The sequence below is a fragment of the Nocardioides sp. GXQ0305 genome (assembly GCF_050880345.1).
Taxonomy (GTDB): Bacteria; Actinomycetota; Actinomycetes; order Propionibacteriales; family Nocardioidaceae; genus Nocardioides.
Map to the genome: position 1 here is coordinate 168,521 of NZ_JBNYXG010000007.1, position 54,054 is coordinate 222,574.

60 protein-coding genes and 1 tRNA gene (1 of these 61 running past the window's edge) are annotated in these 54,054 nt (G+C 71.6%); 46 read left to right on the plus strand and 15 right to left on the minus strand.

Annotated features, from left to right (window positions below; all coding sequences use genetic code 11):
* Positions 1 to 66, minus strand: the 5' end (the start) of a protein-coding gene (locus ACQ1X7_RS17555) for an ATP-binding protein (protein WP_432479519.1). It extends 336 nt beyond the left edge of the window; 66 of the gene's 402 nt are visible here — the first part of the coding sequence; the start codon lies at positions 64 to 66; the stop codon falls past the left edge of the window.
* Between the two features lie 247 nt (positions 67 to 313).
* Positions 314 to 715 (minus strand): superoxide dismutase, Ni, encoded by a 402-nt coding sequence (sodN, locus tag ACQ1X7_RS17560; protein ID WP_432479520.1) that lies wholly within the window; start codon positions 713 to 715, stop codon positions 314 to 316.
* A gap of 72 nt (positions 716 to 787) precedes the next feature.
* Here sodN and ACQ1X7_RS17565 point away from each other — a divergent pair, with 72 nt between their 5' ends.
* From ACQ1X7_RS17565 to ACQ1X7_RS17590, 6 genes are all read left to right on the plus strand, one after another.
* Positions 788 to 1,114, plus strand: coding sequence for a S24/S26 family peptidase (locus tag ACQ1X7_RS17565; RefSeq protein WP_432479583.1), 327 nt, complete (start codon positions 788 to 790; stop codon positions 1,112 to 1,114).
* Between the two features lie 44 nt (positions 1,115 to 1,158).
* A complete protein-coding gene (locus ACQ1X7_RS17570) occupies positions 1,159 to 2,337 on the plus strand; it encodes an NAD(P)-dependent malic enzyme (protein ID WP_432479521.1) in 1,179 nt (392 codons plus the stop codon).
* 53 nt (positions 2,338 to 2,390) lie between these two features.
* Positions 2,391 to 3,134, plus strand: coding sequence for a response regulator transcription factor (locus ACQ1X7_RS17575; protein WP_432479522.1), 744 nt, complete (start codon positions 2,391 to 2,393; stop codon positions 3,132 to 3,134).
* A gap of 143 nt (positions 3,135 to 3,277) precedes the next feature.
* Positions 3,278 to 3,664 carry a DUF1304 domain-containing protein gene (locus ACQ1X7_RS17580; protein WP_432479523.1) on the plus strand — a complete coding sequence of 129 codons (387 nt, stop codon included), beginning with the start codon at positions 3,278 to 3,280 and terminating at the stop codon, positions 3,662 to 3,664.
* 2 nt (positions 3,665 to 3,666) lie between these two features.
* Positions 3,667 to 4,635, plus strand: coding sequence for a zinc-binding dehydrogenase (locus tag ACQ1X7_RS17585; RefSeq protein ID WP_432479524.1), 969 nt, complete (start codon positions 3,667 to 3,669; stop codon positions 4,633 to 4,635).
* Positions 4,632 to 5,303 carry an SDR family oxidoreductase gene (locus ACQ1X7_RS17590; RefSeq protein ID WP_432479525.1) on the plus strand — a complete coding sequence of 224 codons (672 nt, stop codon included), beginning with the start codon at positions 4,632 to 4,634 and terminating at the stop codon, positions 5,301 to 5,303. The genes ACQ1X7_RS17585 and ACQ1X7_RS17590 overlap by 4 nt, the downstream gene beginning before the upstream one ends.
* On the opposite strand, the gene ACQ1X7_RS17595 is transcribed toward ACQ1X7_RS17590, so the two are convergent.
* Positions 5,290 to 5,817 (minus strand): nitroreductase family deazaflavin-dependent oxidoreductase, encoded by a 528-nt coding sequence (locus ACQ1X7_RS17595; RefSeq protein WP_432479526.1) that lies wholly within the window; start codon positions 5,815 to 5,817, stop codon positions 5,290 to 5,292. The two genes, ACQ1X7_RS17590 and ACQ1X7_RS17595, sit on opposite strands and share 14 nt — an antisense overlap.
* 22 nt (positions 5,818 to 5,839) lie before the next feature.
* Positions 5,840 to 6,454 carry a TetR family transcriptional regulator gene (locus ACQ1X7_RS17600; protein WP_432479527.1) on the minus strand — a complete coding sequence of 205 codons (615 nt, stop codon included), beginning with the start codon at positions 6,452 to 6,454 and terminating at the stop codon, positions 5,840 to 5,842.
* A 114-nt stretch (positions 6,455 to 6,568) separates the two neighbouring features.
* Here ACQ1X7_RS17600 and ACQ1X7_RS17605 point away from each other — a divergent pair, with 114 nt between their 5' ends.
* Genes ACQ1X7_RS17605 through ACQ1X7_RS17615 form a run of 3 tightly spaced genes read left to right on the plus strand, consistent with a single transcriptional unit; the run spans position 6,569 to position 9,002 of the window.
* Positions 6,569 to 7,657, plus strand: coding sequence for a flavin reductase family protein (locus ACQ1X7_RS17605; protein WP_432479528.1), 1,089 nt, complete (start codon positions 6,569 to 6,571; stop codon positions 7,655 to 7,657).
* 27 nt (positions 7,658 to 7,684) lie between these two features.
* Positions 7,685 to 8,785: a fatty acid desaturase family protein gene (locus tag ACQ1X7_RS17610; RefSeq protein ID WP_432479529.1), complete on the plus strand. Its 1,101-nt coding sequence runs from the start codon at positions 7,685 to 7,687 to the stop codon at positions 8,783 to 8,785.
* A 10-nt stretch (positions 8,786 to 8,795) separates the two neighbouring features.
* Complete coding sequence (locus ACQ1X7_RS17615) at positions 8,796 to 9,002, plus strand: hypothetical protein (protein ID WP_432479530.1); 207 nt, start codon at positions 8,796 to 8,798, stop codon at positions 9,000 to 9,002.
* Positions 9,003 to 9,006: 4 nt separating this feature from the next.
* On the opposite strand, the gene ACQ1X7_RS17620 is transcribed toward ACQ1X7_RS17615, so the two are convergent.
* The 5 genes from ACQ1X7_RS17620 to ACQ1X7_RS17640 form a co-directional block, all read right to left on the minus strand.
* The gene (locus ACQ1X7_RS17620) at positions 9,007 to 9,813 is read right to left on the minus strand and encodes an HAD-IIA family hydrolase (protein ID WP_432479531.1); all 807 of its coding nucleotides are present in this window, start codon (positions 9,811 to 9,813) and stop codon (positions 9,007 to 9,009) included.
* Positions 9,814 to 9,858: 45 nt separating this feature from the next.
* Complete coding sequence (locus ACQ1X7_RS17625; RefSeq protein WP_432479532.1) at positions 9,859 to 10,227, minus strand: ribonuclease E inhibitor RraB; 369 nt, start codon at positions 10,225 to 10,227, stop codon at positions 9,859 to 9,861.
* 103 nt (positions 10,228 to 10,330) lie between these two features.
* Complete coding sequence (locus tag ACQ1X7_RS17630) at positions 10,331 to 11,437, minus strand: serine hydrolase domain-containing protein (protein WP_432479533.1); 1,107 nt, start codon at positions 11,435 to 11,437, stop codon at positions 10,331 to 10,333.
* A 106-nt stretch (positions 11,438 to 11,543) separates the two neighbouring features.
* Positions 11,544 to 11,720, minus strand: a complete 177-nt coding sequence (locus tag ACQ1X7_RS17635; protein WP_432479534.1) for a DUF6104 family protein — start codon at positions 11,718 to 11,720, stop codon at positions 11,544 to 11,546.
* A complete protein-coding gene (locus ACQ1X7_RS17640) occupies positions 11,720 to 15,571 on the minus strand; it encodes a multifunctional oxoglutarate decarboxylase/oxoglutarate dehydrogenase thiamine pyrophosphate-binding subunit/dihydrolipoyllysine-residue succinyltransferase subunit (protein ID WP_432479535.1) in 3,852 nt (1,283 codons plus the stop codon). The genes ACQ1X7_RS17635 and ACQ1X7_RS17640 overlap by 1 nt, the downstream gene beginning before the upstream one ends.
* A gap of 140 nt (positions 15,572 to 15,711) precedes the next feature.
* Between ACQ1X7_RS17640 and ACQ1X7_RS17645 the strand changes: the two genes are divergently transcribed.
* Positions 15,712 to 16,311 carry a hypothetical protein gene (locus tag ACQ1X7_RS17645; RefSeq protein ID WP_432479536.1) on the plus strand — a complete coding sequence of 200 codons (600 nt, stop codon included), beginning with the start codon at positions 15,712 to 15,714 and terminating at the stop codon, positions 16,309 to 16,311.
* A complete protein-coding gene (locus ACQ1X7_RS17650) occupies positions 16,311 to 17,237 on the plus strand; it encodes an LCP family protein (protein WP_432479537.1) in 927 nt (308 codons plus the stop codon). Before ACQ1X7_RS17645 ends, ACQ1X7_RS17650 begins: the two co-directional genes overlap by 1 nt.
* Positions 17,238 to 17,368: 131 nt before the next feature.
* Here the strand turns inward: ACQ1X7_RS17650 and ACQ1X7_RS17655 are convergent.
* Both ACQ1X7_RS17655 and ACQ1X7_RS17660 read right to left on the minus strand, forming a co-directional pair.
* Positions 17,369 to 17,441: transfer RNA gene (locus tag ACQ1X7_RS17655), tRNA-Arg, on the minus strand.
* 38 nt (positions 17,442 to 17,479) lie between these two features.
* Complete coding sequence (locus ACQ1X7_RS17660; protein WP_432479538.1) at positions 17,480 to 19,066, minus strand: AMP-binding protein; 1,587 nt, start codon at positions 19,064 to 19,066, stop codon at positions 17,480 to 17,482.
* Positions 19,067 to 19,159: 93 nt separating this feature from the next.
* On the opposite strand from ACQ1X7_RS17660, the gene argS reads away from it, so the two are divergent.
* The 28 genes from argS (at position 19,160) to ACQ1X7_RS17800 (ending at position 45,573) form a co-directional block, all read left to right on the plus strand.
* A complete protein-coding gene (gene argS, locus ACQ1X7_RS17665; protein WP_432479539.1) occupies positions 19,160 to 20,833 on the plus strand; it encodes an arginine--tRNA ligase in 1,674 nt (557 codons plus the stop codon).
* Between the two features lie 17 nt (positions 20,834 to 20,850).
* Positions 20,851 to 22,257, plus strand: a complete 1,407-nt coding sequence (gene lysA, locus ACQ1X7_RS17670) for a diaminopimelate decarboxylase (protein WP_432479540.1) — start codon at positions 20,851 to 20,853, stop codon at positions 22,255 to 22,257.
* A complete protein-coding gene (locus ACQ1X7_RS17675) occupies positions 22,254 to 23,561 on the plus strand; it encodes a homoserine dehydrogenase (protein WP_432479541.1) in 1,308 nt (435 codons plus the stop codon). The genes lysA and ACQ1X7_RS17675 overlap by 4 nt, the downstream gene beginning before the upstream one ends.
* The gene (thrC, locus tag ACQ1X7_RS17680) at positions 23,558 to 24,622 is read left to right on the plus strand and encodes a threonine synthase (RefSeq protein WP_432479542.1); all 1,065 of its coding nucleotides are present in this window, start codon (positions 23,558 to 23,560) and stop codon (positions 24,620 to 24,622) included. Before ACQ1X7_RS17675 ends, thrC begins: the two co-directional genes overlap by 4 nt.
* Before the next feature lies 1 nt (position 24,623).
* The gene (thrB, locus tag ACQ1X7_RS17685; protein ID WP_432479543.1) at positions 24,624 to 25,526 is read left to right on the plus strand and encodes a homoserine kinase; all 903 of its coding nucleotides are present in this window, start codon (positions 24,624 to 24,626) and stop codon (positions 25,524 to 25,526) included.
* Between the two features lie 404 nt (positions 25,527 to 25,930).
* On the plus strand, positions 25,931 to 27,595 hold the full coding sequence (rho, locus tag ACQ1X7_RS17690; protein ID WP_432479584.1) for a transcription termination factor Rho: 1,665 nt from the start codon (positions 25,931 to 25,933) through the stop codon (positions 27,593 to 27,595).
* Between the two features lie 70 nt (positions 27,596 to 27,665).
* Complete coding sequence (locus tag ACQ1X7_RS17695; protein WP_432479544.1) at positions 27,666 to 28,037, plus strand: response regulator transcription factor; 372 nt, start codon at positions 27,666 to 27,668, stop codon at positions 28,035 to 28,037.
* Positions 28,034 to 29,086 carry a HEAT repeat domain-containing protein gene (locus tag ACQ1X7_RS17700; RefSeq protein WP_432479545.1) on the plus strand — a complete coding sequence of 351 codons (1,053 nt, stop codon included), beginning with the start codon at positions 28,034 to 28,036 and terminating at the stop codon, positions 29,084 to 29,086. Before ACQ1X7_RS17695 ends, ACQ1X7_RS17700 begins: the two co-directional genes overlap by 4 nt.
* Positions 29,083 to 30,543 (plus strand): glycosyltransferase family 2 protein, encoded by a 1,461-nt coding sequence (locus tag ACQ1X7_RS17705; RefSeq protein WP_432479546.1) that lies wholly within the window; start codon positions 29,083 to 29,085, stop codon positions 30,541 to 30,543. The genes ACQ1X7_RS17700 and ACQ1X7_RS17705 overlap by 4 nt, the downstream gene beginning before the upstream one ends.
* Complete coding sequence (locus tag ACQ1X7_RS17710; protein ID WP_432479547.1) at positions 30,540 to 31,460, plus strand: ornithine cyclodeaminase family protein; 921 nt, start codon at positions 30,540 to 30,542, stop codon at positions 31,458 to 31,460. The genes ACQ1X7_RS17705 and ACQ1X7_RS17710 overlap by 4 nt, the downstream gene beginning before the upstream one ends.
* A gap of 167 nt (positions 31,461 to 31,627) precedes the next feature.
* Positions 31,628 to 31,849 carry a 50S ribosomal protein L31 gene (gene rpmE / locus ACQ1X7_RS17715; RefSeq protein WP_432479548.1) on the plus strand — a complete coding sequence of 74 codons (222 nt, stop codon included), beginning with the start codon at positions 31,628 to 31,630 and terminating at the stop codon, positions 31,847 to 31,849.
* Positions 31,850 to 31,859: 10 nt separating this feature from the next.
* Positions 31,860 to 32,933 carry a peptide chain release factor 1 gene (gene prfA, locus ACQ1X7_RS17720; protein WP_432479549.1) on the plus strand — a complete coding sequence of 358 codons (1,074 nt, stop codon included), beginning with the start codon at positions 31,860 to 31,862 and terminating at the stop codon, positions 32,931 to 32,933.
* Positions 32,930 to 33,781 (plus strand): peptide chain release factor N(5)-glutamine methyltransferase, encoded by an 852-nt coding sequence (prmC, locus tag ACQ1X7_RS17725; RefSeq protein ID WP_432479550.1) that lies wholly within the window; start codon positions 32,930 to 32,932, stop codon positions 33,779 to 33,781. The genes prfA and prmC overlap by 4 nt, the downstream gene beginning before the upstream one ends.
* A gap of 5 nt (positions 33,782 to 33,786) precedes the next feature.
* Entirely contained in the window at positions 33,787 to 34,452 is a 666-nt protein-coding gene (locus tag ACQ1X7_RS17730; RefSeq protein ID WP_432479551.1) for an L-threonylcarbamoyladenylate synthase, read from the plus strand.
* A 7-nt stretch (positions 34,453 to 34,459) separates the two neighbouring features.
* The gene (locus ACQ1X7_RS17735) at positions 34,460 to 35,602 is read left to right on the plus strand and encodes a glycosyltransferase family 4 protein (RefSeq protein ID WP_432479552.1); all 1,143 of its coding nucleotides are present in this window, start codon (positions 34,460 to 34,462) and stop codon (positions 35,600 to 35,602) included.
* Between the two features lie 303 nt (positions 35,603 to 35,905).
* A complete protein-coding gene (locus ACQ1X7_RS17740; protein ID WP_432479553.1) occupies positions 35,906 to 36,139 on the plus strand; it encodes a hypothetical protein in 234 nt (77 codons plus the stop codon).
* 3 nt (positions 36,140 to 36,142) lie between these two features.
* Entirely contained in the window at positions 36,143 to 36,577 is a 435-nt protein-coding gene (locus tag ACQ1X7_RS17745; protein WP_432479554.1) for a hypothetical protein, read from the plus strand.
* Positions 36,574 to 37,497: a F0F1 ATP synthase subunit A gene (atpB, locus tag ACQ1X7_RS17750; RefSeq protein ID WP_432479555.1), complete on the plus strand. Its 924-nt coding sequence runs from the start codon at positions 36,574 to 36,576 to the stop codon at positions 37,495 to 37,497. The genes ACQ1X7_RS17745 and atpB overlap by 4 nt, the downstream gene beginning before the upstream one ends.
* Before the next feature lie 91 nt (positions 37,498 to 37,588).
* On the plus strand, positions 37,589 to 37,840 hold the full coding sequence (locus tag ACQ1X7_RS17755) for a F0F1 ATP synthase subunit C (RefSeq protein WP_432479556.1): 252 nt from the start codon (positions 37,589 to 37,591) through the stop codon (positions 37,838 to 37,840).
* Between the two features lie 2 nt (positions 37,841 to 37,842).
* Positions 37,843 to 38,433 (plus strand): F0F1 ATP synthase subunit B, encoded by a 591-nt coding sequence (locus ACQ1X7_RS17760; RefSeq protein WP_432479557.1) that lies wholly within the window; start codon positions 37,843 to 37,845, stop codon positions 38,431 to 38,433.
* Positions 38,433 to 39,248 carry a F0F1 ATP synthase subunit delta gene (locus tag ACQ1X7_RS17765; protein ID WP_432479558.1) on the plus strand — a complete coding sequence of 272 codons (816 nt, stop codon included), beginning with the start codon at positions 38,433 to 38,435 and terminating at the stop codon, positions 39,246 to 39,248. The genes ACQ1X7_RS17760 and ACQ1X7_RS17765 overlap by 1 nt, the downstream gene beginning before the upstream one ends.
* A 72-nt stretch (positions 39,249 to 39,320) precedes the next feature.
* Positions 39,321 to 40,958, plus strand: a complete 1,638-nt coding sequence (gene atpA, locus ACQ1X7_RS17770) for a F0F1 ATP synthase subunit alpha (RefSeq protein WP_432479559.1) — start codon at positions 39,321 to 39,323, stop codon at positions 40,956 to 40,958.
* Between the two features lie 3 nt (positions 40,959 to 40,961).
* A complete protein-coding gene (locus tag ACQ1X7_RS17775; protein WP_432479560.1) occupies positions 40,962 to 41,873 on the plus strand; it encodes a F0F1 ATP synthase subunit gamma in 912 nt (303 codons plus the stop codon).
* A gap of 28 nt (positions 41,874 to 41,901) precedes the next feature.
* The gene (gene atpD, locus ACQ1X7_RS17780; protein WP_432479561.1) at positions 41,902 to 43,359 is read left to right on the plus strand and encodes a F0F1 ATP synthase subunit beta; all 1,458 of its coding nucleotides are present in this window, start codon (positions 41,902 to 41,904) and stop codon (positions 43,357 to 43,359) included.
* A gap of 1 nt (position 43,360) precedes the next feature.
* Complete coding sequence (locus tag ACQ1X7_RS17785) at positions 43,361 to 43,699, plus strand: F0F1 ATP synthase subunit epsilon (protein ID WP_432479562.1); 339 nt, start codon at positions 43,361 to 43,363, stop codon at positions 43,697 to 43,699.
* 27 nt (positions 43,700 to 43,726) lie between these two features.
* A complete protein-coding gene (locus ACQ1X7_RS17790; RefSeq protein WP_432479563.1) occupies positions 43,727 to 44,167 on the plus strand; it encodes a DUF2550 domain-containing protein in 441 nt (146 codons plus the stop codon).
* Positions 44,125 to 45,327, plus strand: a complete 1,203-nt coding sequence (locus ACQ1X7_RS17795) for an MFS transporter (RefSeq protein WP_432479564.1) — start codon at positions 44,125 to 44,127, stop codon at positions 45,325 to 45,327. Before ACQ1X7_RS17790 ends, ACQ1X7_RS17795 begins: the two co-directional genes overlap by 43 nt.
* Positions 45,328 to 45,348: 21 nt before the next feature.
* Entirely contained in the window at positions 45,349 to 45,573 is a 225-nt protein-coding gene (locus ACQ1X7_RS17800; RefSeq protein WP_432479565.1) for a hypothetical protein, read from the plus strand.
* Positions 45,574 to 45,590: 17 nt separating this feature from the next.
* Here ACQ1X7_RS17800 and ACQ1X7_RS17805 read toward each other — a convergent pair whose 3' ends face one another.
* A complete protein-coding gene (locus ACQ1X7_RS17805) occupies positions 45,591 to 46,163 on the minus strand; it encodes a cob(I)yrinic acid a,c-diamide adenosyltransferase (protein WP_432479566.1) in 573 nt (190 codons plus the stop codon).
* A gap of 49 nt (positions 46,164 to 46,212) precedes the next feature.
* On the opposite strand from ACQ1X7_RS17805, the gene ACQ1X7_RS17810 reads away from it, so the two are divergent.
* The 3 genes from ACQ1X7_RS17810 to ACQ1X7_RS17820 all read left to right on the plus strand — a co-directional run bounded on the left by ACQ1X7_RS17810 (position 46,213) and on the right by ACQ1X7_RS17820 (position 49,325).
* A complete protein-coding gene (locus ACQ1X7_RS17810; protein WP_432479567.1) occupies positions 46,213 to 46,842 on the plus strand; it encodes a hypothetical protein in 630 nt (209 codons plus the stop codon).
* 69 nt (positions 46,843 to 46,911) lie between these two features.
* Positions 46,912 to 47,217 (plus strand): STAS domain-containing protein, encoded by a 306-nt coding sequence (locus tag ACQ1X7_RS17815; protein WP_432479568.1) that lies wholly within the window; start codon positions 46,912 to 46,914, stop codon positions 47,215 to 47,217.
* A gap of 74 nt (positions 47,218 to 47,291) precedes the next feature.
* Positions 47,292 to 49,325, plus strand: coding sequence for a protein meaA (locus ACQ1X7_RS17820; protein WP_432479569.1), 2,034 nt, complete (start codon positions 47,292 to 47,294; stop codon positions 49,323 to 49,325).
* 18 nt (positions 49,326 to 49,343) lie between these two features.
* Here the strand turns inward: ACQ1X7_RS17820 and ACQ1X7_RS17825 are convergent, their stop codons facing one another.
* The gene (locus ACQ1X7_RS17825; protein WP_432479570.1) at positions 49,344 to 49,841 is read right to left on the minus strand and encodes a DUF427 domain-containing protein; all 498 of its coding nucleotides are present in this window, start codon (positions 49,839 to 49,841) and stop codon (positions 49,344 to 49,346) included.
* Positions 49,842 to 49,878: 37 nt separating this feature from the next.
* On the opposite strand from ACQ1X7_RS17825, the gene ACQ1X7_RS17830 reads away from it, so the two are divergent.
* The 3 genes from ACQ1X7_RS17830 to ACQ1X7_RS17840 all read left to right on the plus strand — a co-directional run bounded on the left by ACQ1X7_RS17830 (position 49,879) and on the right by ACQ1X7_RS17840 (position 51,031).
* On the plus strand, positions 49,879 to 50,145 hold the full coding sequence (locus ACQ1X7_RS17830) for a hypothetical protein (RefSeq protein ID WP_432479571.1): 267 nt from the start codon (positions 49,879 to 49,881) through the stop codon (positions 50,143 to 50,145).
* A gap of 37 nt (positions 50,146 to 50,182) precedes the next feature.
* Positions 50,183 to 50,425: a hypothetical protein gene (locus tag ACQ1X7_RS17835; protein WP_432479572.1), complete on the plus strand. Its 243-nt coding sequence runs from the start codon at positions 50,183 to 50,185 to the stop codon at positions 50,423 to 50,425.
* An 81-nt stretch (positions 50,426 to 50,506) separates the two neighbouring features.
* Positions 50,507 to 51,031: a ferritin gene (locus ACQ1X7_RS17840; RefSeq protein WP_432479573.1), complete on the plus strand. Its 525-nt coding sequence runs from the start codon at positions 50,507 to 50,509 to the stop codon at positions 51,029 to 51,031.
* A 41-nt stretch (positions 51,032 to 51,072) separates the two neighbouring features.
* Here ACQ1X7_RS17840 and ACQ1X7_RS17845 read toward each other — a convergent pair whose 3' ends face one another.
* Together ACQ1X7_RS17845 and ACQ1X7_RS17850 are read right to left on the minus strand one after the other, a co-directional pair.
* Positions 51,073 to 51,591, minus strand: coding sequence for a hypothetical protein (locus ACQ1X7_RS17845; protein ID WP_432479574.1), 519 nt, complete (start codon positions 51,589 to 51,591; stop codon positions 51,073 to 51,075).
* A 310-nt stretch (positions 51,592 to 51,901) separates the two neighbouring features.
* Positions 51,902 to 52,336: a MarR family winged helix-turn-helix transcriptional regulator gene (locus ACQ1X7_RS17850; RefSeq protein WP_432479575.1), complete on the minus strand. Its 435-nt coding sequence runs from the start codon at positions 52,334 to 52,336 to the stop codon at positions 51,902 to 51,904.
* A 58-nt stretch (positions 52,337 to 52,394) separates the two neighbouring features.
* On the opposite strand from ACQ1X7_RS17850, the gene ACQ1X7_RS17855 reads away from it, so the two are divergent.
* Entirely contained in the window at positions 52,395 to 53,699 is a 1,305-nt protein-coding gene (locus tag ACQ1X7_RS17855) for a hypothetical protein (RefSeq protein WP_432479576.1), read from the plus strand.
* Positions 53,700 to 54,054 lie beyond the last annotated feature (355 nt).

A 54,054-nucleotide genomic window follows, 5' to 3' on the forward strand; every position in this document is an offset into this window, starting at 1 on the left:
GGCGCTGTCCGCAGGGACCCGCACCTCGACGTCGGCCTGCGGACGCTCGGTGACGCTCGTGGCCATGCGGAACGGGCCTCCCCTCGTCGGTGACGGTCCCGACCCTAGTGGGGAAGCGGCTCCGCACCGTCCACCACTCGCCGACGGTGGGCCTGGCGTCGGGGTCGCGACCTCGCTTCGCTCGGTCGCGCCCGGCACGTCGGCTGCCGCAGGCGGTCTGGGGTTGCGGTGCCGCGGTCGCGACTTCGGTGCGCTCAGTCGCGCTTTCGACACGCGAAGGCCGTGATCTCGGCACGGCTTCGCCGGGCCGGGATCAGGCCTTCTTGGTCTCCCAGAAGATCTCGGCGATCTCGTCGATCTTGGCGAGCAGCTCGTCGGCCTTGGCGGCGTCCATCTCGCCCTTGGTGCCGGTGGCGCCGGCCAGCTTGGTGGCCTCGTTGACCAGCTGGTGGAGCTGCGGGTACTTCTCGAAGTGCGGGGGCTTGAAGTAGTCGGTCCAGAGCACCCACAGGTGGTGCTTGACCAGCTCGGAGCGCTGCTCCTTGATGAGGACGGCCCGGGTGCGGAAGTCGGGGTCGTCGTTGTCGGCGACCTTCTCGATGATGGCCTTGACGGACTCGGCCTCGATCCGGGCCTGCGCCGGGTCGTAGACGCCGCACGGAAGGTCGCAGTGGGCGGAGACCTCGACGGTCGGGGCGAACAGCTTCGCGAACATCGTCTGTGTGTCCTATCTGCTGGGGATCGTGTCGTCACTGCGACACTACTCGCTGTGTCTTCACCCCTGAAGGTGGCCCGAGTGCCGCTGGGATGGGCCGTCGTCCGCGGCGACTCGATGCGCCCCACGCTGACCCCGGGAGACCGGTTGCTCGTGCGGTACGGCGCCTCCCCCCGGGCGGGGAGCGTCGTGGTGGCGCGGCTCGCCGACGGGACCCTCGCGGTCAAACGGGCCGAACGCCGCGTCGAGACCCGGACCGGAGACGCCGCCTGGTGGCTGCTGGGGGACAACCCCGCCGGCGTCGACTCCCGGCACCGGGGCCCGGTGGCCGACGAGGACGTCCTCGGGGTGGCGGTGCTCCGGGTGTGGCCCCGGCCCCGGACCCTGCGAGGCCGGTGAGACACGACGTGCCGTCCGTGAGCGGTGTGGGAGCATCGGCGATCATGGCTGTCCCCGACCACCCGCAGGCCGGCGATCCCGTCTTCGACCTCCACGTCGGCGGCAAGATGGCGATCAGGTCGACCGTCGGACTCACCGGGCCCGACGACCTGTCCCTGGCCTACACGCCCGGCGTCGCCCGGGTCTGCGAGGCGATCGCGGCCGACCCCGAGCTGACCCGGTACTACACCTGGGTGCCCAACACCGTCGCCGTGGTCACCGACGGCACGGCGGTCCTCGGTCTCGGTGACATCGGCCCGGCCGCGGCGATGCCGGTGATGGAGGGCAAGGCGGTGCTCTTCAAGGAGTTCGGGGGGGTCGACGCGCTCCCGATCTGCCTCGACACCACCGACACCGAGGAGATCATCGAGACCGTCTGCCGGCTGGCGCCCAGCTTCGGTGGCATCAACCTCGAGGACATCTCCGCCCCCCGCTGCTTCGAGATCGAGGACCGGCTCAAGGAACGCCTCGACATGCCGGTCTTCCACGACGACCAGCACGGCACCGCCGTGGTCGCCCTCGCCGCCCTGGAGAACGCGCTGAGGCTCACCGGGCGTGACCCCGGCACCACGCGCGTGGTCGTCTCGGGCGCCGGCGCCGCGGGGGTGGCAGTGACCCGGATCCTCCTCGAGGCAGGGATCTCCGACATCGCGGTGCTCGACCGGCGCGGCGTGCTCCACTCGGGCCGATCCGACCTCACCCGGGTCAAGCAGGCCCTGGCCCGTGACACCGCCGACGTCACCGGCAGGCGGGGTGGGCTGGCCGACGTGATGGCCGGCGCCGACGCCTACCTCGGGGTCAGCGGCGGCACCGTGCTCGAGGAGGTGGTGGCGAGCATGGCCGACGAGGCGATCGTGTTCGGGATGGCGAACCCGAACCCGGAGGTGCATCCCGAGGTCGCGCACCGGTACGCCCGGGTCGTCGCCACCGGCCGGTCCGACTTCCCCAACCAGATCAACAACGTGCTCGCCTTCCCCGGCATCTTCCGCGGTGCGATCGACGCCCGCGCCACCGCGATCACCGAGGGGATGAAGCTCGCCGCGGCCGGTGCGCTCGCGGACCTGGTGGGGGAGGACCTCCGGGAGGACTATGTCATCCCGTCGCCGTTCGACCCCCGGGTCGCCCCGGCGGTGGCCGACGCGGTCACCGAGGCCGCCCGCCGCGACGGGGTCGCGCGCGACTGAGCCGGTCCAGACCACCACTGCTCCGCGACGAGCACCGGTGCCAGAGTGGCCGGGTGGACCGCCCCGTCCTGGCCCGCCGCGCGACGGAGATCGCCCACGGCATCGCCGAGGGCGCGGCCGTGGTGCCCGACCTGCTGGCCCTCCTGGACCGGCAGGTCGGGGCCGACACGGTCACCTTCAGCGAGCTGGACATCACCGGCCGGGGGCCGGCGCTGGTCGAGACCCATGGCGCCGACCCGCTGGACGCCGACGAGGAGGTGCGGTGGCGCCGGCTGCTGCCGACCCACCCCTACGCGCGATGGTTGACCACCGCCCCCGCCGGCACCACCCGGCTCACCGACGTGGTCAGCCTCACCCGGTTGGAGCGGATGGAGGTCTGGGAGGTGTGCCTCGAGCCTCGCGGCCACCGCTACCAGAGCGCCCTCACCTTCCCGTGTCGCCGTCGTGACCTCCGGCTGCTGTCCCTCTGGCGCGAGGACCGCGACTTCGCAGACCGGGAGCTCGAGGCCTTCGAGCACGTACGTCGCCTCGTCGACGCCGGGTTCGCGATGCGCGAGGCCGGGCAGGCGCTGCGCGAGTGGTCCGGCCCGGGTGGCGGGACCTTGCTCACGCCGCGGCAGCGGGAGGTCGCCGCGTTGGTGAGCCAGGGACACACCAACGAGCAGGTGGCCCGGCGGCTCGGCATCTCGGCCCGCACGGTGCGCAAGCACGTGGCCGACCTGTTCGACGTTGCCGACGTGAGGAGCCGGACCGCCCTCGCGGCGTGGTGGCGTCAAGGTGGCCGAAGCGCCATCTAGCGCTCGCCCGGCCCACACCACAGGATTCACGCCACGGGGGAGGGACGCTCGGGCGGTCCGGGTGCCGGGGGACGCCCGGACGCGCGGCCCCTCTGCCCGGCTGGGGGAAGCCGGGCGGAGGGGCATGGCGCTAGGGTCGCCGAGTGCTGGTGGTCGCCCTCGTCGCTGCGTCCCTGGCCGCCGTCGTGCACGTCTACATCTTCGTGCTGGAGTCGCTGCGCTGGAACGAGCCCGCAACGCGTCGGGTGTTCGGGACCACCGAGGAGACGGCCCGGATGACGGCGCCGCTGGCCTACAACCAGGGCTTCTACAACCTCTTCCTCGCCGTCGGGGTGGCCGCCGGCGTGCCCCTGGTGGCGCTCGACTCCGACGCGGGTGCCCCGTTGCTGGTGTTCGGGTGCGGCAGCATGGCCGCCGCCGCGCTGGTGCTGGTGCTGAGCGACCGGAGCAGGGCGCGGGCGGCAGTGGTGCAGGGTGCGGTGCCGGCGGTGGCCCTGCTGGCGCTGCTCGTGGACTCGATAGCCTCGTGAGCATGTTCGCCGTCTACGCCGACAGCTTCAGTGCCGAGGACCCGTTGCAGGGGCTGGTGGTCGGGGAGCGTCCCGACCCCGAGGTGCCCGACGGGTGGACCACGGTCACCGTGAAGGCCGCCTCGCTCAACCACCACGACGTCTGGTCCCTGCGCGGGGTGGGCCTGAAGGAGGAGGCGCTGCCGATGATCCTGGGCTGCGACGCCGCCGGGATCGACGAGGACGGCAACGAGGTCGTCGTGCACGCCGTGATCAGCGACCCGGCCTGGAGCGGCGACGAGACGCTCGACCCGAGGCGGTCGCTGCTGTCCGAGCGCTACCAGGGGACGTTCGCCGAGAAGGTCGCCGTCCCGCGCGGCAACGTGGTGCCCAAGCCGTCGTCGCTGTCCTTCGAGGAGGCCGCCTGCCTGCCGACCGCCTGGCTCACGGCCTACCGGATGCTCTTCGTCCGGGGCGGCCTGCGGCCGGGTGACACCGTGCTCGTGCAGGGCGCGGGGGGCGGGGTCGCGACGGCGCTGATCACGCTGGCCCGCGCAGGCGGCCTCAAGGTGCTCGCCACCAGCCGCGACGAGACGAAGCGGAAGCGTGCGCTCGAGCTCGGCGCCCACGAGGTGTTCGAGTCGGGCGCTCGGCTGCCGGTCAAGGTCGACGCCGTCATGGAGACGGTGGGGCGCGCGACGTGGTCGCACTCGATCCGATCCCTGCGGGTCGGCGGCCGGATCGTGGTGACGGGGACGACGTCGGGGCCGGACGTCGACGACGCCGGCCTGACCCGGATCTTCTTCCTGCAGCTGGAGGTCATCGGCTCGACGATGGGCACCAAGACCGAGCTGGCCTCCCTGATGAGCATGCTCGACGCCACCGGCACCCGACCGGTGATCGACCGCACGCTCCCGATGGAGCAGGCCCGCGACGGCTTCGCGGCGATGGCCGACGGGGACCTGTTCGGCAAGGTCGTCTTCACCCGATGATCCACCTGCTGACCGGTGCCGGGTCCGGCATCGGCGCCGTCCTCGCGCAGCGACTCCTCGACCGGGGCGACGAGGTCGTCGCCATCGCCCGCTCCGAGGAGCGTGCGGCCGAGCTGGCGGGCCGGCTCGACGGCGTGGCGGTGCTGGTGGCCGACCTGGCCCACCCCGACTCCGTGGAGTCGCTGCCGCTGCCGGACGCGCTCGACTCCGTCGTGCACTTGGCCGGTGTCGTCGAGCTCGGCCCGGTGTCCGACCTGGACGTCGAGACCTGGGACACCACCCTCCGCGTGAACCTGGTGGCCCCCGCCGCGCTGACCCGGGTCGCCCTCCCGGCGCTGCGCGCCGCGCGCGGGACCGTGGTCTTCGTGAACTCCAGTGCCGGCCAGGTCGCCCACCCGACCTGGGCGGCGTACGCCGCCTCGAAGCACGGCCTGCGCGCGCTCGCCGACTCGCTGCGTGGTGAGGAGGCCGGGCACGGCGTCCGGGTCACGACCGTGTTCCCCGGCCGCACCGCCACCCCGATGCAGGAGAAGGTGCACGCGCAGGAGGGGAAGGACTACGACGCCGCCCAGTGGGTCCGGCCCGAGACCGTGGCGGAGGCGATCCTCGGCGTGCTCGACCTCGGGCCGGACGCGACCGTGACCGACGTGTCGGTCAAGCCGCGGTGACCGGCTCGAGCACGAACACCCGGATCCTCCGGCGGCCGTCGACCCGCTGCCGGTAGTGCTGGTAGCCGACGTAGAAGGTCGCGGCCGCCGCGAAGACCTCCTCGGCCTCGGCGTCGGTGGCCGGGCGCGCGACCACGTCGCGGCTGGTGCCGCGGTGGCTGACGGTCGCGCGGGGCTCGGCCTCGAGGTTGAGCGCCCACGCAGGGGTGCTCGCCTGGCCGAAGTTGGTGCCGAGGAGCGCGAGCGTGCCGGCGTAGGGCGCGGCGATGAGGTGGCTGGTGCGGGGCAACCCGGACCTGCGCCCGGTCGTCGTGAGGTCGAGCACCGCCAGCCCGGCGAGCAGGCCGGGGGCGCTCTGCCGGCCGCGGCTCAGCCGCGCGACCACGTCGTCGAGGTGGCGCAACGTGCGCGAGAAGAACCAGCCGCCTGGGCGGGTGGCCGCGAACGACCGCACCACACGGTGCAGCGGGTTGCCGGTGTCGTGGCCGTAGCCGAGGTCCTCCGCGAGTCCCATGGGTCGCAGGCTAGTGGGGAGGTCAGCCCCGCGAGCGCCAGTTGAGGGCGCCGACCAGGACCATCCGCAGCTGGGTCCGTGCGCGGGCCACGATCCGTTGCTCGTTCCCGGGGCGGGCGAGGATCACCTGCTCGGCGGTCGCCACCACGGAGGTGACGATCAGGTCGGCCAGCACCTGCAGGTCCTCGGTCGACCACGGCTCGGTGCCGGGGATCCGGGCCAGGTCGGTCGCGAGCTCACGCTCGAACAGCTCGATCTGGTGGCGGATCTCCTCCCGCACGACCGGCGGCCCGGCTGCCCGCTCGCGGGCGATGAACGCGAAGTGGCCCCGCTGGGCGTGCACGTGCTCGACCAGGACGTCGAGGGAGCGGTCGATGATCTGGTCGAACGACGGGTCGTCGCGGCGTACGGCCCGCAGCATCGCCCGGAGCGAGGCGAACGACTCCTCGACCAGGGCGAGCCCGAGGTCGTCGAGCGTCGCGAAGTGTCGGTAGAAGGCCGTCGGCACGATGCCGACACGGCGGGCCACCTGACGCAGCGAGAGCGCGGCGAACGTCCGGTCCTCGGACAGCTCCAGCGCGGCGTCGAGGATGGCGCGCCGGGTCTGCTCCTTGCGCTCACCGCGGGTCTGCGTCACGGAAGCCAGCGTAGTGAGGCACATGTGTGCACGAACACAGCGCGGACGCCTTGACGTCGCGGAGCGTGGTCGACAGGGTTGAGTGAACAAGCGTGCACTCAAGAGGAGGTCGTAATGGGCATCGCCCAGACCCTGCTCCGCTCCCGGGCGGTCGCCGCGCTCGCGTCGCCCCACGGGGTCGACCGCTACCTCGAGCAGGTCGATCCGATGTGGGCCGCCCACGAGGTCCGGGCCCGCGTCGTCGACGTCACTCGTGAGGTCGACGTGGCCGGCCACCCGCCCGTTGCGACGATCACGCTGCAGCCCACCAGCACCTGGCAGGGCCACCGTGCCGGACAGCACGTCCAGCTGGGCGTCGAGCTCGGCGGGGCCCGTCGTACGACGCGGGTGTTCACCGTGTCCAGCCCGGACTCCCGTCCCGGTGACCGGTTCACGATCACGCTGCGCGCCAACCACGACCGGCCGGTCGGGCAGGGCGTGTCCCGCTTCCTGGTCGAGGAGGCGCGGCCCGGGCAGCTGGTGCACCTCTCCCAGGCCGAGGGCGACTTCGTGCTCCCCGACTCGGTGCCCGAGCACGTTCTGTTGATCTCGGCCGGCTCGGGGATCACCCCGGTGATGTCGATGTTGCGCAGCCTGCAGCGCCGGACCCACCGGGGCCGGGTGACCTTCGTGCACTACGCGCAGAGCCCGGACCACCAGATCTTCGCCAGCGAGCTCGCCGACGTCCGGGCCTCCGGCTACGGCATCGACGTCCACCTGCTGCACCCCGAGCTGGGCGACCCGGCCTTCTCGCCGATGTGGCTGGAGCGGCTGGTGCCCGGCTTCCGCGAGGTGCCGACCTGGCTGTGCGGACCGGGTCCGTTGGTCGACGCGGTCCGCGCGGCGTACGCCGGATCCGACGCCCTGCGGGTGGAGTACTTCAAGCCGCCGGCGGCCGGGTCCGGCGAGGCCGGCGGTCGAGTCGCCTTCACCCGGTCCGGCGTCACCGTCGACAACACCGGGGCCCCGCTGCTGGAGCAGGCCGAGGCCGCCGGGCTGGCGCCGGAGCACGGCTGCCGGATGGGGATCTGCTTCTCCTGCACGGCCCGCAAGACCGAGGGGACGGTGCGCCACGTCGTCAACGGCGCCGAGTCGTCCCTGCCCGACGAGGACATCCAGGTCTGCGTGAGCGCCCCGGTCGGGGACTGCTCCGTCGACCTCTGACACCGACTCCGGAAGGGAGCCACCGCCATGACCACGACCCCCACCCTCACCCCCGAGCAGGTCGAGGAGCTCGGCGCCGAGCTCGACGCCCTCCGGCAGCGCATCGTCGCCGACCTCGGCGAGGAGGATGCTGCCTACATCCGCACGGTCGTGAAGCGGCAGCGCCAGCTCGAGGTGGCCGGCCGCGTCATGTTCTACCTGCCCCCGCTGTGGCCGCTGGCCGTGGCCAGCCTGAGCCTCTCCAAGATCCTCGACAACATGGAGATCGGCCACAACGTGATGCACGGCCAGTACGACTGGATGGGCGACCCGGGCCTCAACTCGCGGATGTACGAGTGGGACACCGTCTGCCCCAGCGACCAGTGGAAGTACAGCCACAACTACATCCACCACACCTACACCAACATCCTCGGCAAGGACCGCGACATCGGCTACGGGATCCTGCGGATGGACGAGGACCAGGAGTGGCGTCCGTACTACCTGGGCAACCCGCTCTACGCGTTCCTGCTCATGGTGTTCTTCGAGTGGGGCGTGGCGCTGCACGACCTCGAGGTCGAGAACATCGTGGCCGGACGGCGCAGCCTCGAGGACAACAAACCGCTCTACCCGGGGCTGCTGCGGAAGATCCGTCGGCAGGCCGTCAAGGACTACCTGCTGTTCCCGGCGCTGACCGGGCCCCTGTTCCCGCTGACCTTCGCGGGCAACGCGTTGGCCAACCTGGTGCGCAACGTGTGGGCGTTCAACATCATCTTCTGCGGCCACTTCCCGGCGGGGGTGGCGACGTTCAGCCAGGAGGAGTGCGAGGACGAGACCCGGGGTCAGTGGTACCGGCGCCAGATGCTCGGCTCGGCGAACATCACCGGTGGCCCGCTCTTCCACCTGATGACCGGGAACCTCTCGCACCAGATCGAGCACCACCTGTTCCCCGATCTCCCCGCACGGCGCTACCCGCTGGTCGCGCCCGAGGTCCGGGAGCTGTGCGAGCGGTACGGCCTGCCGTACAACACCGGCCGGCTCAGGGGCCAGCTGTGGAGCGTGGCCAGGAAGATCTGCCGGTTCGCGCTGCCGGGGGCGTCGAGGCCGGCCTCCCGTGGACAGCGGACTGGCGAGTCCGCTGCCGCCGCGTGATCATGGCGACATGTTCGACCGACTGAGCCGCGCCGAGATCCGCAAGGACGTCATCCAGGACACCGTCGAGGCGGCGGCGACCACCGTCGGTCAGGTGGCCGGGATCGTCAGCACCGCGGTCCGGGACGTGGCCGGTGCGCTCGGCGGTTTCGCCACCGAGGTGTTCGAGATCCGCGACTCCGCCCGCCGCGCCACCGAGGACAGCGATCCGGCCTGAGACGCTACGCGAAGCGGCTCGGGTCGAGCTCGGACACGAGGGGGACGACGTCGGCGATCGAGCCGACGACCTTGGTCGCCTGGTAGGGGAACGCCTCGACCTTGTCGGGCGTCGTCGAGCCGCTGAGCACCAGGATCGTGCGGATCCCGGCCTCGAGGCCGCTCACGATGTCGGTGTCCATCCGGTCGCCGATCATCATCGTGGTCTCGCTGTGGGCCTCGAGCCGGTTGAGCGCGGAGCGCATCATCAGCGGATTGGGCTTGCCGACGTAGTACGGCGTCCGCTGGGTGGCGGTGCTGATCAGGGCGGCCACCGACCCGGTCGCCGGCAGCTTCCCCTGCGGGCTGGGGCCGCTGGGGTCGGGGTTGGTGGCGATGAACCGCGCCCCGCCGTCGATCAGCCGGATCGCGCGCGTGATCGCCTCGAAGGAGTAGGTCCGCGTCTCCCCGAGGACGACGTAGTCGGGGTCGCGGTCGTTCATCGTGTAGCCGACCTCGTGCAGTGCCGTGGTGAGTCCCGCCTCGCCGACGACGTAGGCCTTGCCGCCCGGGCGCTGGTCGTCGAGGAACTGCGCGGTGGCCAGCGCCGAGGTCCAGATCGACTCCTCGGGCACGTCGATGCCGGCGTGCAGCAAGCGGGCCCGGAGGTCGCGCGGGGTGAAGATCGAGTTGTTGGTGAGGACCAGGAACGGCCGGTCGTGCTTCTTGAGCGCCTCCAGGAAGTCGGCGGCGCCCGGCAGCGGGGTCTCCTCGTGGACCAGGACGCCGTCCATGTCGGTCAGCCAGCACTCGACCGGACTCGTGTGGGTCATGGCTCCATCGTGGCAGAGTGGGAGGTCACCGCGACGGCGCCGAGTTCACAGGCTCGCCTCCCAGCCGTCGTACTCGCCACCAGGGTGGGCTGCGGCGACGGACTCGAAGAACTGGCGCGCCGTGCGGACCGCGTCCGGCGTGGTGACGGCGCCGTGCTGCTCGGCGATCACCACCCACTCCGGCCCTCCCGCCGCCGACGCGTCGACCCGCTGGATGTCCCAGCCCCCGGCCGTGACCTGCTCCGCGGCCCGGCGGGCGGCGTCCTCGTGGGCGACGTAGACGTAGTGGACCCAGTGCCGGGCGGCCTCCAGGTTGCTGTGCTGGGCGATCTGCGCCAGCAGCTCGTCGTCGCCCGCATGTCCCGTGGGCGCGAGCGGCGACGCAGCATCGGGCTTCCGGCGGAAGATTCCCATGGCCGGACCTTCTCACCCTCGAGGGGGAGCTGTGGGCAAAATCTTTGCGATCCACAGGCCCGGGACCGTCACCCGGCGACTCGGTCCCGAGTGGTGACACCGGTCAGCCGCAGAACGCCTCGTCCAGGAAGGCGTCGACGGCGTCGTCGGGGTCGCCGCCGAAGTCCGGCGTCAGGGCCAGGGTGGCCTGCCGCTCCCCGTCGGCCGACGTGAACGACCACGACTGGTAGGCCAACGCGTCTCCGTCGTTGCCGTAGACCCGCACCCCGCACGAGGTGTCGCGCCACGCGAGGCCGAGCCCGTACGGCCTCCCGCCTGCCACCCCCTGCGTCTGCATCTGGTCGAGCAGGTGGTCGGGCAGCAGCCGCCCGCCGAGCAGCGCCGCGAAGAACCGGTCCAGGTCGCGGGTGGTCGAGATCATCTCGCCCCCGGCACCCATCACCGACGGGTTCATCTCCGTGTAGTCGAGGAGACCGTCGCCACCCGGCACGTACCCGTGAGGGTGCGGTCCACGGATCCGCGGCGAGGCCCCGGGCACCGAGGTGCCGTGCAGCCGCAGCGGCCGGAGGATCCGCCGCTCGACCTCCCGGCCCCACGGCCGGTCGGTGGCCTCCTCGACGACCTGGCCCAGCAGGAGGTAGCCCGTGCTGGAGTAGTCGAACGCGGAGCCCGGCGGCCGGAACGTCGGCGGGTGCTCGACCGCCCGTGACACCAGCTCCGCGGCGGTCCAGGTGCGCCAGCGGTTGTCGTAGAACTCCTGCTGCGGCGGCATGGGCAGCGTCTCGACGACGTCGTGGAGCCCACTGGTGTGGTTGAGGAGGTGACGGAGCGTGATCCGTCGGCCGTCCGGGACGACGCCGGGCAACCACCGCGCCACGGCGTCTCCCAGCCGCAGCCGACCCTCGTCGACCAGCTGCAGGACGACGGTGGCGACGAAGGTCTTCGTGATGCTCCCGGCACGGAACCGGCCCCGGACCGGCACCGGTCTCGTCGAGCCCAGCTCGGCGACTCCGCTGGTGCCGCGCCAGCGGCCCCGCTCGTCACGCACCTCCGCCAGGGCGCCGACGGCGCCGGCGCCGACCACCTCGTCCAGTCGCTCCTGCAGCGCCACCCGGTGCTGCTCCTCCGGCGCGGTTGCCGCCGCGGCCGGCGCTGCGAGCAGCGCCACCCCCGTCGTCGCCGCCACCACTGCGCGATGCAGATGCCTCATCCCGACCTCCCGATCAGCTCGTGGAGGTCGAGCGTGCTCCCGGACCCGCCGAGGCCACATCCGGGAGTGCCCGGTGGTCGCCCCGGAGACCGGTGTCGGGGTGCGGTCAGTCGTCGGGGTCGTCGAGCCTGGCCAGCCAGGTCGCGAAGCGCTCCGTGGCCGTCTCGAACTCCGGGTGGAGGTCGGTGAACTCCTGGAGGCGCTCGGCGATCCACTCACACGTGACGACCTCGTCGCCCCGGCGCTTGACGAGCTCCTCGAGCCCGCGGTCGGTGAAGTACATCAGTAGTCGGTGCCGTCACCCTCGTCCGGCGAGGCGAAGGCCCGGTCGAGGAGCGCCTTCTGCTCCTCGACGTGGCGCTTCACGGTGCCGACCGAGGGGGACGAGGACCCCGCGCGGGTGACCGGCTCGACGTGCCGGCCGAGGGCCGGCCAGACGTTGAGCGCGTAGTGCGGCCACGGGCCCATGTTGCGGGGCTCGTCCTGCACCCACCGGATCGCCTTGAGGTTCGGGAGGCTCTCGACGTAGTCGTGGATCTGCTCGGTCGGTCGCGGGTAGAGCTGCTCGACCCGCGCGATCGCGAACTTCTCGCCGTCGTCGCGCTTCCCGCGCTCGACCATCAGGTCCCAGGTCACCCGGCCCGAGCACAGCAGCAGCGTCTCGATCTCCGCGGGGTCGGCCTGGTCGTCGGTGATCAGCGCCCGGAACTCCCCGTTCGTGAAGTCGGAGGGCTGCGAGGCGGCCTCCTTGCGCTTGAGCATCGACTTCGGCGAGAAGACGATGAGCGGTCGGTGCTCCTCGCCGAGCGAGTGCTGTCGCAGCATGTGGAAGTACGACGCGGGCGTCGACGGCTGCGCCACCACGAACGCGTCCTCGGCGGCCATGGTCAGGAACCGCTCGATCCGGGCCGAGGAGTGGTCGGGGCCCTGCCCCTCGTAGCCGTGGGGGAGCAGCATGACCACGCCCGACTGCTGGCGCCACTTGGTCTCGCCGGCGGTGATGAACTCGTCGATGACGATCTGGGCGCCGTTGACGAAGTCGCCGAACTGGGCCTCCCAGATCACCAGCGCGTCGGGCCGGGCGACCGAGTAGCCGTACTCGAAGCCGAGGGCGGCGTACTCGGAGAGCAGCGAGTCGTAGGCGAGGAACTTCGCCTGGTCCTCGGTGAGGTTGCTCAGCGGCGTCCACTCGTCGGCGTTGGTGCGGTCGATGATCGTCGCGAACCGCTGCACGAAGGTGCCCCGCCGCGAGTCCTGCCCGGCCAGCCGCACCGGGCGGCCCTCCATCAGCAGCGACCCGAAGGCGAGGATCTCGCCGGTGCCCCAGTCGATCGGCCCGTCGGTCATCGCCGCGGCCCGGCGCTGCAGCTGGGGCATCACCTTCGGGTGCACCGTGAAGCCGTCGGGCGGCGTGACGTAGGCGTCGGCGATCCGCTTCAGGACCTCGCTGCTGACTGCCGTGGTGGCGGTGCCGGTCTGCTTCTCCGGGTAGTCGGGGACGGTCATCCAGTCGTCCGGCGCATCGGTCGTGGCCTCGCGCACCTCGGTGAAGACCCGCTCCAGCTGCTGCTGGTAGTCCTTGAGGACCTGCTCGGCCTCCTCGATGGTGATGTCGCCACGACCGATCAGCGACTCGGTGTAGAGCTTGCGCACCGACCGCTTCTGCTCGATCAGGTCGTACATCAGGGGCTGGGTGTACGACGGGTCGTCACCCTCGTTGTGACCGCGCCGGCGGTAGCACACGAGGTCGATCACGACGTCCTTCTTGAACTGCTGACGGTAGGCGAAGGCCAGGCCCGCGACCCGGATGCAGGCCTCGGGGTCGTCGCCGTTCACGTGGAAGATCGGCGCCTGGACCATCCGCGCCACGTCGGTGCAGTAGAGCGAGGAGCGCGACGCTCCCGGCGAGGTGGTGAAGCCGACCTGGTTGTTGACGACGACGTGGATCGTGCCGCCGGTACGGTAGCCGCGCAGCTGCGACAGGTTGAGGGTCTCGGCGACCACGCCCTGACCCGCGAACGCCGCGTCACCGTGGACCAGCAGCGGCAGCACCGGGAACTCCTCGCCCCGGTCGAGCACGTCCTGCTTGGCGCGGGCGATGCCCTCGAGCACCGGGTTGACGGCCTCGAGGTGGGAGGGGTTCGCGGCCACCGACACCTTGATCCGGTCGCCGTGCTCGGAGATGAACTCGCCCTCGGCGCCGAGGTGGTACTTCACGTCGCCGGAACCCTGCACGGTGCGGGGGTCGATGTTGCCCTCGAACTCGCGGAAGATCTGGGAGTACTTCTTGCCGACCACGTTGGCCAGCACGTTGAGCCGGCCGCGGTGGGCCATGCCGATGGTGACCTCCTCGAGCCCGGCGCCGGCGGCCTCCTCGCAGATCTCGTCGATCAGCGGGATCGTGGTCTCGCCGCCCTCGAGGGAGAACCGCTTCTGTCCGACGAACTTGGTCTGCAGGAAGGTCTCGAAGGCCTCGGCCTGGTTGAGCTTGAGCAGGATCCGCAGCTGCTCCTCGCGCGGCGGCTTGGTGTGGGGCTGCTCGACCCGCTGCTGGATCCAGCGGCGCTGCTCGGGGTCCATGATGTGCATGTACTCGATGCCGGTGGTGCGGCAGTAGGAGTCGCGCAGGATCCCGAGGATGTTGCGCAGCTTCATGAACCGGCGGCCCTCGCCACCGAACGACCCCGTCGCGAACTCGCGGTCGAGGTCCCACAACGTCAGGCCGTGCGACTCCACCTCGAGGTCGGGGTGGCTGCGCTGCCGGTACTCCAGCGGGTCGGTGTCGGCCATCATGTGGCCGCGGACGCGGTAGGCGTGGATCAGCTCGAGGATCCGGGCCTGCTTGGAGATCTCGTCGTCGTGGGAGGTCGCGATGTCGCGCGCCCAGCGGATCGGCTCGTAGGGGATCCGGAGGGAGCGGAAGATCTCGTCGTAGAAGTCCTGCTCGCCGAGCAGCAGGCCGTGCAGCCGCTTGAGGAACTCACCCGACTGGGCGCCCTGGATGACGCGGTGGTCGTAGGTCGAGGTCAGCGTCATGACCTTGCTGATCCCGTTGCGGGCGATCGCCTCCTCGGAGGCGCCCTGCCAGTCGGGCGGGTAGTCCATCGCGCCCACGCCGAAGATGGCGGCCTGGCCCGGCATCAGCCGGGGGACCGGGTGGTTCGTGCCGAGGCCGCCGACGTTGGTGAGGCTGACCGTGGTGCCCTGGTAGTCGTCCATCGTCAGCTTGTTGTCGCGGGCCTTGCGCACGATCTCCTCGTACGCCGTCCAGAACGCCGCGAAGTCCATCGTCTCGCAGCCCTTGATCGAGGGGACGACGAGCTGGCGGGTGCCGTCGGACTTCTGCTGGTCGATGGCGAGCCCGAGGTTGACGTGGGCCGGGGTGACCAGGTGGGGCTTGCCGTCCTTCTCGGCGTAGGAGCTGTTCATCTCGGGCATCGTCCGCAGGGCCTTGACCAGGGCGTAGCCGATGATGTGGGTGAAGGACACCTTGCCGCCGCGGGCGCGGGCCAGGTGGTTGTTGATGACCGTCCGGTTGTCCCACAGGAGCTTGACCGGCACCGACCGGACCGAGGTGGCGGTCGGGACGCTCAGCGAGGCGTCCATGTTCTTGGCAGTCGCGGCGGCGATCCCCCGCAGCGGGGTGAACGTCGGCTCGTCGGTGGCCTTGCTGGTGGGCTGCGGCGAGGGGTCCTTGGCGACCGGCGCCTTCTGGCTGGCGCTGGGCGTCTCGGCGGCGGCGCTCTCGGGGCGCGGCCGGGCGACCGGCTTGGTCGACGCGTCGGCCTTCGGCTCCGCGGGCTTGCGCTCGGTCGGCTTCTTCTCCTCGGCCGGCTTCTTCTCGTCGGGCGACTTCTTCTCCTCGGTGGCCGTCTGCTGCTTCGGCGCCTGCTGCGGCTTCGGCGCCTGCTGCGGCTTCGGCTCCGGCTCCGCCGCCTTGGCCTCGGTGGAGGAGGGGGTGCTGCCCGCGCCGTTCCCGCCCGCCGTACCGTTGTCGGCGAAGTAGCGCACCCACTCGGGAGCGACGCTCTTCGGATCACGCTGGTACTGCTCGAACATCTCCTCGACGAGCCACTCGTTGGCCCCGAAGTCGGTGGAGGTCTCGGAGGACTGGTTGCCAGGGGACTGCGGCACGGTCGCTTTCGCCTCTTCCGGATATGCGCGCGCGGATGTCGGTGCCTCAAGGCTAGTCCCACACGCACACAAATGCGCAGCCGCGTCCCGCCCGTGCGGCAGGCTGTGGCCCGACACACGACCGAGGGAGTACGAAGCCCATGAGAAGCGTCCTCAGACCCCGACCGGGGACCCGACTTCTCGCCCCCGCACTGGTCCTCGTGGTGGGCCTGCTGGCGAGCGGGTGCAGCGGCGACGGGGACGGCGACGCCGGCCCCGACCAGGCCGAGCCGAGTGCGGCGCCCACCCTCGAGATCGAGCCGGTCACCGAGCTCGGCCGGGTCACCGGGAGGCTGCCCCGCAAGGACGCCCGGGTCGTCGAGGAGCGGGTGTCGCGGATCGCCGTGCGCTGGCTGACCGACGCCTACGTCGGCGGCAGCTACCCGAGGGGGGCGTTCGACAACTCGTTCGCGGACTTCAGCCGGGGGGCCCGCGCCGCGGCCCGCGGCGACCTGCGGGTGATGTCCAACGCCGACATCGGCAAGGGGGTCGACGCGGTCACGCCGACCAGGATGGACGTCGAGGTCGACGTCCTCGCCGTCGGGAAGCGGCCGGTGGGTTCGACTGCCCACGTGCTCACGACGTTCCGGACCGAGGGCGACCAGCGGGGTCGCTACCGCGTGTCGGGGCGGCTGCTGCTCACCAAGGACGGCGGTCGCTGGACCGTGTTCGCCTACCACGTCAGCAAGGGAGGCCGCTGATGCTGCGACCCGGACTGCGACACCGACCCTTGCAGCGGGTGGTCCGGACCGTGCTGCTCGGCCTGGTGCTCGGCCTGGTGGCCGTCACCGTCCCTGACGGCAGCGTCCGGGAGGCCGAGGTCAGCCTGACCGACCTGCGCATCGCCGAGGGGGTCGACCTCGGCGACGACGTGATCTGGATCCTCACCGTCGGCTCCGACGCCCGACCCGGCCAGGACATGACCCGCAGCCGGGGCGACGCGATCCAGATGGTCGGCATCAACACCCGGACCGGCGCCGCCACGGCCATCGGGATCCCCCGCGACTCCTGGGTCCCCATCCCGGGCCACGGCAGCAACCGGGTCAACGCGGGCCTCTACTTCGGCGGGCCTCGGCTCATGGGGCAGACGGTCGGCAACCTGGTCGGCGTGCAGCCCGACTACGTGATGGTCACCCGGTTCCCCTTCTTCGAGAACATGGTCGACGACATCGGCGGGATCTACGTCCACAATCCCCGGCGGTTCAGCGACCCCTACCTCAAGCCCAAGGGTTTCGCCGCCGGCAAGATCAAGCTGAACGGCTACTCCGCGATGGCGTTCTCACGGATCCGCAAGGGCCTCGCCGGCGGCGACTTCGACCGCTCGGCCAACCAGCAGCGGACGCTGCGCGGCATCCACGCCCGGATCCGGGCCCGCGCCGACGAGCCGGGCTTCATCGAGCGGGGCGTGATGACGGTGTTGCGCAACACCGACACCAACGCCTCGCCGGCGGGGCTGTTCGAGCTCGCCCAGGCGGTCGCGCAGGTCCAGCCCTCCAGGATCACCAGCTGCGTGGTCGACGGCCGGATCGGCAGTGTCGGGGGAGCGAGCATCGTCTTCCCGAACGTCGGCCAGGCCCGCCGCTACGGCGACGCCGCGCGCCGCGACGCCACCATCAGCAACTGCTGAGAAGTCGAGTTGGGCTTGGCTCGCGGTCGAGTTGGGCGTCACTCGCGAGCGAGTCGGGCACGAATCCGGTGCCAGTGTGAGCGAAGCCCAACTGAACGGCGAGGGACGCCCAACTCGACGAAGTTTTTGAGCGCCTCCGGCAGGATTCGAACCTGCGGCACCTGGTACCGGAAACCAGTGCTCTATCCCCTGAGCTACGGAGGCTCGGTGCGGGATGACCATACATGCGGCGATCGGCCGGGTCACAACCGAGGAGGGGGGTCGCTCCGGGCCTGCTCACGCAGCACGTTCTTCTGGATCTTGCCCGTCGAGGTCCGGGGCAGCTCGCCGCGCACGAACCACCGGGGCACCTTGAACGACGCCAGCTGCTGACGGACGTGGTCCGACAGCGCCTCGTCGGAGACCTCGGCCCCCTCGCGGAGCGAGACGTGGGCCAGCGGGAGCTCTCCCCAGCGGTCGTCCGCGACCGCCACGACGGCCGACTCGACCACGTCGGGGTGGGAGTCCAGGACCCGCTCGACCTCGACGGAGGAGATGTTCTCTCCGCCGGAGATGATCACGTCCTTGCTCCGGTCACGGATCTCGACGTACCCGTCCGGGTGCACGACGGCCAGGTCGCCGGTCCGGAACCACGCGCTGTCGTCGACGGGGTCGGTCCACGTGGCGGCGCGGGTCGCCTCCTCGTCGCGGTAGTAGCCGAGCATCACGTCGTTGCCGCGGGCCAGGATCTCGCCGGTCTCCTCGCCGTCCTCGGCGACGTCGGCGTCGTTCGTCGGGGACACCACCCGGAGGCGCTCGGCCACCACGTTGCCCACGCCCTGGCGTGCCTTCAGCGCGGCCTGCTCGGCGTCCGGGAGGTCGGTCCACTCGGGGTGCCACTGGTTGACCGCGATCGGTCCGTAGGTCTCGGTGAGCCCGTACAGGTGGGTGACGTCGAGGTCCAGCGCCGCCAACCGGCCCAGCAGCGTCGGTGAGGGAGGGGCGCCGCCGGTCTGCACCTCCACCCGTCGGCCCACCGGCCCGTCCGAGGCCGCGTCGGCGCCCACGATCATGGTCAGCACCGTGGGGGCCGCGCTGAGGTGCGTGACCCCGTCGTGGCGCAGGTGGTGCCAGATCCGTTCCGGCTCCACCCTGGGCAGGCACACGTGGACACCGCCGGCGGCGGTCACGGCCCACGGGAAGCTCCAGCCGTTGCAGTGGAACATCGGCAGCGTCCACAGGTAGCGGCTCTCCGGGCCGAGCCCGGCGTGGTGGGCCATCGCGAGCGCCTGGAGGTAGGCGCCCCGGTGGCCGTACATCACGCCCTTGGGGCGACCGGTGGTGCCGGAGGTGTAGTTGAGGGCGAGCAGTCCGTGCTCGTCGGGGCACGGCACCGCGAGCGGCTCGGCGGCCTCGAGCTCGCGCTGGTACTCGTCCGGGTCGCCACTGGCGATGAGCAGCGGCAGGCCGGCGGCCTCGCTCACCTCGCGGGCCACCTCGTCCAGGGCCTCGTCGGCCACGATCAGCGAGGCGCCGGAGTGGTCGACGATCCACCGGAGCTCGAAGGGGGAGAGGCGGACGTTGAGCGAGACCAGCACCGCTCCTGCCCACGGGACGCCGTGGTGCATCTGGAGCATGGTGAGGCTGTTCGTGCACAGGGCGGCGACGCGGTCGCCGGGACGGACGCCGCGGGCCCGCAGGGCGCCGGCCAGCCGGCGGGAGCCGTCGGCCAGCTCGCGGTAGGTGAGCCGGCGCTCTCCGTCCACGACGGCGAGCCGGTCCGGGAACACCCGCGCCGACCGGGTCAGGAAGGCGGTCGGGGTCAGCGGCTCGGCGCTGAACGTGGTCATCGGCTGCTCCCCTCGGTGGGGCGGGGACTCGGTCGGAACCGTAGCGCCGGAGCGGGTCTCCGTGCAGGCCACGCCCGCGGATAGGCTAGGCAGGTGACCCCCGCCGAGCTGTCCGCCGCCGTCGTCCGCGTCCTCGCGTCGCTCGTGGACGACGGGACGATCACCCTGCCCGCCGGCGTACCGACCGAGGTGAAGGTGGAGCAGCCGCGCGACAAGGGGCACGGCGACTACGCCACCAACGTCGCGATGCAGCTGGCGAAGCAGGCGGGGATGCCGCCGCGGGAGCTCGCCCAGCTGGTCGCCACCGGGCTGGAGCAGTCCGACGGCATCGCCGCGGCCGAGGTCGCGGGACCGGGCTTCCTGAACGTCACGGTGGCGGCCGGGGCCCAGGGCCGGGTGGCGGCCGACATCGTCGCCGCCGGTGCGGCGTACGGCCGCAACAGCCACCAGGCCGGCGAGCGGGTCAACGTCGAGTTCATCTCCGCCAACCCCACCGGCCCGATCCACCTCGGCCACACCCGCTGGGCGGTGCTCGGCGACGCGATCGCCCGGGTCCTCGAGGCGGCGGGCGCCGCGGTCACCCGTGAGTTCTACATCAACGACCGGGGCACCCAGATGGAGCACTTCGCGGCCTCGCTCGAGGCCCGGGCGCTGGGGCAGGACGTCCCCGACGACGGCTACCGGGGCGAGTACGTCGTCGCCCTCGCGCAGCGGATCGTCGCCGACGACCCCGCGATCGTGGACCTGCCCGAGGAGGAGCGCCGGGTCGCCTTCCGGGAGGCCGGCTACGCACTGCAGCTGCAGGAGCAGAAGGAACAGCTCGCCGAGTTCCACACCCACTTCGACGTCTGGTTCTCCGAGCGGAGCCTCCACGACAACGAGGACGTCGTGGCGAGTGTCGAGAAGCTCCGCTCGCAGGGCCACCTGTACGACGCCGACGGCGCGCTGTGGATGCGCACGACCGACTTCGGCGACGACCGCGACCGGGTGCTGATCCGGACCAACGGGCAGCTGACCTACTTCGCCTCCGACACCGCCTACTACGTCAACAAGCGGGAGCGTGGCTTCGACCGGTGCATCTACCTGCTGGGGGCCGACCACCACGGCTACGTCGGACGACTCAAGGCGATGGCCGCGTGCGCCGGCGACGACCCCGACCGGACCATCGAGGTGCTGATCGGCCAGCTGGTGAAGATCATGCGCGGCGAGGAGGAGGTGCGGCTCTCCAAGCGCTCGGGCCAGATCGTCACCCTCGGCGAGCTGGTCGACCTGATCGGCGTCGACGCGCTCCGCTACTCCCTCGCCCGCTACCCGGCCGACTCGCCCCTGGTGCTCGACGTCGAGGAGATCACCCGGGCCTCGAGCGAGAACCCCGTCTACTACGTCCAGTACGGGCACGCCCGGACCTGCCGGATGATGGAGAACGCCGCCGACCTCGGCATGTCCGTCCCGGACGCCGACTCCTTCGACCCCTCGCTGCTCACCCACGAGCGCGACCGTGAGCTGCTGCGGGCTCTCGCGGAGTTCCCGCGGGTCGTGGCGTCCGCCGCCGAGCTGCGCGAGCCCCACCGGATCGCCCGCTACCTCGAGGACACCACCGCGGTGTTCAACAAGTGGTACGACACCAAGGAGTGCCGGATGCTGCCCCTGGGCGACGAGCCCGTGGCGCCGGTCAACGAGGCCCGGCTGATGCTGGTCGTCGCCAGCCGCACGGTGCTGGCCAACGGCCTCGACCTGCTCGGTGTCACCGCGCCCGAGCGGATGTAGCGGGGACCGGTACCACGATGCCCACCTCCCACCCGTCCGGTTGGGCGCACGCCGACGGGGCCCTCCGGGGTCCGCACTGGTTGCGCGAGCCCGAGGACGCCGACGCGCTGGTGCCCCAGCTCTGGTCGACCACGGCCCGGAAGGTCGACGGCGTGCTCCACGTCGGCGGGCGCGCCGTCCCCGACGTGGTCGCCGACGTCAACACTCCGGCGTACCTGCTCGACGAGGACGACTTCCGGGGCCGGGCGCGCGCGTTCCGGGAGGCCTTCGCGGACTACGACGTCTACTACGCCGGCAAGGCCTTCCTCTGCACCACCGTGGCCCGCTGGGTGGCCGAGGAGGGGCTGCTCCTCGACGTGTGCACCGGCGGTGAGCTCACGGTCGCCGAGCGCGCGGGCGTCGACCCGGCGCGGATCGGGTTCCACGGCAACAACAAGTCCCACGCCGAGCTGCGACGTGCCGTCGTCGCCGGTGTCGGGCGGATCATCGTGGACTCCTTCCACGAGATCGAGCGGCTGGCGGAGGTCACCCGCGAGACCGGGCGCACGACGTCGGTCATGGTCCGGGTGACCGCCGGGGTGGAGGCCCACACCCACGAGTACATCGCCACCGCCCACGAGGACCAGAAGTTCGGCTTCTCGATCACCGGCGGTGACGCCCTGGAGGCGGTACGCCGGGTGCTGAGCGAGCCCGGCCTCGACCTGCGTGGCCTGCACTCCCACATCGGCAGCCAGATCTTCGACTCCTCCGGGTTCGAGGTGGCCGCACGGCGGGTGCTGGCGCTGCACGCCCGGGTGGCCGACGAGCTCGGCGTGACCATGCCCGAGCTCGACCTCGGCGGCGGGTTCGGCATCGCCTACACCACTCAGGACGACCCGTCCGACCCGGCGCAGCTGGCCACCGAGATCACCAAGATCGTCGACGGCGAGTGCCGCGCGCTCGGCATCGAGCGGCCGCGGCTGTCCGTCGAGCCGGGACGCGCGATCGTCGGGCCGTCGATGTGCACCGTCTACACGGTCGGCACCGTCAAGGAGGTCGCGCTCGACGGAGGCGCCCGGCGTACCTACGTCTCGGTCGACGGCGGGATGAGCGACAACATCCGGACGGCGCTCTACGACGCCGACCACTCCTGCACACTGGCCTCGCGCCGCTCCGCGGCCGCCCCCGTGCTGACGCGGGTGGTGGGCAAGCACTGCGAGGCGGGCGACGTCGTCGTCCGGGACGAGTTCCTCCCGGGCGACGTGGCGCCCGGCGACCTGGTGGCGGTCCCCGGAACGGGGGCCTACTGCTGGTCGATGGCCTCCAACTACAACCACCTCCTGCGGCCGCCGGTGGTCGCGGTGCGGGACGGCGAGGTGCACGTGATCGTGCGGCGCGAGACCGAGGACGACCTGTTGGCCACCGACATGGGAGCAGACCAGTGAACGAGAGGCCCCTCAAGGTCGCGGTGCTCGGCTGCGGCTCGGTCGGGTCGCAGGTGGTGCGGCTGCTGCTCGAGCAGTCCGGCGACCTGGCGGCCCGGGTCGGGGCGCCGCTGGAGCTCGCGGGCGTCGCCGTCCGCCGGCTCGACGCACCGCGCGAGGTCGAGGTGCCCGACGGGCTGCTGACCACCGACGCGCACGGTCTGGCCACCCGCGCCGACGTCGACGTGGTGGTCGAGGTGATCGGGGGCATCGAGCCGGCCCGCGGCCTGATCCTGGGCGCGCTCGAGAGCGGCGCGGCCGTGGTGACGGCCAACAAGGCGCTGCTCGCCGCCGACGGTCCGACGCTCTACGAGGCGGCCGACAAGGCCGGCCGCGACCTGTTCTACGAGGCTGCGGTCGCCGGGGCGATCCCGATCCTGCGGCCGCTGCGCGAGTCGCTGGCCGGTGACCGGGTGACCCGGGTCCTCGGCATCGTCAACGGCACCACCAACTTCATCCTGGACCGGATGGACACCTCGGGCGCCGGGTTCGCGGAGGCCCTGGAGGAGGCCCAGGAGCTGGGGTACGCCGAGGCCGACCCCACGGCCGACGTCGAGGGCTTCGACGCCGCCGCCAAGGCCGCGATCCTCGCGAGTCTCGCGTTCCACTCCCGCGTCACCGCCGACGACGTCCACCGCGAGGGGATCTCGGAGGTGACCGCGGCCGACGTCGCCTCGGCCCGCGAGATGGGGTCGGTCGTCAAGCTGCTGGCGATCGCCGAGCTGCGTCGCGACGGTGCGGGCGCGGAGGCGGTCGCCGTTCGGGTCCACCCGGCGATGATCCCCGCCGACCACCCGCTCGCGTCGGTCCGCGAGGCGTTCAACGCGGTGTTCGTGGAGTCCGAGGCCGCCGGTCAGCTGATGTTCTACGGCCCCGGCGCCGGCGGGTCGCCGACGGCGTCGGCGGTGCTCGGCGACCTGGTGACGGTCGCCCGCAACCGGCTCTCGGGGCGCAGCGGACCCGGGGAGTCGGCGTACGCCGACCGGCTCGTGCTGCCGATGGGGGAGACCCTCACCCGCTACCACGTCGCGATCGACGTCGACGACCGCGCCGGAGTGCTCGCGTCGGTGGCGCTCACCTTCGCCGACCACGACGTCTCGATCCAGACCGTCAAGCAGGAGGGGCGCGGCGAGGACGCCCAGCTCGTCGTCGTCTCCCACACCGCCACCGACGCCCAGCTCGCCGCCACCGTCGAGCAGCTGCGCACGATGGAGGCCGTGCACGACGTGACGTCGGTGATGCGGGTCGAGGGAGACCCGGAGTGACCCACCAGTGGCGCGGCGTCGTCGAGGAGTACCGCGACCTGCTCGACCTCCCCGCGGGCGTCGAGGCGGTCACGCTGCGCGAGGGCGGCACGCCGCTGGTCCACTCCGGCTGGCTGTCGGGGCTGACGGGCGGCGAGGTCCACCTCAAGGTCGAGGGAGACAACCCCACCGGCTCCTTCAAGGACCGCGGCATGTCGGCGGCGATCTCGGTGGCCCGCCACGAGGGCACCGAGGCCGTCGTCTGCGCCTCGACCGGCAACACCTCGGCGTCGATGGCGGCGTACGCCGCCAAGGCCGGGCTGACCCCGCTCGTCCTGGTCCCCGAGGGCAAGATCGCCGCCGGCAAGATGGCGCAGGCCATCGTCCACGGCGCCCGGATCATCATGGTCCGGGGGAACTTCGACCACTGCCTCCAGATGGCCCGGGGGCTCTCGGAGAACTATCCGGTGGCGCTGGTCAACTCGGTCAACCCGGTGCGGCTCGAGGGCCAGAAGACCGCCTCCTTCGAGATCGTCGACTTCCTCGGTGACGCCCCCGACGTGCACGTGCTCCCGGTGGGCAACGCCGGCAACATCTCGGCGTACTGGCTCGGCTACCGGCAGTACGCCGACCTCGGCCACGCCACCCGCCGGCCGGTGATGCGGGGGTTCCAGGCTGCGGGGGCGGCCCCGCTGGTCCACGGCGAGCCGGTCGCGGAGCCGGAGACGCGGGCGACCGCGATCCGGGTCGGCAACCCGGCGTCGTGGACTCTCGCCGTGGCCGCACGGGACGAGTCCGGTGGCCGGTTCGCGGCGGTCACCGACGAGCAGATCCTGGCCGCCCAGCGTGAGCTGGCGTGTCGCGACGGCGTCTTCGTCGAACCTGCCTCGGCCGCGGGCGTGGCCGGACTGCTGCAGGACCTCGGCCAGGGCGGGTCGTACGCCGGCCTGCGGGTGGTCGTGACGGTCACCGGACACGGCCTCAAGGACACCGCCACCGCTCTCGAGGGGTTCGGCGGCCTCGTCGACACCGTGATCGACCCCGACGTCGACGAGGCGGCGCGCGCCGCGGGACTTGCCTGACATGACCTTCGTCGACGGCCCGGTCGAGGTCACCGTCCCGGCCACCTCTGCCAACCTCGGCCCCGGCTACGACGCGCTCGGGCTCGCCGTCGGGCTGCGGGACCGCCTGGTCGGGCGGATCGCCGGTGTCGGCACCGTCGTCGAGGTGTCCGGCGAGGGTGCTGCCGAGGTGCCGCGCGACCAGACCCACCTGGTCGTCCGGGCGATGCACCTGGCCTTCGACGAGATGGGGGAGCGGCCCCCCGGACTGCGGCTGACCTGCCACAACTCGATCCCGCACGCGCGGGGCCTGGGCTCCTCCTCCGCCGCGATCGTGGGCGGGATCGCGCTCGCGAGGGGGCTGGTCGCCGGCGGAAGCCTGCTGCTCGACGACGACGCGGCGTTCCGGCTCGCCGCCGGCCTCGAGGGCCACCCCGACAACGTGGCTCCGGCCTGGTACGGCGGGTTCGTGGTGAGCGGCCGCGACGACGACGGTGCCTTCTGGGCGGTTCCCTCGTCGGTGGACCCGAGGGTCTCCGCCGTGGCCTTCGTCCCGCCGAGCCGGGTGTCGACCGAGGAGGCGCGCCGGTTGCTGCCGGCGACCGTGCCGCACGCCGACGCAGCCGCCAACGCCGGCCGCGCGGCGTTGCTGGTCTCGGCCCTCGCCGGCCGACCCGAACACCTGCTCCGCGCGACCCGGGACCTCCTGCACCAGGACTACCGGCGGCCCGCGATGCCCGCGAGCCTCGACCTGGTCGAGTCGCTGCGGACCCGGGGGATCGCGGCCGTGGTGTCGGGAGCCGGTCCGAGCGTGCTCGCGATGTGCGCCGAGTGCGACGTCGACACCCTGGTCGCCGCGGCACCTGACGGCTGGCGCGCCCTGCCGCTCGAGGTCGAGCGGCACGGCGTCCGGGTGAGCAGCTGAGGAGAACTGCAGCGCGCACCAGTCGGTCGCCGGGTTGCTGCGACGCCGCGCGAACGCGGTGCTACCCTGAAGAAGCGCCGTCGATCTCGGCGTGCACCTGCCACGGACTTCTGGCAGTCCCTGACACCTCGTCACAGACCGCCAGTCGTCCCTGCGGGTGTGACCCTTCCTCGCCCGGCACGGCCCGCCGTGCCCGCGCCGATGCGCTCCCACGAGCAGCACCTCGGGCCGGGGAAGCCTGACCGAAGCCCGATCCCGTACGGCGGATCGGCTGTGAAACGTGGGAAGGACCTCACGTGACCGAGACCCTCGACTCCACTTCGGCTGCCCCGGACGCCGGCTCGGCCGCTCCGAAGAAGCGCAGCGGTGGACTCAACTCGATGCTCATCGCCGACCTGAAGGCGATGGCCGGCGGCCTCGGCATCTCCGGCGCCGGCTCCATGAAGAAGGCCGAGCTGGTGAGCGCCATCAAGGCCGCCCAGAGCGGCGGCAGCGCGAAGGTCGGCGGCCGACCCGACCGCGGGCAGCAGCGCGACGCCCAGGACAAGAACGCCCAGGACAAGGGCGCGCAGGACACGAACGCCCGCGACAAGGGCAAGGCCAAGGGCCAGGACAAGGGCCAGGACAAGAACGCCGGCGACCGGGACGACACGCGCGACGACGGCCAGCGCTCCGAGCGCCAGGACCGCGGCGACCGCAGCCAGAACACCCAGGCCCGGGACCGCGACCAGCACCGCGACCGCCAGCAGGGCCAGAACCAGCAGGGCCAGAACCAGCAGGGCCAGAACCAGCAGAACCAGGGCAGCAAGCAGGACAACCGCCAGGACTCCGGGTCCAGCCGCAGCAGCCGCCGCCGGCGTGGCCGTGACCGCAGCCGGGGCTCCAGCGGGAGCGGGCAGCGCAGCGAGCCGGACACCACCGTCCTCGACGACGACGTGCTGCTCCCTGCGGCCGGCATCCTCGACGTCCTCGACAACTACGCCTTCGTCCGCACCAGCGGCTACCTCCCGGGTGCCGACGACGTCTACCTGTCGCTGTCCATGGTGCGGAAGTACGGCCTGCGTCGCGGGGACGCGGTCGTCGGGCAGGTGCGTCAGCCCCGCGAGGGCGAGCGCCGCGAGAAGTTCAACCCGATGGTCCGCATCGACAGCGTCAACGGGGCCGACCCCGAGGCGGCGCGGACACGCGTGGAGTTCGCGAAACTCACGCCGCTCTACCCGAGCGAGCGGCTGCGGCTGGAGACCGAGCCCGGCAACCTGATCGGCCGCGTCATCGACCTGGCCTCGCCGATCGGCAAGGGTCAGCGCGGTCTGATCGTCTCGCCCGCCAAGGCCGGCAAGACGATGATCATGCAGTCGATCGCGAACTCGATCACGACCAACAACCCCGAGTGCCACCTGATGGTCGTCCTGGTCGACGAGCGCCCCGAGGAGGTCACCGACTTCGAGCGCTCGGTCAAGGGCGAGGTCATCTCGTCGACGTTCGACCGGCCGGCCAGCGACCACACCACGGTCGCCGAGCTCGCCATCGAGCGCGCCAAGCGGCTGGTCGAGCTCGGCCACGACGTCGTGGTGCTGCTCGACGGCATCACCCGGCTCGGCCGCGCCTACAACCTGGCAGCGCCTGCGAGCGGCCGGATCCTCTCCGGCGGTGTCGACTCCGCCGCGCTCTACCCGCCCAAGCGCTTCTTCGGGGCCGCGCGCAACATCGAGAACGGCGGCTCGCTCACCATCCTCGCCACCGCGCTCATCGAGAGTGGCTCGAAGATGGACGAGGTGATCTTCGAGGAGTTCAAGGGCACCGGCAACATGGAGATCCGGCTGCGCCGCGACTTCGCCGACAAGCGGCTGTTCCCGGCGATCGACGCCGTCCAGTCCGGCACCCGCCGCGAGGAGCTGTTGATGTCGAAGGACGAGATGGCCATCGTGTGGAAGCTGCGCCGGCTGCTCGCCGCTCTCGACGGCCAGCAGGCCCTCGAGCTGCTGCTGGAGCGGCTCAAGAAGTCGCAGACCAACATCGAGTTCCTCATGCAGGTGCAGAAGACGACCCCCAGCACCCAGGACGAATGATCTGGCGCATCTTGCGCACCTGCCGGGCCGGCGGCGGATACGCTGTTCCGGACCCCCCAGAGGAGTGAACGTGGCCAGGATCCTTGTCGCGGACGACGACGTCGACATCCGCGAGCTCGTTGAGTTCAAGCTCTCGACCATGGGACACGACATCGTGGCCGTGGGCGACGGCGCTGCCGCCATCGACGCGTGCATGGCCGACAAGCCCGACCTCGCGGTCCTCGACGTGATGATGCCGGGCGTGTCCGGCCTCGACGCGATCCGTGCGATCCGGGCGGAGCCGGCCCTGGCCGACCTGCCCGTCATCCTGCTGACGGCGCGAGCCCAGGAGTCCGACGTCGAGACCGGCTTCGACTCCGGCGCCGACGACTACATCACCAAGCCCTTCAGCCCGCGCGAGCTGGCCTCCCGGGTGCAGGCCCTGCTGTCCCGTTCACGATGACGGTCGGTCACATCGGCTACTGGGCCGCTGTGACCATCGGTCTCGGTTGCCTCGTCGTCATCGCCTTGCTCGTCGCGGTGCGGCTGCACGCCGACCGCAGGGAGCGGCGGACGCGGGAGCTGCGGACGCCGCTGTGGCGGGTCGTGCTGACGCTGAGCGCGGGCGAGCCCGACGAGGTCGACGCCGCATCCCGGCGACTCCTGTCGCTGACACCGGCGGAGCGGGCTGCGATCGAGGACGATGCCTTCGCGCTGGTGCCGAAGCTGCGCGGGGACGCACGTCAGCGGGTGCGGGAGGTGCTCCGGGCATGGGGGTCGGTCGACCAGGCCCGCAACTCCACGACCAGCGGGTCACCGGTGCGCCGGGCCCGTGGCTACTACCGACTGGGTGTGCTGGCGCTGCCCGAGCGCCGGGACGACGTCCTGGCCGGCCTGCACGACCGTGACTTCACCGCCCGGCGTACGGCGATGCTCGCCCTGGCGAGCTTCCCCGAGCACGACGTGATCGAGCAGATGCTGCTCGCGGCGACGGTCGAGCCCCGACTGCGCCACGACTTCCTCGCGGCGATCGACCAGGTCGGCAGCCCGGCGGCCGCGGTGATGGTCGAGCACCTCCGCGCGCCGACCTCCGACCACCCGGACCGGGAGCGGCGGCTGGCGGCAGAGGCGGTGGGACTGGTGGGCGAGATCGACGCGGTCTCCTCGCTCGAGGGCTGCCTGGTCGAGGACGACGAAGAGCTGCGGATCGCGGCGCTGCAGGCGCTCGGCGAGCTGGGGTCACCGAGCTCGCTCATCGTCATCACGGCGCAGCTGGGAGCCTCGTCCCGCGACGTCCGGCAGTCCGCGATGGAGGCTGCCGGGCAGATCGGCGGGTCCTCCGGGCTGATGGTGCTGACGATCGGCCTGGGGGACGAGGACGTCGAGGTGGCTCGCGCCGCCGCCGGCGCGCTGCGACGTGCAGGCGGGTCCGGATACGCCATCCTCGGCTCGAGCCCGGCGCCCGTGGCGCGCGAAGCGCTCGCGCTCTCTGCGCTGCGAGCGTCGACGTGAGCACCCTCGTCCACGGCGTGGTCTTCTGGCTGACCATCGGTATCGCCGTCTACTCGGTCCTCATCAACCTCAGCTTCGTGCTGCTCACGGCCCTGGCCATGGGCGACCTGGCGGGCTACCGGCGCCGCCTCGAGTACGCCGGCTACGACCAGTGGTTCCTCGACCCGAACGCCCGCGGGGTCTCGGTCCTGATGCCGGCCTACAACGAGTCGGCGACCATCGTGCAGTCCGTGCAGGCCATGATCTCCCTGCGCTACCCCGACTTCGAGGTCGTGGTGATCGACGACGGGTCCAGCGACGACACCCGCGAGAAGCTGGTCCGCGAGTTCGACATGGCCCCGGTCCCGCTGGTGCCCAGTGGTCAGATCCCGATGACGGGGGTGGTCGAGCAGGCCTACGTGAGCCGCCGCGGGGCCCACAACCTGGCGTTGATCGCCAAGACCAACGGCGGCAAGGCGGACGCGCTCAACGCGGGGATCAACTACGCGCGCAAGGAGCTGGTCTGCATGGTCGATGCCGACTCGCTGCTCGACCCGCAGGCGCTGCTCAACGTGGCCCGTCCCTTCGCCGACAAGCCCGGCGAGGTGGTGGCGGCCGGTGGTGTGGTCCGCGTCGCGAACGGGTCCCGCGTCGAGCGCGGCCGCGTGACCTCCCTCCGGATGCCGCGGCGCTGGCTGGCCCGGATCGCCGTCGTGGAGTACCTCCGCGCCTTCCTCATCGGCCGCTCGGGCTGGTCCCGGCTCGGCGGGCTGCTGATCATCTCGGGGGCGTTCGGCGTGTTCCGCAAGGACGTCCTCCAGTCCGTCGAGGGGATGTCGGTCAACAGCATCGGCGAGGACGCCGAGCTGGTCGTCCGGATCCACCGGATGCTGGGCGACGAGGGGCGCGAGGGCGAGGTCGTCTTCGTCCCCGAGCCGGTGGCGTGGACCGAGGTCCCGGAGACCCGCGCGATCCTGCGCAAGCAGCGCCGCCGCTGGCACCGCGGCCTGGCCGAGATCTTCCTGCGCCACCGGTCGATGATGTTCCGGCCGCGCTACGGGGTGATCGGCAACGTCACCATGCCCTGGTTCTTCGTCTTCGAGCTGATGGCCCCGGTCGTCGAGGTGCTGGGCGTGCTGTGGTTCTTCGTGCTGCTGCTGTTGCTGGCGACCGAGGGGTGGTTCCCCCAGTTCGAGGGACTGGTCGATCCGCAGATCGTGGTGCTGCTGATCGCGGCCTCGGTGCTGTTCGCTGTGTTCGTGACCTTGATCGCGCTGCTTGCCGAGGAGCTGTCGTTCCGCCGCTACCGAGGCCTCCCGGACCTGCTCCGGGCGGTCTGGGCGGCGGTCGAGGAGAACTTCGGCTACCGCCAGCTGAACGCGTTCTGGCGCCTGGGGGGTCTGGTCGAGGCGGTGCGCGGCACCCGCCACGACTGGGGCGAGATGACCCGCCAGGGCTTCGAGCAGGAGACGCGATGACGGTCGTGACGCTGGGGCCCGAGCAGGTGCGCGCGGCGGTGCCGATGGCGGACGCCGTCGCGGCGGTACGCCGCGCGTTCGTCGACCTGGCTGCCGGGCACTTCGAGATGCCGACCCGGACCGCGCTGCGCGACGGCCAGCTCCTCGACATGGCCTGTCACCATCGCCCCTCGGGGACCGCGGTCTTCAAGCTGCTGAGCCTGAACTTCGCGGGCCGGGACCCCGCCATCCTCGGATCGGTGGTGTGGAGCGACGTCGAGGGGAGCGACCAGCTGGTGGCCGACGCCACGGTCGTGACCACGCTGCGCACCGGGGCGGTCTCGGGCGTGGCCACCGACCTGCTGGCCCCGCCGGACGCGCGGCGGCTGGTGGTCGTCGGCACCGGTGCGCAGGCGCCCGACCAGGTGCGGGCCGTGCACGCCGTACGCCCGCTCGAGTCGGTGACCCTGGTCGGCCGAGACCGGGGCCGGGCCGAACGGCTGGCGGGTGTGCTGGCCGATGAGCTCCCCGGCGTGGAGGTGACGGCGACCACCGACCCGGGCCCGGCGCTGGCCCGGGCCGAGGTCGTGTGCTGCGCGACCACCGCCACGGAGCCGCTGTTCGGCCTCGACGACCTCCCCGACCGGGTCCACGTCAACGCCATCGGGTCCTACCGACCCACCATGCGGGAGCTGCCCGACGAGCTGTTGGGCGACGGCCTGGTGGTGGTCGACGAGCGGGGCGCGATCCTCGAGGAGGCGGGGGAGGTGCTCCACGCCATCGACGCCGGGGTGCTGACGATCGACGACACCGTCGAGCTCGGCGTCGCCCTGACCGGGGGCGTCGAGCCGACCCCGCGCACGACGTTCAAGTCCGTCGGCGTCGCCGCCCAGGACTGGGCCGTCGGGCGGCTGCTGGCCGACGCGTTCCTCGAGTGAGGGCTGAGGCCCAGCAGCGCACGGGTGTTCGAGACACGTGGCCCGGGCTCGGGGAACACCACGATTGCGTCCGGTGTTCAGTTCGGTGGCACACTGTGGCCACGTTCCGGTTCCGGTTCACGCCCCCGTCCGACGGTGGCGACCCGGCGACCACGAGAGAGGACACCATGAAGAAGGACATCCACCCGGACTACGTGACGACCGAGGTCACCTGTACCTGCGGCAACACGTTCACCACCCGCAGCACCGCGGCCAACGGCGTCATCCACGCCGACGTCTGCTCGCAGTGCCACCCGTTCTACACGGGCAAGCAGAAGATCCTCGACACCGGCGGCCGCGTCGCCCGGTTCGAGAAGCGCTACGCCCAGGCGGGCAAGGACAAGAAGTAGCCACTGCAGCGTGTTCGAGGCCGTCGAGTCGTTCGTCACCGAGCGCGCTGACCTCGAGCAGCGCCTGGCCGACCCCGCGACGCACTCCGACCAGGCGCTGGCCAAGCGGCTGAACCAGCGGTACGCCGAGGTGGCGGCCGTCGTGCGCGCCTGGGAGGAGTGGCGCCAGCTCGGCGACGACCTCGGGGCGGCCCGCGAGCTGGCGGGCGACGAGCCCGAGTTCGCCGCCGAGGCCACGGCCCTCGAGGAGCGGCAGGAGGTTGCCGCCGAACGGCTGCGCCACCTGCTCGTGCCCCGCGACCCCACCGACTCCAAGGACGCCATCCTCGAGGTGAAGTCCGGCGAGGGCGGGGAGGAGTCCGCGCTGTTCGCCGGTGACCTGCTGCGGATGTACACCCGGTTCGCCGAGCGGAGCGGCTGGACGACCGAGGTGCTCGACGCCACCGAGTCCGACCTCGGCGGCTACAAGTCGGTGACCGTCGCGGTGAAGGCGAAGGGTGTGAGCTCGCCAGGCGAGGCGCCGTACGCGCTGCTGAAGTTCGAGGGTGGCGTGCACCGGGTGCAACGGGTGCCCGTGACCGAGTCCCAGGGACGGGTCCACACCAGCGCCGCCGGCGTGCTGGTGCTGCCCGAGGCCGAGCCCGTCGACGTCACGATCGACGAGCACGACCTGCGCATCGACGTGTTCCGGAGCAGCGGCCCGGGCGGCCAGAGCGTGAACACGACCGACTCCGCGGTCCGGATCACCCACCTGCCGACCGGCATCGTGGTCAGCTGCCAGAACGAGAAGAGCCAGCTCCAGAACCGCGAGCAGGCGATGCGGATCCTCCGGTCGCGGCTGCTGGCCGCCGCCCAGGAGGAGGCAGAGCTGGCGGCGGGCGAGGCCCGGCGCAGCCAGGTCCGCACCGTCGACCGCTCCGAGCGGATCCGCACCTACAACTACCCCGAGAACCGGATCTCCGACCACCGCACCGGCTACAAGGCGCACAACCTCGACCAGGTCCTCGACGGCGACCTCGGCCCGGTCCTCGACTCCTGCGTGCAGGCCGACCTCGAGGCCCGGCTCGCCGCGCTGGAGCCGTGACCGCCCGGCAGCTGCGCCGCGAGGCGGCCGAGCGGCTGCGGGCCGCGGGCGTCGCCTCGCCCGAGCGCGACGCCGACGAGCTGCTCGCCCACGTGCTCGGGCTCGGCCTGGGCAGGCTCGCCCTCGTCGACGGCGTGACCGAGGAGCAGGGGGCGGCGTACGACGCCCTGCTGGACCGTCGGGCGGCGCGCGAGCCGCTCCAGCACCTGCTCGGCACGGCCGTCTTCCGCCACGTCGAGCTCGCCGTCGGGCCCGGCGTCTTCGTGCCCCGCCCCGAGACCGAGCTCCTGGCCGGGTGGGCCGTCGACCGGGCCCGGGAGGCCGGGCGCCACCACCGGACCTGCCGGGTCGTCGACCTCTGCACCGGGTCGGGCGCGATCGCCCGGGCCGTGAAGGACGAGGTGCCGTCCGCCGACGTGCACGCGGTCGAGCTGGACCCGGGCGCCCACCGCTGGGCGGAGCGCAACCTCGCCGGCACCGGCGTGGAGCTGCGCCTGGGCGACATGGCGACCGCCTTCGCCGACCTCGCCGGCACCGTCGACGTCCTGACCTGCAACCCGCCGTACGTGCCCCTCGAGGCCTGGGAGTCGGTCGCCCCCGAGGCGCGCGACCACGACCCGCACCTGGCGCTGTTCTCCGGCGACGACGGGCTCGACGCGCTGCGGGTGCTCGCCGAGCGTGCCGCGGTGCTGCTGCGCCCCGGCGGCTGGGTGGGGGTCGAGCACGCGGACGTGCAGGGGCAGTCGGCCCCCCGCCTGTTCGCCGCGACCGGCCGCTACGAGCAGGTCCGCGACCACCGGGACCTGGCCGGGCGTCCGCGCTACCTGACCGCGCGGCTGGCACGATAAGCGCCGTGACGACCGCCCAGCGCCTGCCCACCGGCTCCGAGGACCAGCGCGAGGCCGCCGTCTCCGCGGCGACCCGGGCCGTGCAGCGCGGCGAGCTGGTCGTCATCCCGACCGACACCGTCTACGGCATCGCCGCCGACGCCTTCGACGCCGACGCGGTGGCCGACCTGCTCGACGCCAAGGGACGGGGCCGCGAGATGCCGCCGCCGGTGCTGGTGAGCGCCGCCACCACGGTCGACGCCCTGGCCACCGGCCTCCCGGGCTACGCCCGCACCCTGATCGAGGAGTTCTGGCCCGGACCGCTGACCCTCGTCTGCCGCCAGCAGCCGTCGCTGCAGTGGGACCTGGGCGACACCCGCGGCACCGTCGCGGTCCGGATGCCCGACCACGAGGTCGCGCTGGCCGTGCTCGAGCGGACCGGTCCGCTGGCCGTCAGCTCGGCCAACCTCACCGGCCGACCCGCAGCCCTCGACGCAGACGCCGCCGAGGAGATGCTCGGCGAGGAGGTGGCGGTGATCGTCGACGCCGGCGCCGTGACCGGGGGAGAGGCGTCCACGATCGTCGACGTCACCGGTGACCAGGGCCGGGTGCTGCGACGGGGCGCGCTCGACCTCGACGAGCTGAACGCCGTGCTCGAGCCTCTCGGGACCACCCTGACCGACGAGGACTGAGCAGCGCGTGCGCGAGTACCTCCTGATCTTCCTGGTCGCGGCCGCGGTGACCTACCTGCTGACCGTCTTCGCCCGCGAGATCGCGCTGCGCACCGGCGCCGTGGCCGAGGTGCGGGACCGAGACGTCCACGCCGAGCCGATCCCCTACCTCGGCGGGCTCGCGATGCTCGGCGGCCTGGTCGCGGCGTACGCCGTGGGACGGGAGCTGCCCTTCCTCTCCACCGCCGGCGGCCCGTTCGTGTTCGAGGACGCCGGCGCGGTCCTGCTGGCCGGGGCCCTGGTCTGCGGGGTGGGCGTGCTCGACGACCTCTTCGAGCTCGACGCGCTCACCAAGCTCGGCGGCCAGGTGATCGCCGTCGCGTTCCTCGTCTACTCGGGCATCCAGTTCATCTTCTTCCCCGACACCACCGGCTACCAGTACTCCCTCGACCCGGCGCAGGGCGCCCTGCTGGCCGCGCTGATCGTGATCGGGACCATCAACGCCGTCAACTTCGTCGACGGCCTCGACGGTCTCGCCGCCGGGGTGGTCGGCATCGGGGCGGCGGCGTTCTTCGTGTTCAGTTACCAGCTGGCCAGCCTGAACGCCGCCCCGCTCGCGATGACCAGCGCCTTCCTGTCGGCCGCGCTCGCAGGGGCCTGCGTGGGGTTCCTGCCGCACAACTTCCACCCCGCCCGCCTGTTCATGGGGGACAGCGGTTCGATGCTCCTCGGGCTGGTCCTCTCGGCGAGCGCGCTGACGATCACCACGCAGTTCCAGGGAACCGAGATCACCCGTGGCGGCGCGGGCTCCGACGTCAACCCGATCGCCTTCTTCCTGCCACTGCTGCTGCCCGTCGCCATCCTGGTGGTTCCCCTCGCCGACCTGGCGCTGGCCGTCGTACGCCGGACCCGGGCCGGTCGCTCCCCGTTCGCCCCGGACAAGCAGCACCTGCACCACCGGCTGCTGGAGATCGGCCACAGCCACCGCCGGGCCGTGGTCATCATGTGGCTGTGGGCGGGCCTGATCGCCTTCGGCACGGTGCTGGCCAGCCTCTACACCGGGATGCTGATGTGGTCGGCCCTGATGGCCGCGACCGCGATCACGATCACGCTGACCTTCCTGGTGCCCGTGGTCCAGTCGCCCCACCTCGGGACCGTCGACGACGAGTGAGGAGGGGCGTTCCTGGACCCCCGGTTGCGGCCCCCCGGAGCGCTTGTGCTAATTTTCACAAGCACCCGCTGAACACCCGACAGGACGGCCGCCACGCATGACGACCGCACCCCGCCAGACCCCCTCCGGGACCCGTGTCACGGCACCGGCCCCCCGGTTCGTCGGGCCCCTTCGCTGTGGTAGTTTCGCGCCGTCGTCGGTCCTGCACCGGTGGGCTTCCCCCATCACTCGGATGAGTACCCACAGGGTCGGCGCGCCCCCTCTCCGGGGTGACCTGCCCCCGACCGAAAGCGACCCGGGTGAATGGCCGATGAGCGCTCCGATGCCGCCCACCCTCATCAGGGACTCCGCGGACGCGACCTCATCGGGCTCGGTGGACTCCTCACGGGCTCGGTCGTCCTCTGCACCGGCCTCGGCCTCCTCGTCGACCACGGCCTCGACACCAGCCCCGCGTTCACCCTGGCAGGGGTGGGTCTCGGCATCGTCATGGCCGGCGTCGGCTTCTGGGTCCGGGTCCGCACCGCGCTGCGGGGCTGAGGCATGACCATGACCACCCCCACGCCAACCACGGTCAACCCGGGCGAGCGCGCGAGCATCGGTCGGGTGCTGAAGGACCAGCGCAAGGCGATCCTGGTCGCCCTCGGTCTCGCGATCGCAGTCTTCTGGGTCGTCGGCCAGCTCGGCGAGTGGCGGCTGGCGGGCTGCATCGCCGGCGGCATCGGGCTCGGCCTGGCCAACCACCTCGCCACGGAGTACTGGCTGCTGCGGATCATCGCCCACGGCAAACAGCCCACCCGAGCCACCATGATGCGCTCGACGCTGGTCCGGTTGTTGGTCCTCACCACGGTCGCCGTGGCGCTGGCGGTGACGTGGTGGCCGGACGGCATCGGCCTGCTTCTGGGGCTTGCCGTGTTCCGCCTCATCGCCCTGGTGATGACCACCCTCCCGCTGTTGAAGGAGCTGAAGAGCCAATGACGCTGAGACAAGTGAGCAACGGCGCCCTGGTCCTGGCCATCGTGTCCTTCATCGGTGGAGTCATCTGGACGACCCAGGCAGGGCCGACCGCCGAGTCCGAGATCCACATCGGAGAGCACACGACAGCCGACTGGCCGCTCGTCGGCACGGTGCACCTCGACACGATCATCTCCACGTTCGTGGCGGGGGCCGTGGTGCTCTTGCTGGGCTTCCTGGTTCGCCGGTCGCTCACCAAGGACCCCGCGGACCACGTACCGACCAAGCTCCAGATGATCTGGGAGGCGATCGTCGGCCAGGTGAACAGCCAGGTCGAGGACAACATCGGCAAGGTGCACCCGTACGCCGCGCCGCTGGCCATCTCGCTGTTCTCCTTCATCCTGATCGCCAACTGGATCGAGCTGCTGCCCCTCAGGCTCAACGAGAGCGACCACCTGCTGACGGTCCCGACCGCGGACACCAACCTCACCTACGCGCTCGCCGCGGTGACGATCGTCAGCGTCTGGGTCTACGGCGTCCGGCAGAAGGGCGTGAAGGGCTACCTGAAGCACCTCTTCGAGCCGTTCCCGGTGATGTTCCCGCTGAACCTGCTCGAGGAGCTGATCAAGCCGGTCACGCTGGCGCTGCGTCTCTTCGGCAACATCTTCGCGGGCGGCATCATGCTCGCGCTGATCGCCCTGATGCCGTTCTGGATCGCCTGGGCCCCGACCGTGCTCTGGAAGGCGTTCGCCGGCGCGATCGCGGTCATCCAGGCCTTCATCTTCGCGCTGCTGACGGTCCTCTACTTCGCGATGGCCGGGGCCGGCCACGACGAGGAGCACGACGAGCACCAGGAGCACGACGAGCACCAGGAGCGCGAGGAGCAAGAGGAGCGCGAGAGCGCTGACGAGGAGCGCGAGGAGCGGGCACCCCAGCCCGCGTGACAGACACTGTCGGCGGACCGCCCGGTCGGCCGGCACCCAGAGGTAATGCGAGGCGCCCGTTCGAGGCGCACAAGTTGAGGAGAGAAAATCAATGGCAGCAGAAGGTTCGATCGAACTGGCCGGTGCCTTCATCGGCGGAGGCATCGCCCTCGCTGGTGGGGCCATCGGTGCCGGCGTCGGTGACGGCTTGGCCGGTGCGTCCTACATCGAGGGTGTCGCCCGTCAGCCCGAGGCACAGGGTCGGCTCCAGACCATCTTCTTCTTGACGGTGGGTCTGGTCGAGGCGATGTTCTTCATCAACCTCGCGTTCATGGCCCTGTTCGTCTTCGTCCTCGGCGCCTGATCATGGCGGTCACGGCACAGCTGGCGCCGTTGGTGCTGGCGGCCGCGGAGGAGGGCGAGGAGACCAGCAACTTCCTGGTCCCCAACGGCACCTTCCTGATCGAGCTGGCGGCGTTCCTGCTGCTGTTCTTCCTGCTCACGCGGTACATCATCCCGTTCATCAACCGAGCGATGACGCGTCGGCAGGAGGCGATCCGCCAGGAGTTCGCCGACCTCGACGAGGCGAGGGCCGAGGCGCAGGGGGCCGAGGAGGAGTTCAAGTCGCAGATGGTGGACGCCCGCCACGAGGCGGCGCGGATCCGTGAGGAGGCCCGCGAGCAGGGCGCTGCCATCGTGGCCGAGATGCGGGAGCAGGCCCAGGCCGAGGCGTCCCGGATCGTCGAGCACGCGCAGGCGCAGATCTCGGCCGAGCGGCAGCAGGCCGTCGCCACGCTCCGTGCGGAGGTGGGGTCGCTGGCCACCACCCTCGCCGGCCGGATCGTCGGTGAGAGCCTCGAGGACGACGAGCGCAGCAATCGCGTGGTCGACCGGTTCCTCGCCGACCTCGACACCCTCGAGACCGCCGAGGCCGCGGGGCAGGGCGGGGACCGGTAATGGCAGCATCGTTGTTGCGGGGTGCCTCGGCAGAGGCGTTGGCCGACCTGGGCGAGCGGCTCGGGAAGCCGGCCACGCTCGCGGAGGCCGCCACCACCGGCGACGAGCTGTTCTCGGTCTCGCAGCTGCTGCGCGCCGACGCGGCGCTGCGTCGCGTGGCGACCGACGCGTCGCTGCCGGCCGAGGCCAAGCAGGGCCTCGCGCGGCAGATCTTCGAGGGCAAGGTGGGTGATGCCTCGCTCGCGATCGTGGAGAGCGCCTTCGGGCACCGCTGGACCTCCCCGCGTGACCTGTCCGACGCGCTCGAGCGGCTGAGCGAGGTCGCGACCGCCCGGTCCACGGGCGCGAAGGCCGACCGGCTCGCCGACGAGCTGTTCGGCGTGGGCCAGCTGGTGGCCACCAACCCGGAGCTGCGCGACGCGCTCGCCAACCCCGGCCGCAGCGTCGACGACCGGGTCGCCCTGGTCGAGGCGGTGCTGGGCGACAAGGTGCTCCCGGCAACGGTGACCCTCACCAAGCAGGCGCTGGCCGGCACCTACGGCACGCTCACCGCGGCGCTCGAGGTCTACCGCCGGGTCGTCGCCGACACGGTCGGCGAGGCGGTGGCGACGGTCCGGGTGGCCCAGCCGCTGAGCGAGGCCGAGCGCGACCGGCTCCGCACGGCCCTCTCGCGGCAGTACGGCCGCGAGGTCCACGTCAACGAGGTGGTCGAGCCCGAGGTGATCGGCGGCGTCCGGGTCGAGATCGGTGACGACGTCATCGACGGCACGGTGGCCGGTCGCCTCGACGACGCCCGCCGACGGCTCGCCGGCTGACGGCCGGCACCCAGTCAGAGCAACAGAGCAGATCGACAGACGGCCCAGGAACCAAGGGAAGAGGCAGCGAAGATGACGGAGCTTTCGATTCGTCCGGAGGAGATCCGCGACGCGCTCCAGAAGTACGTCGAGGACTACCAGCCCTCGGCGGCGAGCAAGGAGGAGGTCGGCACCGTCGCCCAGGCCGGCGACGGCATCGCCCGCGTGAGCGGCCTGCCGTCGGCCATGGCCAACGAGCTCCTGGAGTTCGAGGACGGCACGCTCGGCATCGCCCTGAACCTCGACACCCGCGAGATCGGTGTCGTCATCCTGGGTGACTTCGACAAGATCGAGGAGGGCCAGTCGGTGCGCCGTACCGGCGAGATCCTCTCGGTGCCCGTCGGCGACGCCTTCATGGGCCGCGTGATCGACCCGCTCGGCAACGCGATCGACGGCCTCGGCGACATCGAGTCGAGCGAGCGACGCGCACTGGAGCTGCAGGCCCCCACCGTGGTGCAGCGCAAGTCGGTGCACGAGCCGCTCGCCACCGGCATCAAGGCCATCGACGCGATGACCCCGATCGGCCGCGGCCAGCGGCAGCTGATCATCGGTGACCGCGCGACGGGCAAGACGACGATCGCGATCGACACGATCATCAACCAGAAGCAGAACTGGGACTCCGGCGACCCGACCAAGCAGGTGCGCTGCATCTACGTCGCCATCGGCCAGAAGGGCTCCACCATCGCCTCCGTGCGGGGTGCCCTCGAGGAGGCCGGCGCGCTGGAGTACACCACGATCGTGGCCGCCCCGGCATCCGACAGCGCGGGCTTCAAGTACCTCGCCCCCTACACCGGCTCGGCCATCGGCCAGCACTGGATGTACGACGGCAAGCACGTGCTGATCGTGTTCGACGACCTCTCCAAGCAGGCCGACGCCTACCGCGCCGTGTCGCTGCTGCTGCGCCGCCCGCCGGGCCGCGAGGCGTTCCCCGGCGACGTGTTCTACCTGCACAGCCGGCTGCTGGAGCGCTGCGCCAAGCTGAACGACGACATGGGTGCCGGTTCGATGACCGGCCTCCCGATCATCGAGACCAAGGCGAACGACGTCTCGGCGTTCATCCCGACCAACGTCATCTCGATCACCGACGGCCAGATCTTCCTGCAGTCCGACCTGTTCGCGGCCAACCAGCGCCCGGCGATCGACGTCGGCGTGTCGGTGTCCCGGGTGGGCGGCTCGGCGATGACCAAGGCGATGAAGGCCGTCACCGGCTCGCTGAAGGTCGACCTGGCCCAGTTCCGAGCCATGGAGGCGTTCGCGATGTTCGCCTCCGACCTCGACGCGGCGTCGCGGCAGCAGCTCGACCGCGGCCAGCGGCTGATGGCGCTGCTCAAGCAGCCGGCGTACTCGCCGTACCCGCTCGAGGAGATGGTGGTCTCCCTGTGGGTCGGCACCACCGGCCGCCTCGACCGGGTCCCGACCGACGACGTGCTGCGGTTCGAGAACGAGTTCATCGACTACGTGCGGCGCTCGCACGACGGGATCCTCTCCTCGATCCGGGAGTCCACGAAGTTCGAGGACGACACCGCGAGCTCGCTCGAGTCGGCCTACGAATCCTTCCTCGACCAGTTCGAGACCTCCGAGGGCGGGTCGATCAAGGCCGGCACCGAGGCGCCGGCGGAGGCCCTGGAGGACGAGGACCAGGAGCAGATCGTCAAGCAGAAGCGGGGCTGACCCATGGCCGTATCGCTGCGTGAGTACCGCGCGCGGATCAGGTCGACCGAGTCGATGAAGAAGATCACGCGCGCCATGGAGCTCATCGCTGCGTCCCGCATCATCAAGGCGCAGCAGCGGGCCCAGTCGGCCGCGCCGTACGCCCGCGAGCTGACCCGGGCGGTCTCGGCGCTGGCCACGTACTCCAACGTCGACCACCCGATGACCACCGAGCCCGAGGACCCCCAGCGGGCGGCGATCCTGATCGTGACCAGCGACCGGGGCCTGGCCGGCGCCTACTCCTCCAGCGCCATCAAGGAGGCCGAGCGGCTCGTCGCCACCCTCACCGAGGAGGGCAAGGAGGTCCGCACGTACATCTGCGGGCGCAAGGGCCAGGCCTACTACAAGTTCCGCGAGCGCCCGGTGGTCCAGTCCTGGTCCGGCTTCTCCGACCAGCCGTCCTACGACGCAGCGGCCGAGGTCGGCGACGCGCTGATCGACGCCTTCATGGCCAGCGAGGGTGACAGCTCGGTCGACGAGGTGCACGTGGTCTACACGCGCTTCCGGTCGATGCTGGTCCAGGAGCCCACTGCGGTGCGGCTGCTGCCGCTGGAGGTCGTGGAGGGCGAGGAGCGGCCGGCGTCCGACGAGGTGCTGCCGCTCTACGAGTTCGAGCCCTCGGCCGAGGCCGTGCTCGACAAGCTGCTGCCGCGCTACGTCCAGAGCCGGATCTTCTTCGCCTTCCTGCAGGCGGCGGCCTCCGAGCTCGCCGCGCGCCAGAAGGCCATGAAGTCGGCGACGGACAACGCCGAGGAGCTCATCAAGAAGTACACCCGGATCGCCAACCAGGCTCGCCAGGCTGGCATCACCCAGGAAATCAGCGAGATCGTGGGCGGCGTGAACGCGCTGGCCGACGCGAACGCCGCCAGCGAGTGACCCGCACCAACGTGAGTGAGTGAGAGACATGACTGCCACTGCTGAAGAGACCAAGACCCAGTCGGGCGCGGCGGCCACGGGCCGGATCGCGCGGGTCATCGGCCCCGTGGTCGACGTCGAGTTCCCCGTGGACTCGATGCCCGAGATCTACAACAAGCTGGAGTGCGAGCTCACCCTCGGCGGCGAGACCCGCACCCTGTCCCTGGAGGTCGCGCAGCACATCGGTGACGGCATGGTCCGCGCCATCTCGCTGCAGCCGACCGACGGCCTGGTCCGGGGCGGACAGGTCACCGACACCGGGGAGCCGATCACGGTCCCGGTGGGTGACGTCACCAAGGGCCACGTGTTCAACATGCTGGGCGAGCCCCTCAACCTCGAGGAGGGCGAGGAGCTCGACGTCCAGGAGCGCTGGGCCATCCATCGCAAGGCGCCGGCGTTCGACCAGCTGGAGTCGAAGACCGAGATGTTCGAGACCGGCATCAAGGTCATCGACCTGCTGACGCCGTACGTGCAGGGCGGCAAGATCGGCCTGTTCGGCGGCGCCGGCGTGGGCAAGACCGTGCTGATCCAGGAGATGATCGCGCGCGTCGCGAAGGACCACGGTGGTGTGTCGGTGTTCGCCGGCGTCGGCGAGCGCACCCGTGAGGGCAACGACCTGATCGCGGAGATGGAGGAGGCCGGCGTCATCGGCCAGACCGCCCTCGTGTTCGGTCAGATGGACGAGCCGCCGGGCACCCGGCTGCGGGTCGCGCTGTCCGCGCTGACGATGGCGGAGTACTTCCGCGACGTGCAGAAGCAGGACGTGCTGCTGTTCATCGACAACATCTTCCGGTTCACCCAGGCCGGGTCGGAGGTGTCGACCCTGCTGGGCCGGATGCCCTCCGCCGTGGGCTACCAGCCCAACCTGGCCGACGAGATGGGCGTCCTGCAGGAGCGGATCACCTCGACCCGTGGTCACTCGATCACCTCGATGCAGGCGATCTACGTGCCGGCGGACGACTACACCGACCCGGCTCCCGCGACGACGTTCGCCCACCTCGACGCGACCACCGAGCTGTCCCGCGAGATCGCCTCGCTCGGCATCTACCCGGCCGTCGACCCGCTGACCTCGACCTCGCGGATCCTCGACGCCCAGTACATCGGGCAGGCGCACTACGACTGCGCCATCCGGATCAAGCAGATCCTGCAGCGGAACAAGGAGCTCCAGGACATCATCGCGATCCTGGGTGTCGACGAGCTGTCCGAGGAGGACAAGATCATCGTCTCCCGGGCCCGCCGGATCCAGCGGTTCCTGTCGCAGAACACCTACGTCGCCAAGCAGTTCACGGGCATCGAGGGCTCGACCGTCTCGGTGGGCGACACGATCGAGGCGTTCAACAAGATCGCGGACGGCGAGTACGACCACGTGGCCGAGCAGGCCTTCTTCATGTGCGGCGGTCTCGACGACGTCGAGCAGAAGTGGGCCGAGATCCAGAAGAACCTGTGACATGGCGAACACGATGAAGGTGGCCCTGGTGGCCGCCGACCGTGAGGTGTGGTCGGGCGAGGCCACCATGGTCAACGCCCGTACCCTCGACGGTGACATCGGCATCATGGCCAACCACACGCCGATCATGTCGGTGCTCGACGCCGGGCAGGTCGACGTCCGCACCGTCGACGACGGCCACTGGGTGGCCGCCGTCGACGGGGGGTTCCTCTCGGTCGCCCACAACGAGGTCCGGCTCCTGTGCGAGCATGCAGAGATCTCGTTCGAGAGCAACTACGACGAGGCCAAGCGGCTGCTCGACGAGCGGGTGGCCGCCCAACAGCAGGACGACGAGGCCTGACCCGAGGGGGCCGGCGGAGGAGGGCTGATGCCACTGTGGCAGCTGCTGCTTGACGCAGCTGGTGCGGTGCTGGTCCTCGTCCTGCTCTACGGCCTCAGCCTGGTCGCACGCCGGCGGGTCCTGGCACGCCACGGTGGCACCTTCGAGCTCAGCTTCCGCGCCCGGTCCGAGAGGGCCGGGCGCGGGTGGCTTCTCGGGCTCGGGCGGTACTCCGGCGACTCGCTGGAGTGGTTCCGCATCTTCTCGTTGTCGCCCCGCCCCAAGCGGGTCTGGCGACGCGGGACACTCAGCTACACCGGTCGCCGTGAGCCGGCCGGCCCCGAGCGGATGTCGCTCTACCCCGACCACGTCGTGGTCCAGTGCCGCACGCCGGACGGCGAGCTCGAGCTCGCCATGTCGGCCAGCTCCCTGATGGGCCTGCAGGCGTGGCTGGAGGCCGCCCCGCCCGGTACGGCGACGACGGTGTGAGGGCGCCGGACGCGACCGCGGTCGCCGCGCGCAACGCGGTCGCCGTGGTCTTCGTGCTGAACGGGTTCTCGTTCGCCTCCCTCTTCTCGCGGGTCCCCGCCCTGCGGGACGGCCTCGGGCTGGACAACACCGGAATCGCCGCGCTGCTGCTCGCCGGCGCCGTCGGCTCCGTCGGGGCCCTGCCGTCGGCGGGCCCCCTCATCCGACGGACCAGCGTGGCCGTGGTGACCCGCGGTGGCGTCGTGCTCGTGGCGATCGGGCTGGTGCTCGCCGCCGTCGGGGCCACCGTGGTGGAGGAGGTGGTGGTCGCGGCCGCCGGGTTCCTCGTGTACGGCGTGGGGGTGGCCGTCTGGGACGTGGCGATGAACGTCGAGGGAGCGGCCGTCGAGCGGGTCCTCGGCCGGGCCATCCTGCCGCGCTTCCACGCCGCCTGGAGCCTGGGCTCGGTCACCGGGGCAGGCCTGGCCGTGCTGGCCACGGCCGCCGCGCTGCCCATGACCCTGCACCTGGCGCTGGCCGCGGTGGTGGTGCTCGCGGCGCTGCGGGCCCCGGCCCGCTACCTCCCGGCGCAGCCCGACGCGCACTCCGGGTCCTCGCTCGACGCCTGGCGCGACCCCCGGACGATCGGCATCGGCCTGATGGTGATGGCCTTCGCCCTCACCGAGGGGGCGGCCAACGACTGGCTCGCGCTGGCGATCATCGACGGCTACGACGCCCGCCACTGGGTCGGCGTCGCCGGGTTCGCCGTGTTCGTGGTCGCCATGAGCACCGGGCGCCTCGTCGGCACCGTCGTGCTGGACCGCTTCGGGCGGGTGCCGGTGCTGCGCGCCACCGCCCTGCTGGCGCTGGCCGGCCTGCTGCTGCTGGTGCTGGGCCAGCACCCGGTGGTCGCCGTCGTCGGGATCGTCCTGTGGGGCCTCGGCGCCTCGCTCGGGTTCCCGGTCGGGATGAGCGCCGGCGCCGACGACCCCGCCCACGCCGCGGCCCGGGTGGGCGTGGTGTCCACCGTGGGCTACAGCGCCTTCCTCGCCGGACCGCCCGTCCTCGGGTTCATCGGCGACCGGGTCGGGACGCTGCAGGCACTGCTCGTCATCGCGGTGCTGCTCGTGCCGACCGTCTTCCTGGTGTCGGTGGCGCGCGAGCCGGTCGCCGCGCGTTGAGTCGTCCGGGACGATGGAGGCATGGGCTGGACGCTGGGAGTCGGCATCGGGGTCGCCCTCGGCCTGGCCGTGCTCGCGGGGGGCGTCCGGCTGATCCTGCGCGGGCGCCGCGAGGGACGTGTTGCGGCCGCCGACGCGGACGACCGGATGGTCGCCAGCCTCCGGGTCGCCGCCGGCGTACGGATGCTCAACAAGGGCGGCCTGCTGCTGGTGCTGGTCGCGATCGCGGCGTTCGTCTGGCGCTGAGCAAGTGGTCCGTCTGCTCAGCGGTCGCCGCCCGGGACCCACAGCACGTCACCCTGCTCGCGGTTGGCGTGGCGGGCGAGGATGAACAGCAGGTCGGACAGCCGGTTGAGGTAGGTGATCGCCAGCTGGTTCATCGTGTCGGCGTGCTCCTCCCACGCAGCCCAGGCCGAGCGCTCGGCCCGCCGGACCACGGTGCGGGCGACGTGCAGGTGGGCCGCGGCCGGCGTGCCGCCGTTGAGGATGAAGGAGCGCAACGTCGGCAGCCCGTCGTTGTAGTGGTCGCACCAGCCCTCCAGGCGGTCGACGTAGTCCTGCTCGATCCGGAGCGGCGGGTGCTCGGGGTCGGCGACGACCGGCGTGCACAGGTCGGCCCCCACGTCGAACAGGTCGTTCTGCACCCGGGTCAGCACCGCGACCACGTCGTCGTCGAGGCCCTCGCCCGTGAGGGCGACGCCGAGGTGGGCGTTGGCCTCGTCGACGTCGGCGTACGCCCGCAGCCGCAGGTCGGTCTTGGTGGTCTCGGAGAAGTCGCCCAGCCGGGTGCGGCCGCCGTCTCCGGTGCGGGTGTAGATGCGGGTGAGGTTGACCATGACTGCACTCTAGGTCGCCGCTTGTGGCGGGCTGGCTACGGTCGACCCGATGGAACGTCGTGGCCTCGTCGCCGTGCTCGCCGCCCTGCCCGCCCTGGTGCTGGCGGTGGCCGGCCTGTTCCACCCCCACTCGCTGACCGCGGAGAGCGCCGACACCTGGTTCCTCCTCCACCTGGTCGCGCTGTTCGTCTTCCCGCTCGTGGGGCTCGGCCTGGTCACGCCGCTGATCGGCCGCCGGGACGCGGTGTCCTGGGTGGTGCGGCTGGGCGCGTTCGGCTACGCCACCGCCTACACCGCCCTCGACGTCATCAGCGGGATCGCGGCCGGGTACGTGACCGGCCGGTTGCCGGAGGGCACCCCACGTCCGGAGGAGGTGTGGCTCCTGTTCCGGATCGGGACTCCCCTCGGCGAGGTGGGTTCGTGGTCGCTGCTGGTCGCGACCGGCCTGCTGGTGCTGGACGGCGTACGCCGGACCGGCGCGCGGGCCGTCGTGCTGCTGGTGCTGCCCGTCGGGGCGTGGCTCGTCCACGTCGACCACATCTTCTCGCCGGTCGGGGTGCTCGGGATGGGCCTGGTCGGCGTCGGGACGGGACTCGCGGTGTGGTGGTCCGACGGCCCGCGCCAACTCGCCGGTGCGATGAGGCAACCGATCCGTGGTGACGCGCGTCATAGTGGATGAGTGACCACCTCAGCGGTGGTCGCACGGAGGAGCGGGTCCCCGGGGGACCCGGGAAACGGGGCAGACGCGATGGACATCCGCACCGACGGGCCCACGCTGGTGCTCCGTGGCGACTTCGACGGTCGCAGCACCTCCCAGGTGCGCTCCGCGCTCGGTGAGCGCCTCGCGGCCGACGACGAGCTCGAGATCGTCGTCGACCTCAGCGGCGTCCGCTCGGTCGACGTGCCGGCGCTGCGGGTGCTCGCCTACGCCAGTCACGCGGCCTCCCGCACCGGCCACCTGGTCCGGCTCCGGGGCTGCAGCCCCCAGGTGATCCGGATGCTGCTGCTCACCCGGCTGATGCGCTTCGTGGAGGTCGACCGCCCGGCGGCCTGACGCATCTCACATGTGCACAATCCCACATCGCTCGGCGGTTACCCGGGCGTAGCGGCCGGGCCTACGCTCGGCCCATGACCGACCAGGACCGCGCGGGCACGGGCCTCGAGCCGCGTGCCAAGGACCGGCCGTGGGTGATGCGGACCTACGCCGGGCACTCCACCGCCTCCGCGTCGAACGCGCTCTACCGGACCAACCTGGCCAAGGGGCAGACCGGCCTGTCGGTGGCCTTCGACCTGCCCACCCAGACCGGCTACGACCCCGACGACGCGCTGAGCCGCGGCGAGGTCGGCAAGGTCGGCGTCCCGGTGCCGCACCTGGGGGAGATGCGGCGGCTGTTCGACGGGATCCCGCTCACCGGGATGAACACCTCGATGACGATCAACGCGCCGGCGATGTGGCTGCTGGCGCTGTACCAGGTGGTCGCCGAGGAGCAGAACCCCGACCTCGAGCCGACCGAGGTGGCCCACCAGCTGGCCGGGACCACGCAGAACGACATCATCAAGGAGTACCTCTCCCGCGGGACCTACGTCTTCCCGCCGGAGCACTCGCTGCGGCTGATCGGCGACGTCATCGCCTACACCGTCCACGAGATCCCCCGGTGGAACCCGATCAACATCTGCAGCTACCACCTGCAGGAGGCCGGCGCGACGCCGCGGCAGGAGCTGGCGTACGCACTCTGCACCGCGATCGCGGTCCTCGACCAGGTGAAGGCGTCGGGCCAGGTCTCCGAGGAGGACTTCGCGAAGGTGGTCGGGCGGATCTCGTTCTTCGTCAACGCCGGGGTCCGCTTCGTCGAGGAGACCTGCAAGATGCGGGCGTTCGTCGAGCTGTGGGACGAGATCACGCGTGACCGCTACGGCGTCACCGACGAGAAGATGCGCCGCTTCCGCTACGGCGTGCAGGTCAACTCGCTCGGCCTGACCGAGGCGCAGCCCGAGAACAACGTGCAGCGGATCGTGCTCGAGATGCTCGGCGTGACGCTGTCGAAGAAGGCCCGGGCGCGGGCGGTGCAGCTGCCGGCCTGGAACGAGGCGCTGGGGCTGCCGCGGCCCTGGGACCAGCAGTGGTCGCTGCGACTGCAGCAGGTGCTCGCCTACGAGTCCGACCTGCTGGAGTACGACGACATCTTCGACGGCTCCCACGTCATCGAGGCCAAGGTCGCCGAGCTGGTCGAGGGGGCGCGTGCCGAGATGGACCGGGTGCAGGCGATGGGCGGCGCGATCGCGGCCGTCGAGTCCGGCTACATGAAGCAGGAGCTGGTCTCGGCGCACGCCGCCCGCCGGGCCCGGATCGAGGCAGGTGAGGAGGTCATCGTCGGCGTCAACCGCTTCGAGACCACCGAGCCCTCGCCGCTCACCGCCGACCTGGACGCGGCGATCCAGGCCGCCGACCCGGAGGCCGAGGCCGCCGCGGTGCGCTCGGTCGAGGAGTGGAAGGCGCAGCGCGACGAGGCCGAGGTGACCGCGGCGCTCGATCGGCTGGCCACCGACGCCAAGACCGACACCAACCTGATGCCCGCGACGCTTGCGGCTGCCCGGGCCGGGGCGACCACGGGGGAGTGGGCGGCCACGCTGCGCGAGGTCTTCGGCGAGTTCCGGGCCCCCACCGGAGTCTCCGGCGCGGTCGGGGTCGCGGAAGCCGGCGGTGAGCTCAGCGCCGTACGGGCGCGGGTGAGGGAGACCGGCGAGGCCCTCGGCGGGCGGCTCCGGCTGCTGGTGGGCAAGCCGGGCCTCGACGGCCACTCCAACGGTGCCGAACAGGTCGCCGTCCGGGCCCGCGACGCGGGCTTCGAGGTGGTCTACCAGGGGATCCGCCTCACGCCGGAGCAGATCGTGGCGGCCGCGGTCGCCGAGGACGTGCACTGCGTCGGCCTGTCGATCCTCTCCGGCTCGCACATGGAGCTGGTGCCCAGCGTGCTCGACGGGCTGCGCGAGGCGGGGCTGGACGACGTCCCGGTCGTGGTCGGCGGCATCATTCCCGACTCCGACGCCCGCCGGCTGCGCGAGGCGGGGGTGGCGGCGGTCTACACGCCGAAGGACTTCGGGCTCACCGAGATCATGGGCGGCATCGTCGACCAGATCCGTCGCGCCCACGACCTGGACTGAGCCTCATCTGCTCGGCCGTCACCAGCCCCAGGAGCCGGGGCCGCCCTTGAACGGGCCGACCACCCGAGAGGTCACCCAGCCGCCGTAGAACCCGCCGTCCTGCGGCACGACCCGCTCGCCGTCGACGAAGCACGCGTCAACCGCGGCCGGCATCACGGCGAGGTGGTCGTGGAGCACCTCGAACCCGCGCGTGGGGTCGACGTAGGTCCAGGCCGCCCGCTCCGCGACGCGCCCCTCCACGACCAGGTCGAAGTACGACGCCTGCCCCTTCCACTCGCAGTACGTCGTCCCCGCGACCGGCCGCAGCACGCCGTCCGCGAACGCCGTCCGCGGCAGGTAGTACGTCGGCGGGTGGCTGGTCTCCAGGACCCGGTGGGTCGTGGAGGACCGAGCGATCATCCCACCGCCGAGGTGCACCTCGACCAGCTCTGCGCTCGCCTCGACCCGCGGCGGCCGGGGGTAGGTCCAGACCGACTCCTGACCCGGGCCGACGGGGTCGGGTGTGGGACGTCGCACGGCTCCACGGTAGGCGCCGGCTGGCTACGGTGGGGTGGTGAGCGACCTGCACTGCCCGGCGCGGATCCTGCTGGTCGACCAGCGGCCGGCCGGCGCGCTCGCGGAGCGGCTCTCGCGCGAGAGCCTGGCAGCGACGTACGACGCGCCCGTCGACCTCGACGAGGTCGCCGACCGCCACCGTGGCGAGACCGTGCTGGTGGTGGGCCCCCTGCCCGCGGAGCACGCCCACGCGGGGGGACCGGTGGTGCTGGTGGAGGTCGACGCCGACGGCCGACGGACGTCACCGTGGGACGTCCCTCGATGAGGTAAGGCAAACCTAAAACACCTGCTACAGTCCGCGCGTGGGCAAGGGCAAGAAGAAGGGCAAGAAGGCGAAGGGGCCCGGCAAGGGCGCGGTCGCGAAGCTGCCCAAGAAGAAGTGCTGCGAGTCGAAGAGCCGCTGCAACCGCTGCCCCCTGCGCATGCTCAAGGAGGGCACGCTGCCCTGCGGCTACACCGTCCACAAGCGCAAGCTCGTCACGGTCGAGAAGGCCGCGGAGATCAAGGCGGCCAAGCGGGCCAAGAAGGCGGACAAGGCCGCCTGAGGACAGCCTCCCCTTGCGTGCGCGGCCTCCGGAGCCCTGACATGCTGAGCCGGACCGCCGCCGACCCCGAGGAGTGACGCCGTGCCTGCCGCCCGCTTCGTCGACCAGCTCAACACGCAGATCGGGAACGAGCTGGCCGCGCACAACCAGTACCTCGCCTGTGCCATCCACTACGACGCGCTGACCATGCCTCAGATGGCGGCGTTCTTCTACGGGCAGGCGCTCGAGGAGCGCGGCCACGCGATGATGATGGTCCAGTACCTGCTCGACACCGATGCCGAGGTCGTCATCCCGGGCGTCGAGGCGCCGCACCCGACGTTCGACGACGTGGTCGCCCCCGTCCAGCTGGCCCTCGACCAGGAGCGCCGGGTCTCCGAGCAGATCTTCGACCTGGTGCGGATCGCGCGCGAGGAGTCCGACTTCGCCTCCGAGCAGTTCATGCAGTGGTTCATCAAGGAGCAGGTCGAGGAGGTCGCGACGATGACCGACCTGCTCGCCGTGGTCACCCGATCCCGGGGTGACCTCGAGGACATCGAGGAGTACGTCGCCCGCGAGCAGTCGTCCGGGGCCGACGACCCCACGGCCCCCCGTGAGGCCGGCGCCTGAGCGGCACGTCGGACGCGGGGTGGTGGCCGCGCGCCCGTACGTCAACAGGACTCCGTCGGCCGCAGTGAGGTGAGGGTGGCCAGGTCCAGCCGAACGACGGTGCCGCTCACGTCGAGCTCGATCCAGCCGGCGTCACTGTCGACCACCTCGCCGCAGGCGGTCCCACCGCCGGTGCCGACCTCGACGGGGCGTTCCGCATCGGTCTCCGGCCACCAGCCGGTGGAGGCCGACAGCGTGACCATGGTGACGGCGACGCAGGTCAGGATGACGCCTGCCCGGAGTCGGCGACCGCTCGAGGCTGGGTCCACCGGTGCGCCGAGCGGCCAGGCCACGACTGCGACGAGCAGGAGGCCGAGCGCCGCTGCCGCAAGGGCGAGGAGCGCCAGGACGCCGGCGACGGACTGCAGCCCCAGGGGGAGCCGGGTGCCGTTGTCGCCGGTGAGCACGCCGCACAGCCCCACGAAGGCAAGGGCTGCCAGCTGCAGCTTGTGCCACTCCCGGGCCGAGGCCCTGACGACCTCCGGAGACGGGACCAGCTCCGGCCCGGACGTGGCGTCCATCGACTCGCCCTCCTGCTGGTGCCGCGACCGTTCCGCGACCTCGTCCCCCAGACTCGTCGGGGCGCGAGGCCTGGCGCATCGGCCATCCTCCTCAGATTGCGGACACACGTCCTCAGATCGTGCAACGGCGTGCGCTGTCAGAACGGCATGCACGTGCGCGCGGATGGTCCTTTCCCCGTCCTTGACCACGCTCCACCGCGGTTGAAGGCTGACGCCGGGAGGTGCTGGCCGATGCTCGACGAGGCGGAGCTCATCCAAGCGCTGCGTCGCCGTGCGCACCCTGGGCGCGCCTGCTCGTGCCGCGATGAGGTCAGTGCCAGTGCTGGTCCAGGAGCTGCTGAAGCAGTCGACGCAGCTCCCGATGGCCCTGCTCACCGAGGAGCGCGCTGATGCTCTCCTCGAGGGTGGCGATCGTGGCGATCCCGGCCGAGACGCAGGCCTGCCCCTTCTCGGTCAGCACGATCAGCTTGGCGCGGCCGTCGGTGGGATCGGGCCGGCGTACGACGTACTCCAGCTGCACCAGCTCGTCGACCAGCTCGCCCATCGCCTGGGGTGACATGTTGGCGCCCCTGGCCAGCTCGGTGAGCCGCGACCCCTCGGGCTTGATCTGCGCGAAGACCGCTGAGTGTGACGGCTTCTGCGGGAAGCCCGCGCCGACCACGCCGTCGACGATCTGGAAGCCCAGCAGGCTGTAGGCGCGACCCAGCATGCTCACGGTGTTGAGCTCTTGCGGGGCGAACGGCATATTACTAAGGTAGCCTGAACATCTGGCGATCGGGCGGCAGTTCATCCAGGAGCGGCCCATGGCAGTGCGAACGCGGGTCTGGTGCGCATGGCTGTGGGGCGCCTCGGCGGTCCTCAGCGCCACCGCGGCGGTCCTCACTGCCATGGCCTGGAGCGACCTCCAGCCCGTGGACCGGGCCCTGGCTCCGATCAACCCGGTCGCGATCCTGCTCTACGCCAGCCTCGGCGTGCTGGTGGTCCTGCGGGTGGCCAACCGCATCGGGTGGCTACTGCTCGCTGTCGCCGTCGTGAGCGGGGCGCAGTTCTCGACCACGATGTACGCCGTGGTGGCCGTCGTCACCCACCCGGACAGCCTCCCCCTCGGAGAACTGGTGGGCATGCTCTCCGAGCTGCTGTTCCTCCCGCTCTTCGTGCTGCTGATCGGCATGCTGGTGCTCTTCCCGGACGGCCACCTCCCCTCCTGGCGGTGGCGGCCCGTGACCGCAGTGGTCCTCGGGATCTGCGTGGTGGAGGGGATGCTGTTCGCCGTCGCACCCCGATCGGTCGGAATCCCGGCGCCGGGTGGCGTCTCCCTGACCTACGACAACCCCCTGGCCCTGGACCTCCTCGGGGATTTCGGCCGACGGGTGGGATCGCTCGACGCGCTGGCCGCTGTCTACCTCCCGATGTTCCTCCTGGCGCTCGCCTCCCTGGCCGCGCGGTATCGAAGGGGGAGCAACGAGGTACGACGGCAGATCCTCTGGCTCGCCCTCGTCGCCGGCGTGAGCCTCGGCCTCCAGGTGGTCGCCTCCACTGGCCAGCTGGTCTGCGAGTGCTCGTCCTCGCCCGTGGTCGTCGTGGCGCAGCAGGCGGAGGGCGCCGTGATACTCCTCGGAGTCCCCTCGGCGATCACGGTCGCGATCCTGAAGTACCGCTTGTACCAGATCGATCGGATCCTCAACCGCGCCCTCGTCTACGGAGGACTCACCATCACCCTGGGTGCCGTGTACCTCGTCTCCGTCCTGCTCCTCCAGCTCGTCCCGAGCCCGATCACCACCCAGTCCGACGTGGCGGTCGCCGCCTCCACCTTGGCCGCAGCGGCCCTGTTCCGGCCCGCACGACGGCGCCTCCAGGGCGCCGTCGACCGGCGCTTCTACCGGAGCAGGTACGACGCGACCAGCACGCTGGACGCCTTCGCCGCCCAGCTGCGCCACGAGGTGGACCTCGACGCGGTCGCCCGCGACCTCCGATCAGCCGTCGACAAGACCTGGCAGCCCGACCACGTCAGTGTGTGGCTTCGCCCGCAGGGTCGTGTCGCCGATCCCGAACGTGCGCACGTGGCCATCGGGCCGGGGAGCCGGACACGGAGCTGGCCTGTCCGCTGAGCACGAGCACGGCCCTCGGCACCCTGACTACGTGATGGAGATGCCACAGGCGAATGAACGCTCCGCGGACGCGACGCCATGCGCGCCATGCAGGAGGCCTGTGGAACGTCGTACTCATCCTCGAGCTCGACGAGGACGGCATGATCCTCCGAGACACGCGCTACCACGCGCAGCACTCCGACCCACCGGACTGGCGGTCTGGCTGGGTCGAGCCGCTCGAGCGAGCGAAGGCAGAGGCAGCCGCGTCGGACGAGCGGATGACAGCTGCCGCTCGGCGCCGGCCCGGTTGCTCACCCTCCGGGCTCGAGCGCCTGCAACGAGCCGGCCTTGAAGCGGCGTACCTCCTGCGGCCAGC

Excerpts from the sequence above, each read along its gene's own strand:
- sodN (WP_432479520.1), bottom strand. The coding sequence starts at position 715 with ATGTTCGCGAAGCTGTTCGCCCCGACCGTCGAGGTCTCCGCCCACTGC.
- ACQ1X7_RS17570 (WP_432479521.1), top strand. The coding sequence starts at position 1,159 with ATGGCTGTCCCCGACCACCCGCAGGCCGGCGATCCCGTCTTCGACCTC.
- ACQ1X7_RS17585 (WP_432479524.1), top strand. The coding sequence starts at position 3,667 with ATGTTCGCCGTCTACGCCGACAGCTTCAGTGCCGAGGACCCGTTGCAG.
- ACQ1X7_RS17590 (WP_432479525.1), top strand. The coding sequence starts at position 4,632 with ATGATCCACCTGCTGACCGGTGCCGGGTCCGGCATCGGCGCCGTCCTC.
- ACQ1X7_RS17595 (WP_432479526.1), bottom strand. The coding sequence starts at position 5,817 with ATGGGACTCGCGGAGGACCTCGGCTACGGCCACGACACCGGCAACCCG.
- ACQ1X7_RS17605 (WP_432479528.1), top strand. The coding sequence starts at position 6,569 with ATGGGCATCGCCCAGACCCTGCTCCGCTCCCGGGCGGTCGCCGCGCTC.
- ACQ1X7_RS17610 (WP_432479529.1), top strand. The coding sequence starts at position 7,685 with ATGACCACGACCCCCACCCTCACCCCCGAGCAGGTCGAGGAGCTCGGC.
- ACQ1X7_RS17615 (WP_432479530.1), top strand. The coding sequence starts at position 8,796 with ATGTTCGACCGACTGAGCCGCGCCGAGATCCGCAAGGACGTCATCCAG.
- ACQ1X7_RS17620 (WP_432479531.1), bottom strand. The coding sequence starts at position 9,813 with ATGACCCACACGAGTCCGGTCGAGTGCTGGCTGACCGACATGGACGGC.
- ACQ1X7_RS17625 (WP_432479532.1), bottom strand. The coding sequence starts at position 10,227 with ATGGGAATCTTCCGCCGGAAGCCCGATGCTGCGTCGCCGCTCGCGCCC.
- ACQ1X7_RS17630 (WP_432479533.1), bottom strand. The coding sequence starts at position 11,437 with ATGAGGCATCTGCATCGCGCAGTGGTGGCGGCGACGACGGGGGTGGCG.
- ACQ1X7_RS17635 (WP_432479534.1), bottom strand. The coding sequence starts at position 11,720 with ATGTACTTCACCGACCGCGGGCTCGAGGAGCTCGTCAAGCGCCGGGGC.
- ACQ1X7_RS17645 (WP_432479536.1), top strand. The coding sequence starts at position 15,712 with ATGAGAAGCGTCCTCAGACCCCGACCGGGGACCCGACTTCTCGCCCCC.
- ACQ1X7_RS17650 (WP_432479537.1), top strand. The coding sequence starts at position 16,311 with ATGCTGCGACCCGGACTGCGACACCGACCCTTGCAGCGGGTGGTCCGG.
- ACQ1X7_RS17660 (WP_432479538.1), bottom strand. The coding sequence starts at position 19,066 with ATGACCACGTTCAGCGCCGAGCCGCTGACCCCGACCGCCTTCCTGACC.
- lysA (WP_432479540.1), top strand. The coding sequence starts at position 20,851 with ATGCCCACCTCCCACCCGTCCGGTTGGGCGCACGCCGACGGGGCCCTC.
- thrB (WP_432479543.1), top strand. The coding sequence starts at position 24,624 with ATGACCTTCGTCGACGGCCCGGTCGAGGTCACCGTCCCGGCCACCTCT.
- rho (WP_432479584.1), top strand. The coding sequence starts at position 25,931 with ATGGCCGGCGGCCTCGGCATCTCCGGCGCCGGCTCCATGAAGAAGGCC.
- ACQ1X7_RS17700 (WP_432479545.1), top strand. The coding sequence starts at position 28,034 with ATGACGGTCGGTCACATCGGCTACTGGGCCGCTGTGACCATCGGTCTC.
- ACQ1X7_RS17710 (WP_432479547.1), top strand. The coding sequence starts at position 30,540 with ATGACGGTCGTGACGCTGGGGCCCGAGCAGGTGCGCGCGGCGGTGCCG.
- rpmE (WP_432479548.1), top strand. The coding sequence starts at position 31,628 with ATGAAGAAGGACATCCACCCGGACTACGTGACGACCGAGGTCACCTGT.
- ACQ1X7_RS17740 (WP_432479553.1), top strand. The coding sequence starts at position 35,906 with ATGGCCGATGAGCGCTCCGATGCCGCCCACCCTCATCAGGGACTCCGC.
- ACQ1X7_RS17745 (WP_432479554.1), top strand. The coding sequence starts at position 36,143 with ATGACCATGACCACCCCCACGCCAACCACGGTCAACCCGGGCGAGCGC.
- atpB (WP_432479555.1), top strand. The coding sequence starts at position 36,574 with ATGACGCTGAGACAAGTGAGCAACGGCGCCCTGGTCCTGGCCATCGTG.
- ACQ1X7_RS17755 (WP_432479556.1), top strand. The coding sequence starts at position 37,589 with ATGGCAGCAGAAGGTTCGATCGAACTGGCCGGTGCCTTCATCGGCGGA.
- ACQ1X7_RS17760 (WP_432479557.1), top strand. The coding sequence starts at position 37,843 with ATGGCGGTCACGGCACAGCTGGCGCCGTTGGTGCTGGCGGCCGCGGAG.
- ACQ1X7_RS17765 (WP_432479558.1), top strand. The coding sequence starts at position 38,433 with ATGGCAGCATCGTTGTTGCGGGGTGCCTCGGCAGAGGCGTTGGCCGAC.
- atpA (WP_432479559.1), top strand. The coding sequence starts at position 39,321 with ATGACGGAGCTTTCGATTCGTCCGGAGGAGATCCGCGACGCGCTCCAG.
- ACQ1X7_RS17775 (WP_432479560.1), top strand. The coding sequence starts at position 40,962 with ATGGCCGTATCGCTGCGTGAGTACCGCGCGCGGATCAGGTCGACCGAG.
- atpD (WP_432479561.1), top strand. The coding sequence starts at position 41,902 with ATGACTGCCACTGCTGAAGAGACCAAGACCCAGTCGGGCGCGGCGGCC.
- ACQ1X7_RS17785 (WP_432479562.1), top strand. The coding sequence starts at position 43,361 with ATGGCGAACACGATGAAGGTGGCCCTGGTGGCCGCCGACCGTGAGGTG.
- ACQ1X7_RS17790 (WP_432479563.1), top strand. The coding sequence starts at position 43,727 with ATGCCACTGTGGCAGCTGCTGCTTGACGCAGCTGGTGCGGTGCTGGTC.
- ACQ1X7_RS17800 (WP_432479565.1), top strand. The coding sequence starts at position 45,349 with ATGGGCTGGACGCTGGGAGTCGGCATCGGGGTCGCCCTCGGCCTGGCC.
- ACQ1X7_RS17805 (WP_432479566.1), bottom strand. The coding sequence starts at position 46,163 with ATGGTCAACCTCACCCGCATCTACACCCGCACCGGAGACGGCGGCCGC.
- ACQ1X7_RS17810 (WP_432479567.1), top strand. The coding sequence starts at position 46,213 with ATGGAACGTCGTGGCCTCGTCGCCGTGCTCGCCGCCCTGCCCGCCCTG.
- ACQ1X7_RS17815 (WP_432479568.1), top strand. The coding sequence starts at position 46,912 with ATGGACATCCGCACCGACGGGCCCACGCTGGTGCTCCGTGGCGACTTC.
- ACQ1X7_RS17820 (WP_432479569.1), top strand. The coding sequence starts at position 47,292 with ATGACCGACCAGGACCGCGCGGGCACGGGCCTCGAGCCGCGTGCCAAG.
- ACQ1X7_RS17845 (WP_432479574.1), bottom strand. The coding sequence starts at position 51,591 with ATGGACGCCACGTCCGGGCCGGAGCTGGTCCCGTCTCCGGAGGTCGTC.
- ACQ1X7_RS17850 (WP_432479575.1), bottom strand. The coding sequence starts at position 52,336 with ATGCCGTTCGCCCCGCAAGAGCTCAACACCGTGAGCATGCTGGGTCGC.
- ACQ1X7_RS17855 (WP_432479576.1), top strand. The coding sequence starts at position 52,395 with ATGGCAGTGCGAACGCGGGTCTGGTGCGCATGGCTGTGGGGCGCCTCG.